Annotated in this window: 60 protein-coding genes (2 of these 60 cut by a window edge); 54 read left to right on the top strand and 6 right to left on the bottom strand. The window is 48.5% G+C overall.

Annotation, left to right across the window (positions count from 1 at the left end):
- Both AC0YNZ_RS01390 and AC0YNZ_RS01385 read left to right on the top strand, forming a co-directional pair.
- Positions 1-716, top strand: partial view of a dihydroorotate dehydrogenase gene (locus tag AC0YNZ_RS01390; RefSeq protein ID WP_475824940.1) — the end only. It extends 1,252 nt beyond the left edge of the window; 716 of the gene's 1,968 nt are visible here — the last part of the coding sequence; its start codon lies beyond the left edge, outside the window; its stop codon occupies positions 714-716.
- Positions 717-776: 60 nt separating this feature from the next.
- On the top strand, positions 777-1,154 hold the full coding sequence (locus AC0YNZ_RS01385) for a DUF6173 family protein (RefSeq protein ID WP_220038967.1): 378 nt from the start codon (positions 777-779) through the stop codon (positions 1,152-1,154).
- Positions 1,155-1,328: 174 nt separating this feature from the next.
- Here AC0YNZ_RS01385 and AC0YNZ_RS01380 read toward each other — a convergent pair whose 3' ends face one another.
- Positions 1,329-1,685, bottom strand: coding sequence for a hypothetical protein (locus AC0YNZ_RS01380; RefSeq protein ID WP_475824939.1), 357 nt, complete (start codon positions 1,683-1,685; stop codon positions 1,329-1,331).
- Between the two features lie 22 nt (positions 1,686-1,707).
- Complete coding sequence (locus AC0YNZ_RS01375) at positions 1,708-3,186, bottom strand: FTR1 family iron permease (protein ID WP_475824938.1); 1,479 nt, start codon at positions 3,184-3,186, stop codon at positions 1,708-1,710.
- Positions 3,187-4,062: 876 nt separating this feature from the next.
- Between AC0YNZ_RS01375 and rsmD the strand changes: the two genes are divergently transcribed.
- Both rsmD and coaD read left to right on the top strand, forming a co-directional pair.
- Entirely contained in the window at positions 4,063-4,656 is a 594-nt protein-coding gene (gene rsmD / locus AC0YNZ_RS01370; RefSeq protein ID WP_475824937.1) for a 16S rRNA (guanine(966)-N(2))-methyltransferase RsmD, read from the top strand.
- Positions 4,643-5,146, top strand: a complete 504-nt coding sequence (gene coaD / locus AC0YNZ_RS01365) for a pantetheine-phosphate adenylyltransferase (RefSeq protein WP_475824936.1) — start codon at positions 4,643-4,645, stop codon at positions 5,144-5,146. Before rsmD ends, coaD begins: the two co-directional genes overlap by 14 nt.
- Before the next feature lie 38 nt (positions 5,147-5,184).
- On the opposite strand, the gene AC0YNZ_RS01360 is transcribed toward coaD, so the two are convergent.
- Positions 5,185-6,414, bottom strand: a complete 1,230-nt coding sequence (locus AC0YNZ_RS01360) for a nucleoside recognition domain-containing protein (protein ID WP_475824935.1) — start codon at positions 6,412-6,414, stop codon at positions 5,185-5,187.
- A 120-nt stretch (positions 6,415-6,534) separates the two neighbouring features.
- On the opposite strand from AC0YNZ_RS01360, the gene AC0YNZ_RS01355 reads away from it, so the two are divergent.
- Entirely contained in the window at positions 6,535-7,668 is a 1,134-nt protein-coding gene (locus AC0YNZ_RS01355) for a S16 family serine protease (RefSeq protein WP_475824934.1), read from the top strand.
- 33 nt (positions 7,669-7,701) lie between these two features.
- On the opposite strand, the gene AC0YNZ_RS01350 is transcribed toward AC0YNZ_RS01355, so the two are convergent.
- Entirely contained in the window at positions 7,702-8,946 is a 1,245-nt protein-coding gene (locus AC0YNZ_RS01350; protein WP_475824933.1) for a nucleotidyltransferase, read from the bottom strand.
- Positions 8,947-9,107: 161 nt separating this feature from the next.
- On the opposite strand from AC0YNZ_RS01350, the gene AC0YNZ_RS01345 reads away from it, so the two are divergent.
- The 18 genes from AC0YNZ_RS01345 (at position 9,108) to trmD (ending at position 25,850) form a co-directional block, all read left to right on the top strand.
- The gene (locus tag AC0YNZ_RS01345) at positions 9,108-9,629 is read left to right on the top strand and encodes a YceD family protein (RefSeq protein ID WP_475824932.1); all 522 of its coding nucleotides are present in this window, start codon (positions 9,108-9,110) and stop codon (positions 9,627-9,629) included.
- Positions 9,630-9,667: 38 nt separating this feature from the next.
- The gene (gene rpmF / locus AC0YNZ_RS01340) at positions 9,668-9,841 is read left to right on the top strand and encodes a 50S ribosomal protein L32 (protein WP_006036546.1); all 174 of its coding nucleotides are present in this window, start codon (positions 9,668-9,670) and stop codon (positions 9,839-9,841) included.
- 274 nt (positions 9,842-10,115) lie between these two features.
- The gene (fapR, locus tag AC0YNZ_RS01335) at positions 10,116-10,712 is read left to right on the top strand and encodes a transcription factor FapR (protein WP_110769050.1); all 597 of its coding nucleotides are present in this window, start codon (positions 10,116-10,118) and stop codon (positions 10,710-10,712) included.
- Positions 10,696-11,685, top strand: coding sequence for a phosphate acyltransferase PlsX (gene plsX / locus AC0YNZ_RS01330; protein ID WP_475824931.1), 990 nt, complete (start codon positions 10,696-10,698; stop codon positions 11,683-11,685). Before fapR ends, plsX begins: the two co-directional genes overlap by 17 nt.
- 9 nt (positions 11,686-11,694) lie before the next feature.
- Positions 11,695-12,681: a beta-ketoacyl-ACP synthase III gene (locus AC0YNZ_RS01325; RefSeq protein ID WP_475824930.1), complete on the top strand. Its 987-nt coding sequence runs from the start codon at positions 11,695-11,697 to the stop codon at positions 12,679-12,681.
- Between the two features lie 141 nt (positions 12,682-12,822).
- Positions 12,823-13,761, top strand: a complete 939-nt coding sequence (gene fabD / locus AC0YNZ_RS01320) for an ACP S-malonyltransferase (protein WP_475824929.1) — start codon at positions 12,823-12,825, stop codon at positions 13,759-13,761.
- Between the two features lie 15 nt (positions 13,762-13,776).
- On the top strand, positions 13,777-14,526 hold the full coding sequence (gene fabG / locus AC0YNZ_RS01315) for a 3-oxoacyl-[acyl-carrier-protein] reductase (protein WP_475825476.1): 750 nt from the start codon (positions 13,777-13,779) through the stop codon (positions 14,524-14,526).
- A 91-nt stretch (positions 14,527-14,617) separates the two neighbouring features.
- Positions 14,618-14,851, top strand: a complete 234-nt coding sequence (locus AC0YNZ_RS01310) for an acyl carrier protein (RefSeq protein ID WP_053375686.1) — start codon at positions 14,618-14,620, stop codon at positions 14,849-14,851.
- Between the two features lie 271 nt (positions 14,852-15,122).
- Positions 15,123-16,364 (top strand): beta-ketoacyl-ACP synthase II, encoded by a 1,242-nt coding sequence (gene fabF / locus AC0YNZ_RS01305; protein WP_475824928.1) that lies wholly within the window; start codon positions 15,123-15,125, stop codon positions 16,362-16,364.
- Positions 16,354-17,058, top strand: a complete 705-nt coding sequence (gene rnc / locus AC0YNZ_RS01300) for a ribonuclease III (protein ID WP_056637019.1) — start codon at positions 16,354-16,356, stop codon at positions 17,056-17,058. Before fabF ends, rnc begins: the two co-directional genes overlap by 11 nt.
- A 230-nt stretch (positions 17,059-17,288) precedes the next feature.
- A complete protein-coding gene (smc, locus tag AC0YNZ_RS01295; RefSeq protein WP_475824927.1) occupies positions 17,289-20,867 on the top strand; it encodes a chromosome segregation protein SMC in 3,579 nt (1,192 codons plus the stop codon).
- Positions 20,868-20,907: 40 nt separating this feature from the next.
- A complete protein-coding gene (gene ftsY / locus AC0YNZ_RS01290; protein WP_475824926.1) occupies positions 20,908-21,915 on the top strand; it encodes a signal recognition particle-docking protein FtsY in 1,008 nt (335 codons plus the stop codon).
- A 166-nt stretch (positions 21,916-22,081) separates the two neighbouring features.
- Positions 22,082-22,444, top strand: coding sequence for a YlxM family DNA-binding protein (ylxM, locus tag AC0YNZ_RS01285; protein WP_475824925.1), 363 nt, complete (start codon positions 22,082-22,084; stop codon positions 22,442-22,444).
- 26 nt (positions 22,445-22,470) lie between these two features.
- Entirely contained in the window at positions 22,471-23,847 is a 1,377-nt protein-coding gene (ffh, locus tag AC0YNZ_RS01280) for a signal recognition particle protein (RefSeq protein ID WP_475824924.1), read from the top strand.
- 33 nt (positions 23,848-23,880) lie between these two features.
- Positions 23,881-24,153, top strand: a complete 273-nt coding sequence (gene rpsP / locus AC0YNZ_RS01275) for a 30S ribosomal protein S16 (protein ID WP_056637034.1) — start codon at positions 23,881-23,883, stop codon at positions 24,151-24,153.
- 25 nt (positions 24,154-24,178) lie between these two features.
- A complete protein-coding gene (locus AC0YNZ_RS01270; protein WP_110769040.1) occupies positions 24,179-24,409 on the top strand; it encodes a KH domain-containing protein in 231 nt (76 codons plus the stop codon).
- Between the two features lie 160 nt (positions 24,410-24,569).
- Positions 24,570-25,094: a ribosome maturation factor RimM gene (rimM, locus tag AC0YNZ_RS01265; protein WP_475824923.1), complete on the top strand. Its 525-nt coding sequence runs from the start codon at positions 24,570-24,572 to the stop codon at positions 25,092-25,094.
- A gap of 3 nt (positions 25,095-25,097) precedes the next feature.
- Positions 25,098-25,850 carry a tRNA (guanosine(37)-N1)-methyltransferase TrmD gene (gene trmD / locus AC0YNZ_RS01260; RefSeq protein ID WP_475824922.1) on the top strand — a complete coding sequence of 251 codons (753 nt, stop codon included), beginning with the start codon at positions 25,098-25,100 and terminating at the stop codon, positions 25,848-25,850.
- 136 nt (positions 25,851-25,986) lie between these two features.
- Here trmD and AC0YNZ_RS01255 read toward each other — a convergent pair whose 3' ends face one another.
- The gene (locus AC0YNZ_RS01255; RefSeq protein WP_475824921.1) at positions 25,987-27,399 is read right to left on the bottom strand and encodes a CAP-associated domain-containing protein; all 1,413 of its coding nucleotides are present in this window, start codon (positions 27,397-27,399) and stop codon (positions 25,987-25,989) included.
- A 203-nt stretch (positions 27,400-27,602) separates the two neighbouring features.
- On the opposite strand from AC0YNZ_RS01255, the gene rplS reads away from it, so the two are divergent.
- The 7 genes from rplS to AC0YNZ_RS01220 all read left to right on the top strand — a co-directional run bounded on the left by rplS (position 27,603) and on the right by AC0YNZ_RS01220 (position 33,034).
- Positions 27,603-27,944: a 50S ribosomal protein L19 gene (gene rplS, locus AC0YNZ_RS01250; protein ID WP_053375699.1), complete on the top strand. Its 342-nt coding sequence runs from the start codon at positions 27,603-27,605 to the stop codon at positions 27,942-27,944.
- 201 nt (positions 27,945-28,145) lie between these two features.
- Complete coding sequence (gene lepB / locus AC0YNZ_RS01245) at positions 28,146-28,748, top strand: signal peptidase I (protein ID WP_475825475.1); 603 nt, start codon at positions 28,146-28,148, stop codon at positions 28,746-28,748.
- Between the two features lie 9 nt (positions 28,749-28,757).
- Entirely contained in the window at positions 28,758-29,624 is an 867-nt protein-coding gene (gene ylqF, locus AC0YNZ_RS01240) for a ribosome biogenesis GTPase YlqF (RefSeq protein ID WP_110769036.1), read from the top strand.
- 21 nt (positions 29,625-29,645) lie between these two features.
- A complete protein-coding gene (locus AC0YNZ_RS01235) occupies positions 29,646-30,260 on the top strand; it encodes a ribonuclease HII (protein WP_475824920.1) in 615 nt (204 codons plus the stop codon).
- 248 nt (positions 30,261-30,508) lie between these two features.
- Positions 30,509-32,332, top strand: a complete 1,824-nt coding sequence (locus AC0YNZ_RS01230) for a hypothetical protein (protein ID WP_475824919.1) — start codon at positions 30,509-30,511, stop codon at positions 32,330-32,332.
- Positions 32,329-32,637 carry an EscU/YscU/HrcU family type III secretion system export apparatus switch protein gene (locus AC0YNZ_RS01225; protein ID WP_475824918.1) on the top strand — a complete coding sequence of 103 codons (309 nt, stop codon included), beginning with the start codon at positions 32,329-32,331 and terminating at the stop codon, positions 32,635-32,637. The genes AC0YNZ_RS01230 and AC0YNZ_RS01225 overlap by 4 nt, the downstream gene beginning before the upstream one ends.
- Positions 32,630-33,034, top strand: coding sequence for a YraN family protein (locus AC0YNZ_RS01220; protein WP_475824917.1), 405 nt, complete (start codon positions 32,630-32,632; stop codon positions 33,032-33,034). Before AC0YNZ_RS01225 ends, AC0YNZ_RS01220 begins: the two co-directional genes overlap by 8 nt.
- A 67-nt stretch (positions 33,035-33,101) precedes the next feature.
- Here the strand turns inward: AC0YNZ_RS01220 and AC0YNZ_RS01215 are convergent, their stop codons facing one another.
- Positions 33,102-34,670 carry a YifB family Mg chelatase-like AAA ATPase gene (locus AC0YNZ_RS01215; protein WP_475824916.1) on the bottom strand — a complete coding sequence of 523 codons (1,569 nt, stop codon included), beginning with the start codon at positions 34,668-34,670 and terminating at the stop codon, positions 33,102-33,104.
- Between the two features lie 348 nt (positions 34,671-35,018).
- On the opposite strand from AC0YNZ_RS01215, the gene sucC reads away from it, so the two are divergent.
- From sucC to fliM, 24 genes are all read left to right on the top strand, one after another.
- The gene (gene sucC, locus AC0YNZ_RS01210; protein WP_110769031.1) at positions 35,019-36,179 is read left to right on the top strand and encodes an ADP-forming succinate--CoA ligase subunit beta; all 1,161 of its coding nucleotides are present in this window, start codon (positions 35,019-35,021) and stop codon (positions 36,177-36,179) included.
- A 60-nt stretch (positions 36,180-36,239) separates the two neighbouring features.
- Positions 36,240-37,172: a succinate--CoA ligase subunit alpha gene (gene sucD, locus AC0YNZ_RS01205; RefSeq protein ID WP_110769030.1), complete on the top strand. Its 933-nt coding sequence runs from the start codon at positions 36,240-36,242 to the stop codon at positions 37,170-37,172.
- 176 nt (positions 37,173-37,348) lie between these two features.
- The gene (dprA, locus tag AC0YNZ_RS01200; RefSeq protein ID WP_475824915.1) at positions 37,349-38,482 is read left to right on the top strand and encodes a DNA-processing protein DprA; all 1,134 of its coding nucleotides are present in this window, start codon (positions 37,349-37,351) and stop codon (positions 38,480-38,482) included.
- A 29-nt stretch (positions 38,483-38,511) separates the two neighbouring features.
- Positions 38,512-40,617 (top strand): type I DNA topoisomerase, encoded by a 2,106-nt coding sequence (topA, locus tag AC0YNZ_RS01195; RefSeq protein ID WP_475824914.1) that lies wholly within the window; start codon positions 38,512-38,514, stop codon positions 40,615-40,617.
- A 393-nt stretch (positions 40,618-41,010) separates the two neighbouring features.
- Positions 41,011-42,330, top strand: a complete 1,320-nt coding sequence (trmFO, locus tag AC0YNZ_RS01190; RefSeq protein WP_475824913.1) for an FADH(2)-oxidizing methylenetetrahydrofolate--tRNA-(uracil(54)-C(5))-methyltransferase TrmFO — start codon at positions 41,011-41,013, stop codon at positions 42,328-42,330.
- Positions 42,331-42,390: 60 nt separating this feature from the next.
- Positions 42,391-42,936, top strand: a complete 546-nt coding sequence (gene hslV, locus AC0YNZ_RS01185) for an ATP-dependent protease subunit HslV (RefSeq protein ID WP_110769027.1) — start codon at positions 42,391-42,393, stop codon at positions 42,934-42,936.
- Positions 42,937-43,014: 78 nt separating this feature from the next.
- Positions 43,015-44,415, top strand: coding sequence for an ATP-dependent protease ATPase subunit HslU (gene hslU, locus AC0YNZ_RS01180; RefSeq protein WP_475824912.1), 1,401 nt, complete (start codon positions 43,015-43,017; stop codon positions 44,413-44,415).
- Positions 44,416-44,442: 27 nt separating this feature from the next.
- Positions 44,443-45,213 carry a GTP-sensing pleiotropic transcriptional regulator CodY gene (gene codY, locus AC0YNZ_RS01175; protein WP_056637080.1) on the top strand — a complete coding sequence of 257 codons (771 nt, stop codon included), beginning with the start codon at positions 44,443-44,445 and terminating at the stop codon, positions 45,211-45,213.
- Positions 45,214-45,429: 216 nt separating this feature from the next.
- A complete protein-coding gene (flgB, locus tag AC0YNZ_RS01170; protein ID WP_475824911.1) occupies positions 45,430-45,852 on the top strand; it encodes a flagellar basal body rod protein FlgB in 423 nt (140 codons plus the stop codon).
- Between the two features lie 2 nt (positions 45,853-45,854).
- Entirely contained in the window at positions 45,855-46,304 is a 450-nt protein-coding gene (gene flgC / locus AC0YNZ_RS01165) for a flagellar basal body rod protein FlgC (protein WP_475824910.1), read from the top strand.
- 39 nt (positions 46,305-46,343) lie between these two features.
- Positions 46,344-46,649, top strand: a complete 306-nt coding sequence (fliE, locus tag AC0YNZ_RS01160) for a flagellar hook-basal body complex protein FliE (RefSeq protein ID WP_475824909.1) — start codon at positions 46,344-46,346, stop codon at positions 46,647-46,649.
- Positions 46,650-46,691: 42 nt separating this feature from the next.
- A complete protein-coding gene (gene fliF / locus AC0YNZ_RS01155; protein WP_475824908.1) occupies positions 46,692-48,263 on the top strand; it encodes a flagellar basal-body MS-ring/collar protein FliF in 1,572 nt (523 codons plus the stop codon).
- Positions 48,264-48,286: 23 nt separating this feature from the next.
- A complete protein-coding gene (gene fliG, locus AC0YNZ_RS01150) occupies positions 48,287-49,288 on the top strand; it encodes a flagellar motor switch protein FliG (RefSeq protein WP_475825474.1) in 1,002 nt (333 codons plus the stop codon).
- Complete coding sequence (locus AC0YNZ_RS01145) at positions 49,281-50,120, top strand: FliH/SctL family protein (protein WP_475824907.1); 840 nt, start codon at positions 49,281-49,283, stop codon at positions 50,118-50,120. The genes fliG and AC0YNZ_RS01145 overlap by 8 nt, the downstream gene beginning before the upstream one ends.
- Positions 50,107-51,432, top strand: coding sequence for a flagellar protein export ATPase FliI (fliI, locus tag AC0YNZ_RS01140; RefSeq protein WP_475824906.1), 1,326 nt, complete (start codon positions 50,107-50,109; stop codon positions 51,430-51,432). Before AC0YNZ_RS01145 ends, fliI begins: the two co-directional genes overlap by 14 nt.
- 8 nt (positions 51,433-51,440) lie before the next feature.
- A complete protein-coding gene (gene fliJ, locus AC0YNZ_RS01135; RefSeq protein ID WP_475824905.1) occupies positions 51,441-51,887 on the top strand; it encodes a flagellar export protein FliJ in 447 nt (148 codons plus the stop codon).
- Between the two features lie 37 nt (positions 51,888-51,924).
- Positions 51,925-52,830 carry an MgtE protein gene (locus AC0YNZ_RS01130; protein WP_475824904.1) on the top strand — a complete coding sequence of 302 codons (906 nt, stop codon included), beginning with the start codon at positions 51,925-51,927 and terminating at the stop codon, positions 52,828-52,830.
- A 50-nt stretch (positions 52,831-52,880) separates the two neighbouring features.
- Positions 52,881-54,260 carry a flagellar hook-length control protein FliK gene (locus AC0YNZ_RS01125; RefSeq protein ID WP_475824903.1) on the top strand — a complete coding sequence of 460 codons (1,380 nt, stop codon included), beginning with the start codon at positions 52,881-52,883 and terminating at the stop codon, positions 54,258-54,260.
- Between the two features lie 41 nt (positions 54,261-54,301).
- Positions 54,302-54,841: a flagellar hook capping FlgD N-terminal domain-containing protein gene (locus AC0YNZ_RS01120; RefSeq protein WP_475824902.1), complete on the top strand. Its 540-nt coding sequence runs from the start codon at positions 54,302-54,304 to the stop codon at positions 54,839-54,841.
- Positions 54,841-55,218 carry a TIGR02530 family flagellar biosynthesis protein gene (locus AC0YNZ_RS01115; RefSeq protein ID WP_475824901.1) on the top strand — a complete coding sequence of 126 codons (378 nt, stop codon included), beginning with the start codon at positions 54,841-54,843 and terminating at the stop codon, positions 55,216-55,218. The genes AC0YNZ_RS01120 and AC0YNZ_RS01115 overlap by 1 nt, the downstream gene beginning before the upstream one ends.
- A 115-nt stretch (positions 55,219-55,333) precedes the next feature.
- The gene (gene flgG / locus AC0YNZ_RS01110; RefSeq protein ID WP_475824900.1) at positions 55,334-56,152 is read left to right on the top strand and encodes a flagellar basal body rod protein FlgG; all 819 of its coding nucleotides are present in this window, start codon (positions 55,334-55,336) and stop codon (positions 56,150-56,152) included.
- A 56-nt stretch (positions 56,153-56,208) separates the two neighbouring features.
- Entirely contained in the window at positions 56,209-56,436 is a 228-nt protein-coding gene (locus AC0YNZ_RS01105; protein ID WP_110769012.1) for a flagellar FlbD family protein, read from the top strand.
- Positions 56,433-56,897 (top strand): flagellar basal body-associated FliL family protein, encoded by a 465-nt coding sequence (locus AC0YNZ_RS01100; protein ID WP_110769011.1) that lies wholly within the window; start codon positions 56,433-56,435, stop codon positions 56,895-56,897. Before AC0YNZ_RS01105 ends, AC0YNZ_RS01100 begins: the two co-directional genes overlap by 4 nt.
- 37 nt (positions 56,898-56,934) lie before the next feature.
- On the top strand, positions 56,935-57,520 hold the 5' portion of the coding sequence (gene fliM / locus AC0YNZ_RS01095) for a flagellar motor switch protein FliM (RefSeq protein WP_110769010.1). It continues 416 nt past the right edge of the window; only the first 586 of its 1,002 coding nucleotides appear in the window; its start codon is at positions 56,935-56,937; its stop codon lies off the right edge, out of view.

The following is a 57,520-nucleotide window of genomic DNA, read 5'->3' as shown; positions in this document are numbered from 1 at the left end:
TCGGCATTTTATATTATCAGCTGGCTAAGCACGGATTAAGAGAGGGATTAAACTGGGCTAGAACAGCTTTGCTGACTTCTGGATTTGTTGGTTTTATAAGCTTTTTTCTATACTTGGGCTACGGTTATTTTGACCCGTTTCATGCGCTGGCCTCGGCTATCCTGCTTCCGATGTTCGTTCTTTCGATGCGAAGCAATCCGGAGCAGCCCTATCGGCGGCCTGTCAACCTCCGCAATGACCGTGTATGGCAGCGTGCCATGTGGGGACAGCTTTGCTTTGTCGTTCTGGGTTTTGCGCTTGCTATCGGCGGATTAACAATCGCTTTGGTAGGGGTTACGAACGTTTTCGTGAAGACCGATCTAGCTTATTTGTACACCAGCTTTGCTGAGTTGAATGAGATGAACGCGAAACTAATTCCGCTTATAGCCCATGACCGGGCCGGATTCGGCGGTGCGCTGTTGTGTGATGCTTTAGCCATCCTCATCATTGCGCTATGGGGCATTCAGCAAGGCGCCCGTTGGTTATGGTGGACCCTTCTGCTTGGCGGTGCGCCGGGCTTCTACGCAGGTTTTAGCGTGCATCTTTCAATTGGATATACTGATTTCTGGCATCTCTCACCGGCTATATTTGCTTTGCTGCTCTATGTTTTTGGACTTATTTTGCTATACCCTTATTTGATGAAAAAACCGCCGCTTACAAGTTTAACGTACAAATGAAAGCGGTAAGAAGGAAGATGTCTGCTTTTGTCGAAATGAATAACGAGGGAGGTGATTAGCTTGGACTTTAAAGTGCCTGAAATCATGTTGCCTCAATTTAAAATGCCTAATTTACCTGAACCGGTGAATACACCAGGACAGAATTTAGCGAGTGAGTTTTACAAGAAAATAATCCGTATGATTAAAAATTTTGATGCGAGATTGGATGCTACCGAGCAGGTAGGCGTTAGGCTCGTTACATTTGGTAAGTCTGTAACTTTTCAAATAACCGATGTTGGTTATGATGATCCCAGCTTGATCATGTTCACAGGAAATTTAGATGACGGAAGTCCTGTTACTTTAATACAGCATGTATCACAAATCAGTTTCTTATTGATGGCTGTAAAGAGACAAAATCCAGAGGAACCCAAAAGACCTATTGGGTTTCAAAGCCAATAATTTTATAGCTTGCAAAAAATCGGGCGTCCTATCGGGATGCCCTTTTCATTGCTGTTGAAACAGGCGTATTTTATTGCGTTATCGCGGTAATTAATTAAATTAGAAGGTTAAAATAATAGCTGTCGAGATTTCTCGACAGCCATGGAGCCTAAATTGACGCTCTATTGATACTTATTATTTAATTTGTTTTAAAACTTCACTGAGCTTTGTGATCTGCTCTTTCAAAAGCGCTTGGTCAAGAGTATCTTGCTTTGCACCGGCTTGAATAGTGCCAAGCGGTTCTTCGACTTTTTCATACATTTCGGATTGGTTCTCTTTAATACCATCTTCAAATTTCGCCCATGACTCTTCTAACGCTTCTGCATCTTCTTTCACTTTGGCAGTGTCGTTTGCTTCTACGTTCTTTTGCATATCCACCAGTGTTTCCTGCATGCTCTTCACGCCGTCGGCAGTGGCATTCGTATTGGAAGAACAAGCTGCAAGAATGAATACCAAAACAATAATGGATAACAATGCTTTTGATGCTTTCATAATAAAAAGACCTCCAAAAATTTTATTGTTGTATGTTCATCTGAACTTGCAATCTTTGATCTCGGATTTTGTTCCAAATCACAACACCGACAGCAGCAAGCAGAAGAATCAATTGAGGGACGATATTTTCCCAGGTTGAATAAAAACCAAAGAAATCAATAGACGGTAGTGTATCGGTATGAGTTGCATGAAGTACGCCTGCCAGCTGTAAACCATGAATACCCGTGCCAAGAAACTTAAAACATAAATAAAAGACGAGAACGCTGGATACTAAGAAAAACGGCCGCATAGGAATCTTTAAGCCAACCTTGAGAATTAAAAAGGCAATTACCGCTAAAATCAATACACCAAGTAGTATTCCTAATAACAGCGTTGCAAGGCTGATGGAGGATGCCATCCCAATAAAGAACAGAACAGTTTCCGTTCCTTCCCTAAACACAGCCAGAAAAGCAAGGATGGAGATGGACCATAAATTGCCGCTAGCTAATGCCTTAGTGCTTTGATTATTGATATACTGTTTCCAGTTGGCGACACTGGATTTACTGTGGAGCCAATAACTCATATAAATCAACATGACTGCAGCAAAAATTCCAGTACATCCGATAATTAAGAAGTTGTTGTTTCCAAATGTCCCAGAGGAGAATAAGCGCTGGACTGCAATTCCAATGATGATACTGACTAAAACGCCTGCGCCAAGTCCATACCAAAGCCAGTTCTTCTTTTCACCGTGTCCTGATTTATTTAAAAATCCAAGCAGAGCAACAATGACCAGGAGGGCTTCAAGACCTTCCCGTAGTAGAATTGTGATTACGTCTACCATGGTATAGCTAGTTTTAGAGGCAAGTGGTACTAGATAATCACGCATGCTCGTTACCGTTTTTATCGCATCCGGTACGTTCGGCGGATTGGCCGTAAGCAGTGCATAAGATGAAACCATGTCTCTTTCAGCGTCTGCGTATACCTTTGACGATTGAGTCAGCACAAGCCCTTCGATATCTAACCATGAATTGCGAAAACTTTGTATATGTTGTTTAGCGGTCTGAACATCATTTTGAGCAAGCGCGGCATTTACTTCATCCAACAATTGGACGAGATCATCAATTGAGGTGCTTCCGGTTGGGGTTGGATCCTTAAAAGAAGACATATCCCCTGAAATAAAAGTTTGATTGATTTCGTTTAGCGCTTTTAAACTGGTGATTATGTTTTCCTTTTTTGCCGGGCTTTGGGCAAAAGCGAATTGAACTTCTCCCATTCTTTCTTCGATAGAGCGGTAAGCCCCTTTTGATTTATCTTTTACACCGCCCTCGATTTCGTACCAGAGCGTGTTGTATTTGTCGTACTCTACCTTAGATTGATCCAAGTCATTCTGCTCCGCCAATTGGAAAGCTTTAGTAACATAATCATTTGCCTTTTGCAAATCTACAGAGGCTTGATCCGCAAAAATCCATGCTGGAAACAAGAGGATAAACAGCATAATTAGAGTTGTTATTTTATAACGCATGAAACACCTCATTCATTGTTGTTGATAATCATTATCATTTTAAAGCCGTTTATTATCTTAAGTTGATTCAATTGTTTTGTCAATGTGAATTTTTACGATCCGCTGATTCAAAATAAAAAAAGCCCCCCCGTTTCTGGGCAGCCTAATTCTACTGGAAAGCATCAAGTGTTCAATCCACTATTTATGTTGGAATTATGGTGTTGGTAATCCATTAGGAACATAATACGGTGGTATTTTAATCCAACCACGCCTGCGGATTAACGTCTGCTTCAATACACTTGTCACACGAGGGCGGTAATACCTTAGTAAGCACCATCAATAAGAAAAAGGCTCCTCTAGAGAGGTTATCCAGCCGCTTTAGAGTTGCAGAAAAAAAGGTTATGTACGTATGGTAAACAATTAGTGCGTGTAATTCCAATTAGAAAAAATTCATTTCTGTCTCATCTGCTATAGCTTTCAGACCTCAACTTATAAGGAAAACCTGAAAAAGTCCCTGTATTACAGACAGCGCTCATCCTCGACTTTCATTGCTAGAGATAGCTGCGGAATGAAACTCAAAAAAACCTTGGTATAACAAGGCTTAAACAAAAAAATCGGGCGTCCCTTTCGGGACGCCCTTTTCATGGGAGAGGAGAAACCGGACGAAGAGCTTATGGGGAAACGTAAGTCTTCTCCGCGGTTGTCTACGGCATCTTGCGACGCCGATAAATGTATCTTGTCCGGTTTAAGAGGAAATATACATGATTGGGGTGAGAAATATTTTTGTGCGCAGTTGGACCGGTACTCTGATACGCAATTTTCGACATGCTTCTGCTTTATTATGAAAGGGATTCTATGGTACGATAGGCGGGAATGAGAGTGAAGGGGGCAATTGCAGTGAGAGTCATTGCGGGCGAGGCCAAGGGCCGCACGCTGAAGGCTGTGCCTGGCATGAACACGAGGCCGACAACGGATAAGGTGAAGGAAGCTATTTTCAGCATGATCGGGCCTTACTTCGACGGTGGAATGGCGCTGGATCTGTTCGCAGGTACGGGCGGATTGGGCATTGAGGCTTGGAGCAGAGGTGTAGAGCGTACGGTCTTTATTGATCGGGAGAAAATAAGCGTAGATATTATTCGTCAAAATGTACAGACAGCAAATATGGGCAGCGCCGCTGAAATTTATAGGAATGATGCGGAGCGTGCATTGAAAGCGCTAGCGAAGCGGGGACAGAAGTTCCGGCTTGTTTTTCTTGATCCGCCATACAAAATGATAACGATGGACAGCCTAATGGCGCAGCTCGCTGCGAATCAGATACTGGAGCCGGAGGCGATTATAGTAGTCGAGCATGATGCGGCACACCGGTATCCGGAGCAGCTGGAGCATTTTGACCAACTGAAGCATGCGAAATACGGGGATACCGCCGTGTCCATATACCAATATATCAGCCAAGACAGTCCCGACGGAAGTGAGGTCAATGTCAATGAATAAACAAGAGCGTGTAGCCGTATACCCGGGAACCTTTGATCCTGTAACCTATGGGCATCTGGACATTATTCGCAGATCCGCTAAGCAATTCGATAGGCTTATTGTAGCGGTTTTAAATAATTCTAGTAAAAATCCGATGTTCAGCGTCGATGAGCGCAAGGCGCTGCTTGCCGATGTCACGCGAGATATTCCGAATGTTGAGATCGACAGCTTCCGGGATTTGCTCGTCCGATTTATGAAGTCGCGGCAGGCCAATGTTATTATAAGAGGAATTCGATCGGTAACCGACTTTGAGTATGAGCTTCAGCTCGCTTCGACGAATCATTTGCTTGATGATGAGATCGATACGATGTTCATGATGACAAACCCTAAGTATTCGTATTTGAGCTCCAGCATCGTCAAAGAAATCGCACAGTTCAACGGGGCTGTTCATGAGCTGGTGCCGCCTGTTGTGGAGAAGCAATTGCGAGAGAAATATAAACAAAAGAGCTAACAGATTTTCACTTAAGCCATCATTCATCCCTATAGCATTTAAAGCGATCTGCCGGTTCGGCGAAACGGCAGCAGCATAATTAAAATAACGAATCCGAGGAGCGCAAGCAGAGCGCAGGCCGATAGGGAAAACTGCCATAATAAAGGTAAATCGCCGGCTTTCAAGGCAACCGTAACGGCTTTATCCGGCGAGAATGATTCGACAGGCGCAAATGCCGGCGCGGCTCCTGGTGCGAGTAGATGGCTAAGCATGGACGTGGCCGGTTTCCAGAGCAGCAGCATGAATAGGAGGGCGTGCAGCGCATGTGCGACTCTCCATGCAATGAACGGAATAAGCTTAAGGTCCGTTCCGGTAATGGAATAGCCTGCTTGTAAAATGCCGCTGAGCCCGCTCCAAGCGAGCACGACAGCGATCGCAGCGGCGTTGCCAAGAGTTCCGGCTCCCGGCGCATCCCAGACTGCAGCCGCATAGGCGCCCAAGTGGCCTTCAAAAAATGCTTGGCTGATAAAGCTTAGTCCGGCTTTGTCCAGAAGAGATGATAGAAGCGGCTCTGACAATTTGGCGAGTACAGCTGCAAAAATCATAAAGCCGCCGATCAGCATCAGCTTCTGAACGCTGGCAGCAACGGCATCGCCAAGCGCTTTGCCGAAGCTGCGGCCATCCTGCTCCCTGCCGAGGCGGAGCGCTTCGGCTGCTCGTTGAAGCATGCTGTGGCTCTGATCAGTATCTTTGGCTGCATTAGTATGCGTTTCCGAAGCTTGGACACCTTGGCTGAGCAGTGTCATGATGATCATCAGCCATAGAGCTGAGAGCCATACGATAACTGCAATGATCACTCCGACAATAGGTTTGTGCAGAAATCCTGCGCCAATGACGACGAGCATGAACAACGGGTTCGGCATGTGGGCAAAGGCCAGCAGACGCTGGCCTTGTTGTTTGGTGACAAGACTTCTCTTACGCAAGGAAGCGACCGCCTCCGCTCCTGCGGGATAGCCTCCCATCCAGCCTAGTACGATTGCAAGCGCCGCTTCTCCCGGCAGCTTGAACAAGCGGCTCGTCAATGGCTGCAGGAGTGATCCGATGGCGTGAGCAAGGCCGAAGGCGGCAATCAGTTCAAATAGTACGAGAAACGGCAGCAAGCCGGGAAATACGATATTCCACCATACGGTTAGCCCTTGCAGCGAGGATTGAAATGCAGCATCCGGCTGAAGAATAATGGCAACGACAAGCAAGATGGACAGGAACGCAAGCAAAACCGTTTTAGCCAATGCTGCTCAACTCCTTTATTTCGCTGAGATAATGAATGACCGGTAAGCAGATTGAAGACATGAAGAATTGGACAATCGTATACGTTAAATAGTACGCATGCTAGATGCTGGATAGACCACATGCGACAGCCAGTCCAGCAGCCGAAAAGGGACTTCGGCATGCTTGATGGGGAAAATGGGAGTTTAAATTGGGGGTGGCAGGTGCAAAAGCAGCGTTCTGATTTACGCAGAATGGCGATGATCGGTTTATCGACCGCAGCATTTATGTGGGTGTTATTGTACGCTCCAACGCCCTATGTTGTTTATGAGCCTGGAATCGCCGTTCCCGTTAAGTCGATGGTATCGATGGAAGAAGGCGACCGTCTAGGCGGCGGCGATTTTTTGCTTACTGCCGTAAAATTGACGGAGCCGAATTTTTTGCACGCGTTCCAGTCGATGTGGAATTCGAACATGGAGGTGCATCTCAAGCGGGATGTGCTTAGAGGCTATTCAAAGGATCAATACGCAGACAGATTGAATGTCATTATGCACGGGTCGCAAAACAATGCAATCGAAGCTGCGTATCGTTACGCTGGTTTTCCTTATGAGAGCAGAACCAACGGCATTGTCATATCCGACGTGTATGTGAAGGAGCGTGCAGGGTCCAGCTCATTTAAGGCGGGGGATAGGCTTCTTGGCATTAACGGCGATAAGCCGGTCGGCAGTGTGACGGAATTGCTCGATAAGCTTCAACAAACAAGCAAGAATAAACCGGTTCGATTCAATATTAAACGTACTGGAAAACAGCTTAATGTGACCTTCGCGGCGAACATATTTGATTCGACGATGACAAACGAGCAGCGTTTAGAAGCGATTGGCATTATGAGTTTGACCGAGCTCCGCAGCTTGGAGCCGGCGGACGAAGGTAAACGTCTTACGATAACAGCCGGAGATATTGGCGGGCCATCGGCAGGTCTGGTCTTTGCGCTGCAGGCTGTGGACCTGCTCACTAAAGGCGATTTATCGAGCGGCCTTCGCATAGCGGCAACCGGCACCATAACTGTGGACGGGAAGGTCGGCGCGATCGGCGGAATAAGGCAAAAAATCGTCATTGCAAGCAAAGAGGGCGCTCAGCTGTTTCTGGCGCCTGCGGATAATTTTGAGGAAGCGGAGGCGAAAGCAAAAGCGCTGGGCACTCCGATGAAGGTGGTTAGCGTCAGAACGCTGCAGGAAGCGATGGATCAAATACAAGCCTTTCATAATGCGTCTACATAAAAAAGCTCAATGACTCGCCTGCGCCTGAAATTATTAAACCGTAACCGGCTTATCCGTAAAGTCGCGGAACAACGAGTGTGCGGAGGTTGATCCAGGGACGCCGAGCATATAGACACTGCTCGCTTGCGTGTCTAACTCCAGATAGCGGAAAGGCTGCGGTGCCCGTGCTGCGCTAAGCAGTACGGGCAACTTGGCGGTATTTCGCATGCGCCGAAGCAGATGCTTGCCTTTTTCCGTAAAACCAAGCACTCTTATATATTCAACACCCGATGCGAGCTTGTCTTGTGTGAAGTCGGCTTTGCTGTGACCGAGCAGGATGGAGAGAAGCGCGCGCTGCAGTTTCGTCCGGGTGTAGCGCTTCGTTTTCAAAGCTGCCAATAAGTCTTCGAATTGACGTGATGCCAGCTTCGGAAGGGCATTCCGGATCCGGTGTTCTAAGCCCTCTGTAATCTCATGCAATTCGGCCAGTTCAGAAGATGAACGAGATACAATGGCATGCAGCAGAGCGCTTGTAAAAGGCTCCCAGCTGATTGGGCAATGACCTGCCGACCATTCCTTCTGCAGCGTACGCATCGTAGATTCCGGCACGAAAGCACGCGCTGCTTCAAGCGAGCGCTGCTCAAGCAGCAGCTTGCGAATGGCAGTTGCGCTTGCAATCATACTGTCGGTCGCGGTTTCCTGATTATACTGCGCCTTCTCGCGGGTAATGGTGAATGGCTCCATTTTGCCATCCAGCCGTTTCAAGGCAAGTAAATAATGGAGCGCTAATGTATGATTGGGAAGCGCGAATGGGAAATTAGCTGCAGAGGCAAATCCATGATCTGATAAATAGGCGGTTATTGCGCTGCTGTATGCGCTTGGATAGCTTATGCCTGTTTGAAGAAGCTGCTTCAGGAGTGTCTTGAAGGCAGGCGGCTCCTGCGCCACGATTTCAGCTGCCTGCAGCAGAGGATCAAGCTCGCCGTTTTCCGTTCCGAAGCAGAAGCTGTCAACGACGCCTGTCGCCTCAAGGAGGGAGACAGCTCCGTAGGCGAACCACTCGGCCGCTTGGGTTGCGTAAGCGACTGGCAGTTCGATAACGAGATCGCAGCCGCCAGCGAGCGCCATCTTTGTTCTGGCCCATTTGTCGAGCAGGGCAGGCTCGCCGCGCTGCAGGAAATGGCCGCTCATGACGGCAACGACAGCGTCCGCCTGCGTTATTTTGCGCGATTGTTGCAAATGATACAAATGTCCGTTATGAAACGGGTTGTATTCGACAATGAGTCCGACGGTGCGCATTCGTTTGACCCTCTCTTTCGTTAATTGTTGGTTGTTTCACTATAGCATAGAGAGGGAGCTCAATCACGGGTTGCTTTAGGCTTATTGAAAAACAGTGTGAAAATGTTGACAAAACGGTAGTCTGATAGATATAATAATCTTTGTTTGTTTGGGGTGATCTGATGCAGTTTCATATTCAAGAAACAATGTCCAAAGGGTTAAAAACGACAGTTAACGAAGAGTTGGATGTCAGTGACCTTTTTAAAGGACGCCAAGATGTTTATCGCACGGGACCGCTCCGGGTATCGCTTCAGGTGACTGGGCATGAAGGCTTTATTGAAGTTGATGGCGAGCTTGCCATCGATCTTGAGCTTGCTTGTTCACGCTGCCTTGAACCGGTGAAGGAACATACGGTTATTCCATTCTCGGAAGTATTCAAGCCGGCTTCGCCCAGCGAAGACCGCGATGAGGATTCGGATGAGGAAGAGAGTGACTTCATTGAGGTAGATGCGGAAAGACTGGATTTGAGGCCTTATGTGGAAGAAGCGCTTCAATTGTTCATGCCTTTTGCACCGCTCTGCAGCAATGACTGTAAAGGTCTATGTCACACGTGCGGACAGAACTTAAATGAGCACAAATGCAGCTGTTCTACGGAGAAGATTGATGTCCGTTTTGCAGCGCTAAAGGATCTATTTAAGGAATAAGCGAAGTTGTGATTGATTTTTTGAAGGAGGTGTTAAATATGGCAGTACCTCAGCGTAGAACATCCAAGACTCGCCGTGATAAACGTCGTACGCATTTCAAACTTGCAGTACCGGGCATGGTGAAATGTGAGCAATGCGGAGAGTTGAAATTGGCTCACCACGTATGCAAAGTTTGTGGATATTACAAAACAAAAGAGATCATTTCCCAATAGTGATTTGATGTCAGGGATAGCACTTCATCACGCGATGAAGTGCTATTTTTTTGCTGCATGAGATTGTTTTACTTGTCAAATAATAGCGCTTAAAATGATACTTTCTTGCGCTGCATTGCGCTCGAGCGTATTTTTTTATATACTTATTTAGTACCAGGTGATAATATCGGGCAACATACATATACTAATCGTGCTGATGCTGAAAGGGCTAAGGCGCGGTTGAAATCGTTTATCAGTCACTTTACGGTTAAAGGCGGTGCCGAACATCGAACGAATGCCCAAACGGCAGCGGCATCAGCAGCTTGCCCGATACATTGATGATAATCCTTTTATAACCGATCGGGAGCTCACGCGACTGCTAAAGGTAAGCATCCAGACGATTCGGCTTGACCGGATGGAGCTTGGTATTCCGGAGCTCAGGGAGCGGCTGAAGCTGATGGCCGAACGCTCCTATGACTCGGTTCGATCGTTGCCATTGCATGAAGTAATCGGTGACATCGTCGATTTGGAATTGGACAAAAGCGGAATCTCGGTGTTCGAGATTCGCGAAGAGCATGTATTCTCAAGGACCGGCATCGCTCGCGGTCATCACGTATTTGCACAGGCGAATTCACTTGCGGTTGCTATTATAGATGATGAAATTGCACTTACCGTAACGGCTGATATCAGATTTATCCGTCCAGTTAAGCTAGGGGAGAAATGTATTGCCAAGGCTTACGTCCGGTCCATCTCGGGCGAGCGAAGCAAGGCAAAGGTCGAGCTGTTTACGTATGTTGGCGATGAAATGGTGTTCCAGGGTAACTTTGTTATTTTTCGGTCCGCGGGAGATACAGAAACTGAAGGAGGAAACGGACGTGCGGATCGCTATTGATGCTATGGGCGGAGATAACGCTCCGAGCTTAATCGTACAGGGCGCGCTTGATGCGGCGGCGCAGTGGCCGGATACGGAGCTGCTGCTCGTCGGCAATACGTCAGCCATTGAAGCGCTTATGAACGGGCGGAAGCCTGCTAACGTGACCATTTGTCATGCGGACGAAGTAATCGGAGCCGACGATGAGCCGGTTAGAGCGGTGCGCCGCAAAAAAGGAGCGTCCATGGTTGTTGCCGGACAACTCGTTCGCGAGAAGCAAGCGGATGCGATGCTCTCGGCAGGCAATACGGGCGCTCTAATGGCGACGGGGCTTCTCGTAGTTGGAAGAATGGACGGCATCGAGAGACCGGCGCTTGCGCCTATGATGCCAACGATGGACGATGTCGGCATTCTGACGCTTGATTTGGGAGCGAATATGGATGCGAAACCGGAGCATTTGCTGCAATATGCAATTATGGGCAGTATATATCGTACAAAGGTGCACGGGCTTGAGAAGCCCAAAGTGGGGCTTCTTAACGTCGGAACCGAGGCGATGAAGGGGAACGAGATGAGCAAAGCGGCATACGCATTGCTGGAACAGGCGCCAATTCATTTTATTGGCAATGTCGAGGCCAGGGATGTTCTTAACCGTAATTGCGATGTGCTCGTTTGCGACGGCTTTGCCGGCAACATTATGCTGAAGGCTATGGAAGGCGCGGCAGGCACGATTTTCACATCGCTGAAAGACGCTTTTGGTCAATCGCTAATGACGAAGCTGGCTGCTGCCATCATGCTGCCGAAGCTGCGCTCGATTAAGAAAAGAATGGACTATAAGGAGCATGGCGGTGCGCCATTGCTTGGATTGAACGGCCTCGTTGTGAAATGTCATGGCTCGTCGGACGCGCTCGCCGTCAAAAATGCGGTAAGGCAAGCACGAAGCGCCATTCAAGGCCAATTGATTGAAACGATTGCAGCAGAAATAAACGGGAAGTGAGTGTGCGGAATGAGTTTACATCCTGTAGGCATTATTGGAACGGGCAAATATGTTCCAGAACGCATTTTAACGAATAAAGAGCTGGAAGCGATGGTCGAAACAAATGATGAATGGATCGTCACGCGCACAGGCATCAAAGAACGCCGCCTTGCATCCGCGGAGGAGGCAACGTCCGACCTTGCGCTGCATGCTTCGCTTGAAGCCATCGCAGCGGCGGGTCTAACTGCGGAAGATATCGATCTTATCATTGTAGCTACGATTACGCCTGATATGTTTTTCCCATCGACCGCATGCTTGCTGCAGGAAAAGCTGGGAGCCAAGAAAGCGGCTGCTTTTGATCTGTCGGCTGCATGCTCCGGCTTTATTTACGGACTGGCAACAGGTTCGAGCATGGTCGCAAGCGGCATGTATAAGAATGTGCTTGTCGTAGGCGCTGAGACGCTATCGCGAATTACGGATTACACCGACCGCAATACATGCATTCTGTTTGGAGACGGCGCAGGCGCTGTCGTCTTAGGACGGGTTGAAGAGGGCCGTGGATTCCAATCGTTCGAGCTTGGCGCGGACGGCAGCGGCGGAGAGCTGCTTAAAGTGTCGGGAGGAGGCTCCCGAACTCCGGCAACGGCGGAGAGCATCGAGACGAAGCAGCACTTCATTCACATGGCCGGAAATGACGTATTTAAGTTTGCCGTAAGGATCATGGGAGGCGCAGCCGAGGAAGCCTTGCTGAAAGCTGGACTTACGAAGGACGATATCGACCTTCTTGTCCCGCATCAGGCGAACATCCGGATTATTCAATCTGCTTTAAACAGGTTAGACCTGTCTGCGGATAAGGCGATGGTTAACTTGGATAAATACGGGAACATGTCATCGGCATCCATTCCGGTTGCTCTTGCAGAAGCGGTAGAGCAGGGACGGGTAAGCGAAGGCGACCGCCTTGTGCTCGTTGGCTTTGGCGGCGGTTTGACGTGGGGAGCTTCGGTACTTGTCTGGTAATTGTCAATGCTTAGGAAAACATGAACTTTAAAATAAGCCGCGATAATCTTTCTTCTTATAATCGTTCTAAATATCACCGCGTAACGGGCATTGCCGCCGCTGGCCGGCGCAAATCGCTTACGCGTGTAAGGGGGAAACGCATTGAGTAAAACAGCATTTGTTTTTCCGGGACAAGGCGCTCAAGTAGTCGGCATGGGCAAGGACGTCTACGATGCATTTGATCGTTCACGCTCGATTTTTGATCAGGCGGATGAAGCTCTGGGCTTCTCCTTGAGCAGTATTATATTCGAAGGTCCGGATGAGGCGCTGAAGCAGACAGCTAATACGCAGCCTGCCCTGCTTACCGTCAGTGTTGCCTTGCTTGCGGCATTAGAAGGACGCGGGCTGAGACCAGATTATGTTGCTGGTCACAGTCTTGGAGAGTACAGCGCGCTTGTCGCTGCCGGCGTGCTTAGCTTCGAGGACGCCGTTCGCACGGTACGCGCCCGCGGACAGTTTATGGAGCAGGCCGTTCCGAGCGGACAAGGCGCCATGGCGGCAGTGTTAGGCGCGGAGCGCGGGTCGCTCGCTGCGCTATGTGCAGCTATTACGGCTGATGGCACGGCTGTCGAACTCGCGAATGTGAATTGCCCGGGACAAATCGTCGTGTCAGGCACAGCCGCAGGGGTTCAAGCGGTTGTCGAACGCGGTAAGGAAGAGGCTGGCGCGAAGCGGGTCATTCCGCTTGAAGTAAGCGGTCCTTTCCATTCTTCGCTGATGAAGCCTGCTGCGGCTAATCTTCAGGTAACGCTCGCAAGCATTGCGATGCAGGATGCGTCTGTTCCCGTTGTGGCTAATGTGACTGCAAATGTCGCAACAGCCGCGGACGATATTCGCAGCTTGCTCGTGGAGCAGGTTTATTCACCTGTGCTATGGGAAGACAGCGTTCGCTATTTAATAGAGCAAGGCGTTGATACATTTGTGGAGATCGGCTCGGGAACGGTGCTTGCCGGCTTGATTAAGAAAATCGACAAGAACGTAAGTGTCATTTCTATAAACAGCATGTCTGCGCTTGAAGCGCTGCAGGTAACCGAACATTAGGATGGAGGCGATATGATGTTTGCCAGCTTGGAAGGTAAGAAAGCGCTCGTAACCGGGGCGTCGCGCGGAATAGGCAGATCGATTGCAATTGCACTCGCCGAAGCAGGCGCGGATGTTGCAATCAACTACTCCGGCAGCGAGGCTGCGGCAGTTGAAACGGCACAAGCCGTTGAAGCGCTTGGAAGACGCGCAATTGTCATCAAAGCTAATGTCGGCAAAGCGGACGAATTTGAAGCGATGGTTAAGGAAGTCATCGGACAATTTGGCGCTGTTGACATTTTGGTGAATAATGCGGGTATTACTAGAGATAATTTAATCATGCGCATGAAGGAGGACGAGTTTGACCAAGTTATTGAAACGAACCTTAAAGGCGTTTTCAATGGCATTAAAGCGGTCACTCGTTCCATGATGAAGCAGCGTTCCGGCCGCATCATCAACATTTCTTCTGTCGTTGGTGTGCTCGGGAATCCGGGGCAAGCTAACTATGTCGCGGCTAAGGCTGGCGTAATCGGTCTGACTAAGGCTAGCGCCCGTGAGCTTGCGTCCCGCGGCATAACAGTTAACTGTGTTGCCCCGGGATTTATTCAAACCGAAATGACGGACAAGCTTCCGGAAGAGATGCGTGAGTCGCTGTCTGGCCAAATTCCGCTTGCCCGTCTCGGTGACCCGAGCGACATTGCAAATGCGGTCCGTTTCCTTGCTTCGGATGCCTCAGCTTATATGACTGGACAGACGATTCATGTGGACGGCGGCATGTATATGTAGCACTAAATAATTCCCCTTTGAGGAATTAGCACGGTTACGTATGGCATTTTATCTTTAATTCTCGTATAATACCATGGAGGAGGTGAACCGGATGTCCGAAGTAGTAGATCGCGTAAAACGTATCGTCATCGACCGACTAGGCGTAGACGAAGCGGAAGTTACACTTGAAGCTTCATTTAAAGATGACCTCGGCGCTGACTCTCTTGATGTCGTTGAATTGGTCATGGAGCTAGAAGACGAGTTTGATATGGAAATCTCTGATGAAGATGCAGAGACAATCACCACTGTGGGAGAAGTAGTTAAATACATACAATCTCATACGTAAGAAGGACAAGTCCCGTTTTTAATAAACGGGACTTATCTCCATCTTAGACCGTTTTCATTGATTACGATTATGCAAAGCGTTATAGCTTGATACGCATCGATTTTATACCTCCTTATATTTCAAGCGTAAAGGCTCTCTCCGTTCACGAATGGTATCGCTTTTATTTACCGAGAAATATAAGCAGGGTATATGCATCAAATGAACTTCGACAAAAATTAAACAAGATGATGCAGCATGCTCATCTATATTGCTGGACATAGAGGTGAATCGAATGAAACAAAGAGTTGTTGTTACTGGTATGGGGGTTATTACCTCGCTCGGTTCCGATTTGGAGCAATTCTGGGGTAACCTGCTGGAAGGAAAGTCAGGGGTATCTGTTGTTGAGGCCTTCGATTTCTCCGAATACCCGACGCGCATTGCCGCAGAAATCAAAAATTTCAATCCCGAAGATTACGGTTTAGATAAAAAAGAAGCACGCAGAATGGACCGTTTCGTTCAATTTGCAGCAGTAGCCAGCCAGTTGGCGGTTAAAGATGCGGATTTGCAAATTGGTCAAAATGCGGACGCTGAACGTGTTGGAGTTATGGTCGGCTCCGGTATCGGCGGACTTGGCACTTGGGAAGACCAGCATAATGTTTTGCTGGAGAAGGGTCCTAAGCGGGTCAGCCCATTCTTTATCCCGATGATGATCGCGAACATGGCCTCCGGCCAAGTATCGATGCTTACAGGCGCGAAGGGCCCGAACAGCACGGCGGTTACTGCTTGTGCGACGGGTACGCATTCCATCGGAGATTCGTTCAAAATGATTCAGCGCGGCGATGCCGACGTCATGATTGCCGGCGGTGCCGAAGCGACGATCAGACCTACAGGAATGGCGGGCTTCTGCTCGATGCGGGCGATGTCTGTCCGCAATGATGAGCCGGCAAAGGCAAGCCGACCGTTTGACATAGACCGCGACGGTTTCGTTATGGGCGAAGGCGCTGGCGTATTGGTACTGGAGTCGCTTGAGCACGCTCAAGCACGCGGTGCAAAAATTTATGCAGAGGTTATTGGCTACGGCATGAGCGGCGACGCCCATCACATGACCGAGCCGGATCCTGATGGAGCTGCCCGCTGCATGACGAAGGCGATGAAAGATGCTGGTATTGAACCTTCTGACATCGACTACATCAATGCGCACGGCACATCTACACCGGTTGGTGACCGTTCGGAGACGAAGGCGATTAAGAAGGCGCTTGGAGATCATGCTTACAAAGTAGCAGTCAGCTCGACAAAATCGATGACGGGCCATTTACTTGGTGCTGCCGGTGGCGTTGAGGCCGTTATTCTCGGCTTGACACTCAAAAACGGTATCATTGCTCCGACCATTAATTTGGAAAATCAGGATCCTGAATGTGATCTCGATTACGTTCCGAATACACCGCGTGAGGCGAATGTGAAGACGGCATTGTCAAACTCGTTCGGCTTCGGTGGTCACAATGCAACGATCGTGATGAAAGTTTATGAAGCGTGATTCCTTTTATGAGCTGCAGCAGCGGCTGCAGCTGAATTTTAAGCGAACGAAGCTGTTGAAGCAGGCTTTCACCCACACTTCTTATGTGAATGAACACAAACGCGGGTCTGCTCAGGACAATGAACGTTTAGAGTTTTTGGGAGATGCGGTACTGCAGCTGCTAGTGTCGGAATATTTGTTCGCGACGTATCCGCAGCGACCGGAGGGCGAGCTCACGAGAATGCGCGCCTCAATCGTCTGCGAGCCTTCCTTGGCACAATTCGCGGAACGTTTGGAGCTCGGCTCGCATGTGCTGCTTGGACGCGGTGAAGAGCAGCTAGGCGGCAGGCAGCGTCAGGCTTTGCTGGCAGACTTGTTTGAATCGTTTGTCGGCGCGATCTTCCTTGATGCTGGTATTGAGCAAACGAGAGCCTTCCTTAATGAGCATATGTTCCCGTTCGTTGAGTCCAATGACTACGGCCTGCTTGTGAAGGATTCCAAGTCGAAGCTGCAGGAGCGATCCCAGCATCATGGACTTGGCCCGGTTGAATATCGTATCATTGAGGAACGTGGTCCTGCTCATGATCGTGAATTTGTCGTTGAGGTATATCTCGGGGAAGAACGCTTTGGCGTAGGAAACGGGAGAACGAAGAAGGAAGCGGAGCAGCGCGCTGCGGCTGAAGCATGGCGTACGCTGTCGCAGGAACAAGCTTAATCAGCGAAGAGAGTGTCCAGTGAAGGTCATGCGACCGGAAGGACACTCTTTTTTTTCTATTAATAACTGAAAATACATACATTTATTCGACGTGATAATAAATGGAATCGAAGCTTTTTTATCATCTAAGGATGGCGATACCCGTGATCACCGGGGTGCGTTAAAGCGCCGTAAGAGTTATCAAGGCCCACTAGATGTGGTACAATGAGGGGTGAGGTGAAAACCAAAACATGTTTCTGAGACGGATTGAATTATCAGGCTTTAAGTCTTTCGCCGATAAGACTGAAATGGAATTTGTAACCGGAATTACAGCGGTGGTAGGGCCGAACGGCAGCGGAAAAAGTAACATTTCGGACGGCATACGCTGGGTGCTTGGCGAGCAAAGCGCGAAGAGTTTGCGCGGCGGCAAGATGGAGGATATTATTTTTGCCGGCAGCGATGCCCGTAAGGCAGTCAACTATAGCGAGGTTTCGCTTACTCTGGATAATGCTGACGGTGCGCTGCCTCTTGAATATAACGAGGTTACGGTCACCCGCCGCGTACACCGGAGCGGCGATAGCGAATATTTGATTAACAAGCAGCCGTGCAGGCTAAAAGATATTACCGAGCTGTTCATGGATACCGGTATCGGTAAAGAGGCTTACTCCATCATCGGACAAGGCCGAATTGAAGAGATTTTAAGCACGCGCTCGGAGGACCGGCGCGGTATTTTTGAGGAAGCCTCCGGCATAGTCAAATACAAGTCGCGTAAACGCGAAGCGCAGAGGAAGCTCGATGAAACCGAGCAGAATCTGCTCCGAATACATGACCTGGTAACGGAGCTTGAGGATCAAGTTGGTCCGCTGCGCAAGCAATCGGAGAAAGCGATTCATTTCAAAGCGCTTAAGGAACAGCTGAAAACGAAGGAAATCTCAATGTACGTACATAACATTGAACAGATCCACAGCTCTTGGACTGAAGCGAACGGCAAGCTTGAGCGTTTGCAGCAGGAGCAGCTTCAGTTGTCCACTGTTGTAAGCAAGCATGATGCGCATTTGGAGAAGGATCGTCAGCAGCTGAGGGAGCTTGAGCAAGCTCTCGACCAGCTTCATGAAGCGATGCTGCAAATTAGCGAGGATTTTGAGAAATGCGAGGGCTATGGCGAGGTTCTTAAAGAGCGCAAACGCAATCTGGAGCAAAATAAACGGCAGCTTGAAGAATCAATTGCCGCGCAGGATGCCCGCATTGGCACAATGACTCAGGAGGAAGCGGAATTCCGCAGCCGCGCTGCGGCGCTTCAGCTGCAGTTGGCCGATCTTCGCGCGAAAATTTCCGAAGAGGAAGCGCGTTTGCTTGGCGTTGCAGGCGGCGCAGTTGTCGATGCGGAAGAAACGCTTAAGAGCGAGCTGCTGGAGGTGCTCAGCGCTATGGCTCAGCATCGCAATGAAATTCGATATGCGGCTCAGCAGCAGGAAACGCTGCAGCGGCGGATGGAGCGAATTAGCGAGGACGAGACGAAGTGGCAGGAGCAGCAAGCAAGACTGGATACAAGACGGTCAGAGCTAACGCTTACGCTTGAATCTACGCTCGTTCGCCTCGACCAGGCAAGGAATACAACGCTCGCTGAGACAGAGCAAACCAAAACGATTTCGCAAAGCTTGGAAGAAGTTACATTAGCCATCCGAAAGTGGGAGCAAAAGCTCGACAGTCACGTTTCGAGGCGCGACACGATGAAGGAAATGCAGGATGCTTTAGATGGCTTCATGCAGGGTGTTAAAGAAGTGCTGAAAGCCTCAAGGCGCGGCAGCGGCGGCATTAGCGGTGTTCATGGCGCGGTTGCGGAGCTCGTTCGCGTTCCTGAACGTATCGAGACGGCTGTTGAGACGGCGCTTGGCGGCGCTCTTCAGCACATTGTTATGGAGGACGAGAAAACGGCCCGTACCGCGATCGCCTTTCTAAAGCAGCGCCAGCTTGGACGGGCTACTTTCTTGCCGCTGGATGTCATTCGCGGCAGACAAGTGCCTGAGCATGACAAGCGGACTGCAGAATCGGTCGATGGATTCGTTGGAGTCGCGGCTGATCTGGTCAGCTCGGATTCCCGTTATGCGGCAATCGTGAACAATTTGCTGGGCAACGTCCTGCTTGCCGAAACGCTTGAACAAGCGAATCGAATCGCTTCGAAGTGCCAATACCGTTACCGCGTCGTTACGCTTGAGGGCGATATCGTAAATGCCGGCGGATCGATGACGGGAGGCAGCTTGCAGAAGAAGGGGGCCAGCTTGCTTGGGCGTCAACGTCAGATCGACGCGCTTGATCTAGAGATTGCGAGTGCGCGCAGAATGGTGGAGCAGCTGCGCAATAAGCTAAGCGATTTGCGCAAGGAGCATTCGATACGTACTCAAAAGATAGAGGAGTTACGGGCTGAAGGAGAGAAAAGCCGGATTGAGGAGCAGCAAATCAGAGCCGAGCTTCAGCAGCTGAACAATGAAGCCAAGCATTTAGATGAGCAACGGCAGCTGTATTCGGCAGACCGCAATACGCATTTATCCGAGCAGAAGGATGTGCAGGCAGCGGCTGCAGCGGCAGAGCTCCGGTTAGAGCAGCTTGTCGTAGATGAGGCAAGGCTGCAGGAAGCGATACGTATGGCGGAAGGGCGGCGCAAAGCGAGCGAATCGGCTAAGGAAGAGCTGCAAGGCCAGCTTACCGATATTAAAATCGCCGCGGCGAAGACGGATCAGGAAAGGCTCTCGTTCGAGGATCAATCGGCACGCGTGCGCGCTGATATTCAGCGGGCGAAGCAGGAGCTGACAGGGCTGCGCTCCTTGTCTGTACAGCAGGAGGAAGAGCTGAAGCGGCATGCCGAGGAAACCGTGCAGCAAATTGAGCAGCTTAACCACCTTCGCTTGAAGAAGCAAGAGTGCGCGGAACAGACGGATTTGAAACGATCTGCGCGCGCACAGCGTATTACTGAGCTCGATATGGGTGAAAGTGAGACGAAGGAGCAGCGCGCGCAGCTCAGACAAGTCGAGGAGCAAATGCGGCAGACGGAGATAGCAGCTAACCGGCTTGACGTGGAGCTGGACAATCTGCTTCGCAAGCTTAGCGAGGAATACGAGCTCAGCTACGAGCTCGCAAAAGAGCAGTACCCGGTTCCTGAGGATGTTGTGGGGACGCAGAATGAGGTTAGAGATATTAAACGCCAAATAACGGCGCTTGGCGAGGTTAACCTGGGCGCTATCGAGGAATATGAGCGGGTTAGCGAACGGTTTGAATTTTTGTCGGAGCAGAAGAATGACTTAATCGAAGCGAAAACGACGCTGTATCAGGTTATCCGTGAAATGGACGATGAAATGTCGAAACGGTTCAAAATGACTTTTGAAGCGATTCGCGGACATTTTGTCATCGTATTCGCGAAGTTATTCGGCGGAGGAAGAGCTGATCTTGTACTCGTAGAGCCGGATCGCGTGCTCGATACCGGCATTGATATCGTTGCGCAGCCGCCGGGCAAAAAGCTGCAAAACCTGCAGCTGCTGTCGGGCGGAGAGCGCGCATTGACGGCGATCGCCTTGCTGTTTGCCATTTTGCAGGTGAAGCCGGTTCCGTTCTGCGTGCTCGATGAGGTAGAAGCCGCGCTCGACGAAGCAAACGTTTCGCGTTTCGCTCAATATTTGCGAGAGTTTTCGGAGCTGACGCAATTCATCGTAGTAACCCACCGAAAGGGTACGATGGAAGAAGCAGATGTGTTATATGGCGTTACGATGGAGGAAGGCGGCGTATCGAAGCTTGTGTCGGTACGCTTAGAAGATGATGAAGAGCCGGTATCCGCATAAACAAATAAATCCGGCAATGTGAGGATGGGGAGTTGAAACGATGAGTTTTTTTAAGAGGCTGAAGGAAAGCATAGCAACAAAGACGGAAGCGGTAACGAATATTTTCAAAGAAGGCTTATCGAAGACGCGTACGGCATTCGTAGAGAAAGTCGAGGAGCTTATTACGCGCCGCAAAAAAATCGACGAGCAATTTTACGAGGAGCTTGAAGAGATTTTAATTGGCGCGGATGTTGGCGTAAATACCGTTATGCAGCTGATTGACGATCTCCGCATCGAGGTGAAAAAGCGCAAGATCGAGGATGCCGCAGATTTGCAGCCGGTTCTTTCCGAGAAGCTGATCCAGCTTATGAAGGGTGACGATCAATCCGGTTTACGGATGGCTTCGAGCGGTATTACCGTTATTTTGTTCGTAGGGGTTAACGGTGTCGGTAAAACGACGACAATCGGAAAGCTTGCGCACAAGTTCAAGAACGAGGGCAAAAGCGTGCTTATGGCAGCCGGCGATACTTTTCGTGCAGGAGCAATCGAGCAGCTGGAGGTATGGGGTCAGCGCGTAGGCGTCGACGTTATTAAGCAGCAGTCAGGAGCAGATCCGGCGGCCGTTATGTACGATGCGGTGCAAGCTGCTAAACAGCGCGGCGTAGATGTGCTCTTGTGCGATACAGCTGGAAGGCTGCAAAATAAAACGAATTTGATGGAGGAACTCAATAAAATTTTTCGCGTCATTAGGCGCGAGCTGCCGGATGCCCCGCATGAGGTACTGCTTGTGCTGGATGCAACGACGGGTCAAAACGCGCTCAGTCAAGCGAAGCTGTTCGGCGAGAAGAGCGGTGTTACCGGTCTTGTGCTGACGAAGCTGGACGGTACAGCTAAGGGCGGCATCGTTATCGCGATCCGCAATGAACTTAGCTTGCCGGTTAAGCTTGTTGGACTAGGAGAGAAAATGGGCGACCTGCAGCAGTTTGATTCGGAGCAATTTATCCATGCGCTGTTTGCCGGACTAATACAGCGCGAGGATTCGCAGGATTCGGAGAAAACGACGGAATAACGCGCTTATGGGCCGAGCACACTGCTGGTCTTTGCTGCTTGTAAAGGTGACAAGGGGAAATGCTTGACAGCTGCCTATGGCGTCATGTATGATATAAGACGTCGCCTGGTGTAAAGGTATTTACCTTGTCGGTGACACAAGCATAATAACAGGAGGGGCTGCGGGGATGAAAGCAAATGAACCAGATGCCTTATCCAAAACGACCCGAATAAACTTCTTGTTCGACTTTTACGAGCCGCTCTTAACAGAGAAGCAGCGGACGTTCCTCAAATATTATTTTCATGATGATTTCTCTCTTGGAGAGATCGCGGCAGAGTTCGGCATTAGCCGACAGGCGGTTTATGAGCATATCAAGCGAGCTGAACAGGTGCTTGAGAGCTATGAGAGCAAGCTTGGCTTGCTTGTAAGACATGAATCGCTTTTACAATTAACGGTACAGCTTGTCAACAGCGTAAACGAGCTTTCGATTGCCGAGCAGGACAGGCAGTCGCTTATGAGTGTGATTGCACAATTTAATTTAGCTGAATAATACATGAAGAGTGGAGGTGACGGTACATGGCAGCATTTGAGAGCTTATCAAGCCGGCTTCAAAATGTGTTCAGCAAGCTGAGGGGCAAAGGTAAGGTATCCGAAGAAGATGTTAGCGAAGCGATGCGCGAGGTGCGATTGGCGCTTCTAGAGGCGGACGTTAACTTTAAGGTCGTGAAGGATTTTATCGCGAAAGTGAAGGAACGGGCAATTGGCCTCGATGTGTCAAAGAGCTTTACGCCCGGCATGGTCGTCATCGATATCGTAAATAAAGAGCTGACCGAGCTTATGGGCGGCACACAAAGCAAGTTGGTGAAGGCAAACAAGCCTCCTACAGTCATTATGATGGCAGGTTTGCAGGGTGCCGGTAAGACGACGACGACAGGCAAGCTTGCTAAGCTGCTCCAGAAGAGCAACAATAAGCCGCTTCTTATCGCGTGTGATATTTATCGTCCCGCTGCGATTAAGCAGCTTCAGGTTCTTGGCGAACAGATTAATGCGCCAGTCTTCTCGCTTGGTGATCAGACATCACCGGTAGAAATTGCGCGTGCCGGACTTCAGCATGCCAAAGAGAACGGCAATGATTATGTCATTATCGATACCGCAGGCCGCTTACATATCGACGAAGAGCTGATGGAAGAGCTGAAGCAAATTCATCAGATTACGAAGCCGGATGAAGTGCTTCTCGTCGTTGATGCGATGACTGGTCAAGATGCGGTTAACGTAGCGCAAAGCTTTCATGAGCAGCTCGCTTTAACCGGTGTCGTGCTGACCAAGCTCGATGGTGATACACGCGGCGGCGCGGCGCTTTCAGTCAAAGCCGTAACGGGCTGTCCGATTAAATTCGCGGCGATGGGTGAGAAGATCGACTCCTTGGAGCCGTTCCATCCGGAACGAATGGCCTCCCGGATTCTCGGCATGGGGGATATGCTGTCTCTCATTGAGAAAGCGCAGTCGAACATCGATGCAGAGAAAGCGAAGGAAATGGAACGTAAAATGCGCACAGCAGAGTTTACGTTCGACGATTTCCTCGATCAGATGGAGCAGGTTCGCAATCTTGGGCCGCTCGATCAAATTATGGATATGCTGCCCGGCATGAACAAGATGAAGGGCATGAAGGATATGAAGGTCGATGAGAAGCAAATCGGCCGCGTCGAGGCGATTGTCCGCTCCATGACGAAAGAGGAGAAACAAAAGCCGGAGCTGCTTAATCATAGCCGCCGCAAGCGCGTTGCTGCCGGCAGCGGCACAACGGTTGTTGAGGTCAACCGCCTCATTAAGCAGTTTGACGACATGAAGAAAATGATGAAGCAATTTTCATCGATGATGGGGCCGAAAGGGCCGAAGGGCGGCAAGAAAGGCCTGAAGGGCTTGCTCGGCAAAAATATGAAGTTCCCGTTTTAACAGCTGTTTACTCTTTGAAGGAGGTGAATTTTCATGGCAGTACGTATTCGTTTGAAAAGAATTGGTGCTCACAAAGCTCCTTTCTACCGCGTAGTAGTATCGGATTCCCGTTCACCGCGTGACGGACGTTTTATCGAAGAGATCGGCACTTATAACCCGGTTGCACAACCGGCTCAAGTTAAGATCGATGAAGAAAAAGCGTTGAAATGGCTGCAAACAGGTGCGCAAGCATCTGATACAGTTCGTGACTTGCTTTCCAAAGCTGGTGTTCTTAAAAAGTTCCATGAGCTTCGGCAACAGAAATAACTGTTGAATAGCGGAGGGCCTTGAGATGAAAGAATTGATTCTTGTCATAGCGAAGGCATTGGTTGATCATCCCGATCAGGTGCAAATCAATGTGAAGGATGATGACCGTGGCACGATATACGAGCTTTCGGTTCACCCCGAGGATGTCGGTAAAATCATCGGTAAACAGGGACGCATAGCGAAAGCGATGCGTACGGTAGTGACTTCTGCTTCCGTCAAATCGCAAAAGCGCGTCATCGTCGACATTATGTCATGATGAACGTACGGGAAGAAGGTTAGGATGAATGTCCTAGCCTTTTTTTAATGTGCTGGCCTTTTTAGGCATAGGCTTAACCTAGCGGCTTCGTTCTCCAGCGTGGAACGAAGCCGTTTTTGTATGTATAATAAGGATATACACAAATGAAGGGCTGGTTGTAATGAGCGAAAAATGGTTTACAGTCGGGAAAATTGTTAATACGCATGGTCTTCGGGGAGAGTTGAAAATACTTTCGCAAACGGATTTTGCAGATGTCCGTTTCGCAGCCGGCAGTAAGCTGCTCATGCTGAATGAGGAAAACGGAGCATCTCTTGAAGTGAAGGTAATTAGCTCCCGGCCGAACAAAAACGTATACATACTGAAGCTGGAAGGCTTCAATGACATTAATCAGGTGGAGAAATATAAGGGATGGGTGCTTAAGGTATCTGAAGCTAATCTGGTTGACCTGGATGAAGGCGAATATTATTACCACGAGATAATAGGCTGCCGCGTCGTAACGGAAGAAGGCGAGGAGCTGGGCACGATTTCCGAAATTTTAAGCCCGGGTGCAAATGATGTATGGGTTGTTGACCGGCCCAAAGGCTCCGGCAAGCAGCTGCTTTTACCCGTCATCGACGAAGTTTTAATAAGCGTCAACACAACAGAAAAAACCGTGACGGTCCGCTTGATGGAAGGATTGATTTAACCGATGAAAATAGATGTGCTGACGCTGTTTCCGGAAATGTTCGACGGCGTATTTAATGCGAGTATTCTGGGAAAAGCGAAAGAAAAAGGGATCGTCTCCCCTCAGGCCATTAACTTTCGTGCTTATTCGGGCAATAAGCATAATACGGTCGACGACTACCCATACGGCGGCGGCGGCGGCATGGTGCTGAAGCCTGAGCCGGTATTTGCGGCAGTTGAGGATCTTAAGCTGGATGAACATGTAAAGCCTCGTGTCATCCTGCTGTGTCCGCAAGGGGAGCAGTTTACGCAGCAGAAGGCAGAAGAGCTTGCAAAGGAGCAGCATCTGGTTCTCATTTGCGGCCATTATGAAGGCTATGATGAGCGTATTCGCGAGCATCTGGTTACGGACGAGCTATCGATCGGAGATTATGTCCTAACGGGCGGAGAAATTCCGGCGATGGTTCTCATTGACAGCATCGTTAGATTGCTTCCCGGGGTGCTTGGCAATGAAACCTCAGCAGTTACAGACTCTTATAGCACGGGTTTGCTTGAGCATCCTCATTATACGCGGCCTGCTGAATTTCGCGGCTGGGAAGTGCCGGATGTCCTCATTTCCGGCCATCATGCGAATATTGAGGTGTGGCGCCGCGAGCAGTCGCTGCTTCGGACGCTGCAGCGCCGTCCTGACCTGCTGAAGAGCGCTGCGCTTTCGGATAAGGAACGGAAGTGGCTGGCTGCTCAGTCGAAGCAGGAGACTAATAAAGCGGATAAATAGATTAATCTCAGTCAGAAACAAAGCCGTAACGGAACCCGTTGCGGCTTTGTTCGATTATTAAATATAGGATGACTAAATTTTAAGCTTATGATGTGATACTTGTAACCAGACGTTCAGGCTGGAATAGAAGAGCGGCTTATGGCGTATAAAAATTTTGGGTATAATAAACATGATAGTCGCCTCCAACGGAAACGCCTGTTCCAAGACGCTTAAGCGTGTTGTCGAGCAGCGTCTCGCGATGTCCTTTCTTGGAGTTGATCCAGCCGTAGTGGGCAAAAATGCTATCCGGGTAACCGGCTGCGATGTTTTCTGCGGCAGAATGGTATTGAACGCCCGCAGCCTTCATGCGGTCAAAAGGGGACAATCCGTCGGGATTCGTATGATCAAAAAAATCGCGAGACCTCATATCGCCGCTATGATTATGAGCAGATGCGGCAGCTAGCTTGTCCCATTGTAAAACAGGGATGCCGCGAGCGGCGCGTTCAGCATTTGCGAGATCGAACAGCTGCTGCTCAAATACAGCTTCGAGCTTACTCGTATAAGCTGCTTTTACTGGCTTGGTAAAGGCTAGATTCATCAGAAGCATGCCGGTGATCTTGCTTCCGTCTTGTCTGTCTATGAAGAGTGTCGTCCGTTCGCTGCCAGTTGTATAAGCATAATAGTCGTCATTTGTCTCGGCAGTAGAAGCGTGATTAATGAGCTTCTTGGCTTCCGCAATCGTTTGGCCGATTTTGATTCCTTCCGAGCTTATCCAGCTGTCTCCAGCATTGGAGAAGAGCGCTGTTACGCGATCATTTTGCACGCCAAACATCATGAAGTTCGTGTAGCTTTTGTTATAGATATACCAGGAAAATCCATATTCGCTCGGGTCGATACGGGACGGTTTTCCCAGCTGCTGCAGGAGCTTTTGCAGCGTATCGTTCAAGGCAATTCCGCTAAGGGTATGGCCTGTTTTGGGAATTTTTTCTTTTGATAGCACTGCCGAGTGAAGCTTGAGGTTGTAAAAGAAGGTGAGCGCTTCGGCGCGCGTAAGCTTTCCGTCCGGGATAAAGCCGCTTACGGTGGCGGAAGTTCGGCCGTTAGATATCTTTTCGTCAAGAAGCCACTGAATGGCATCCTGTTCATTAAATGCTTTGCCGTTAACGGCGGATGCGAGGAGCACGGCTGCTTGTCCGCGGCGAAATTCCCCATTTTGCGGCAAGGAGCTTGTCGGCCACCCCAAACTATCCGCATAATCGTAATAAGGCTTAAACCAAGTGCTGCCGCTTGCTGACGATTCGGGTGAAATGCCGTAAGCTCTTAAAAGCATTGCAAGAAATTCCGCTTCATTAACGAGCTTATTGGGCTTGAATGAGCCGTCGCCATAACCCTGCGTTAATTTCTGTTCGATAGCCCAGGATATGTAGGAGCCTGCCCAGTGACCGTTCGTATCTTTGAAGGTCAAGGGCTCTGCGAACGCTTGCGCGGGCGCTGAAATGGTCAATAGCAACAGTACAGTAGCGATCCCTCCTTTTTTAATAGCTGAAACGGATTGCTTATAATAGTGCAAATTGGTCACCTCTTCTAGTCGGTGTTTGTCATTATTTAGTATACATGAAATAGGAATAAAAAAATCGTGTTGTATTATTGGGCTGGTTATGGTAAAATTTCTAATGTTGTTCGTTAAGTCGGACGGTCCGCTATCAGCGATGATCCGGTTCAGAGGAATTCGGTGAGCTTATAAGAACGTCTATGGTGGAAGGAGTGAATCAAATGAATCTTTTGCAAACAATTGCGCAAGAAAACCTGCGCCAAGGTCTACCGAACTTTCGTCCTGGTGACACGCTAAAAGTTCATGTAAAAGTTATCGAGGGAACTCGTGAGCGTATCCAATTGTTCGAAGGCGTTGTAATTAAACGTCGCGGCGGCGGAATTAGCGAAACTTTTACAGTACGTAAAATTTCTTACGGTGTTGGTGTGGAAAGAACTTTCCCGCTTAACTCGCCTAAAATCGAAAAAATCGAAGTGGCTCGCCGTGGTAAAGTACGTCGCGCGAAATTGTACTACCTACGTAGTCTTCGCGGAAAAGCTGCTCGTATTAAAGAAATTCGTTAAGAACAAACGACAAGAGGGGCTTGCGCAAACAAGCTCCTTTTCGTTTTTTCTCAAAGGTCATTTACATATTACAGCTTAGGGAAGAAGGCGGACAGAGTGGACTCACAGCAGCGAAATGACGGGCTGAACAACGGTAATACGAATGATTTGAAGGATACACAAAACCATGCGAATATTCAACAAAATTTACCAGACCGAGCAGTGACCCATGAATCCACATCCGGCAAGCAAAGCGGTACCTATAAGGAAATTGTCGAATGGATTAAGGCATTGGTTATCGCGGTCGTGCTCGTATTTCTCATTCGCCAATTTTTATTCTCGCCGTTTATCGTGGACGGACCATCGATGCAGCCGAATTTCGAGACGGGCGAACGCTTAATTGTAAATAAAATATTGTATACGATCCGCGAACCGAAATTCGGAGAGGTAGTTGTATTCGATGTTCCGGAGCAGGGACGAAAATTCATTAAACGGGTTATTGGCGTGCCTGGCGATAAAATTAGACTTGAAGGCGATGACCTTTATATTAACGACAAGAAAATCGATGAGCCTTATATAAAGGAAGCTATTGAAGCGGCCCATGCCAAGGGTGAGCTATACAACACTGGCCCCAACTTTCCGAATTCAGATGTGACGGAAATGACGGTTCCTGAAGGTTCGATTTTTGCGCTTGGCGATAATCGCGGCGATAGCACGGATAGCCGGTTCATCGGTTTTGTAACGGATAAAGAAGTTGTTGGCCGCGCCGATATTATTTTTTGGCCGCTGAACAAGCTAGAGTTTATTAAGCACTGGACTAAATGAGGTGAGTAAATGACCATTCAATGGTTTCCGGGTCATATGACCCGGGCGAAACGGCAAATACAGGACAAGCTCAAATTAATCGATCTTGCCATCGAACTATTGGATGCCCGGGTTCCGCTTTCGAGCCGTAATCCGATGATTGAGGAAATTTTGAACGGAAAGCCAAGACTGATTGTATTGAACAAATCTGATTTGGCCGATCCGAAGACGACTGAGCAATGGATGGCGTATTTCCGTAACGAAGGTCATGAATCGATCGCGATCGATTCATCAACGGGAACAAAGGTCAATGAAGTTCCGCTTAAAGCGAAGCAGATTTTGCATGAGAAAATAGCTCGTCAAATCGCAAAAGGAATAAATCCGCGCGCAATCCGCGGTCTTATCGTAGGCATACCGAATGTCGGGAAATCCACGCTTATTAATAAGCTGGCAGGCCGCGCCATTGCTTTAACGGGTGACCGGCCAGGCGTTACGAAAGGGCAGCAATGGATTAAGATTGGAACGGAAATGGAGCTGCTCGATACACCTGGTATTTTGTGGCCGAAGTTTGAGGATGAGCTTGTCGGCTACCGGCTTGCGATGACTGGCGCGATTAGAGAGCAGATTTTAAACGTTGACGATATCGCATTTTTTGCGATGCGTGAGCTGGTGGACCGTTACTGGCCTAACATAAAAGAGCGCTATGAGCTTGAAACGCCTCCTAAAGATGCTTCCGATTCGGATGAAATCGTACGGGTAATGGAGGATATCGGACGCCGGAGAGGCTGTCTGGTAAGCGGTGGGCGTGTCGATTTGGAGAAAACATCCGGGATTATTTTACGTGATTTGCGCTCAGGGAAGCTTGGACGCATTACGCTTGAAGCTCCACCTTATTGATTTGAAACGGGGGAACGTAACGTGCTGCAATATGAACAGTCGTTATGGCAAGACGGATACAGCGCTATTGCCGGCGTGGATGAAGTAGGCCGCGGATGTCTGTTCGGAGACGTTGTGGCTGCTGCTGTTATTTTGCCGCCGGGGCTAGTGATTGAGGGAGTAAATGACTCCAAGAAACTGTCCGAGAAGAAGCGCGATCAGATGTATGACATTATATTGCGGGAATGCGTGGCCTGGTCGGCCGCTTGCGTTGATGCAGAAACGATTGACCGCATCAATATTAAGCAGGCTGCTAGACTAGCGATGAAGCTTGCTGTGGAATCACTGCAGATTCCTTCCGATTATTTGCTTGTCGATGCGGAGAAGGTTGACGTCCCGCTGCCGCAGCTGTCGATCATCAAAGGTGATGCTACCAGCCAGTCGATCGCAGCGGCGTCTATCGTGGCTAAGGTTACGCGCGATAGGCTTTGCGCGCTGCAATGGGAGCAGGAATACCCCGCTTATGGTATCGCTATTCATAAAGGCTATGCGACGAAGCAGCACCGCGAGCGTTTGCTTGAGAATGGGCCTAGTCCATTGCATCGCAGAACGTTTCTCGGCAACTTATTTACGGAGGAGCAATTGCTGCTCTTTTAGCTGCTGCCCGGAAGGGATGCTGAATGACGCTTGATTGATTGTACCAGGCAAAGGAATGCCTGGTGTAATGATCGGGCGTCTTTTTTATTTTAAGTTTGTTTTTTTGGGGTAAATCGCTTCATGCTTGGCTCTTAATAACCGATATAAGGTTTATGAGTTTAACGGAGAAGTACGATTTATATGCAGAATGATAAGCGCAATAAAGTAACTTGTAGATTGGCGCTGAAACTGCGGAGGCGGATGAATAGATGAATATTAGTCAAATGATGCGAAGCTTCTTGGGAGAAGCGTCAAGCGCGGATTCGCGGGCAATAGAGCTGAGGGTTGGACAAATTGTGCGAGGCGTCATCCTGCAAGTTATGGAAAATAACGAAGCGCTCGTTCAGATTAACGGTGTGCAGGTGCGGGCGAAGCTAGAGCTCACGCTTCAAGCGGGGCAATCAGCGATGCTGCAGGTACAGCCGCAATCCGGCGGGGCGCTCGTCATGCTGAAGCAGGTTGAACCGGGCGTTGTGGGATTGCCGGAGGATACATTTAAGGAATGGGCCAAGCAGCTGGCATTGCCCGATCAGAAGTGGGCCGCTATTCTAGTGAAGGATCTAAGAAAAGAAGGCGTCATACTGAACCGCGAGGTTGCACAAGCCTTTCAGCAGGCAGCTTCCGCGATGCCGGAAGGCGGAGATGCAGAGCAATGGATGCAGGCAGCCTCAGCCACGTTTAAGCGCGGTTTGCCCATGACTGGAGCCGCTGTTGGAGCCATGCAGCAGGTTATGTTCGGACGCAGCGCGCACGAGCTGCTCGAAACGCTGCAGCAGCAGCTATCGTCTATTGCAGCCGGCTCAGACGGAGGGACAGAGGCGAAGTCATTACCGCATGCGGCTGCGCGTGTACTAGCTCTACTGACCGAAGGTATGGAGCTGCTTCGAAGCGCGTCTTCTGAGAGTCCGGGCGAGACATTGAGTGCTTCAGGAGCTGGTTCAAAAGAAGCTGCAGCTGCAAAACAGCAAAATGCGCAATTGACAAAGACAGATGTGCTTCAGGGCAGCACATCCATTTTGGCTGCGGCAGAAGAGGGCTCCGGGCAGCAAGCTATGCCGCAAGCGGCTCGAGCTGCATCAAGTCCTCCTAATTGGCTGGGACAGATGATGAAGTGGATGGGGGTGGACCATGAGCTCCAGCTTGCCAAAGCGGTTACAACGGAAACACAGTCTAACCAGCCAACGCCAGCGCCTGCTTCACAGTCAGTCTCAGCAGATGCTGTTGTGAAGTCTTCTGCTGCATCACCAAATCATCCTGCACCGCAAATGCTCCCGTCAGTTGATGCTGGCAGCAAGGAAGCGGCTCAAACGGTTATTTCCGCCCACGGGAGTACGGGGAATGAAGACGATCAACAGTCAGTAAAAATTCAAGAATTTAAACATACCGCCGATCGGGCTGCCGCAGCGGTCATTTCAACTGTAGCGGATGGCATACCTGGGGCAGATTCCTCCTCACCCTCACAGCACGAGTCATTGAAAAGCGCGCTGCTTTCATTCGTTTCTACGGAAAATACGCCGCCTGCAATTAAGGAAACTGCGCAGCAGCTCATCCAGCAAATAACGGGGCAGCAGCTGTTGCTCACGCCTGAACGCAATAGTTCAGTGCTTACACATGTGACGATGTTTATTCCGCTTAATAGCACGGACGGGAAACAGACCGCATCGGTTCATATTCAGACAAGACGCGGACGCAAAGGAGAACTGGACTCCTCCAACTGCAGGCTGTTGTTCAACTTGTCTATGAATACGCTTGGAGACACGATGGTTGACGTAAATGTGATGGACAAAATGGTTAGCTTGAATTTATGGAACGATCATCCCGCTATATCAATGCTCGCTGAGTCATCTCGTTCCGAAATTGCGGGCAGCCTTCAGCAAGCAGGCTATCAGCTGCTTTCGCTTCGTACAACACCTTTGCCAAAGGCTGGCGAGCAAAGGCCGGAGGGGGAAGGGGCGGCGGCGAAGAGCCGGCAGCTGCCTGAAATGTCCGCCTTTTCTACCAATCGCTACAAAGGAGTCGATTACCGCATATGAGCAGCGAGCAGGAGAATAACCCGCAGCAATCGAAAATCAGGAAAGCCGTTGCGCTAAAATACGAGCCCGGTGAACGAGCGGCTCCGGTTATGGTAGCTAAAGGTAAAGGTCATTTGGCGGATCTTATACTGGAGAGAGCGAAGGAAAACGGCATTCCCGTGCAAGAAGACTCCTCTTTAGTTGAAGTGCTCTCCAAGCTCGATATTGATCAAGAAATTCCGCCCGAGCTTTATACGCTGGTTGCAGAAATTTTAAGCTTCGTCTATCGTTCTGACCGCAAAGCGAGGGATATGAAAAATGGTTGATGACGTAGAAGCAGTTAGCAGACAAATTAAACGGGGTACTAGAAAGCATACGGGACAGATTGGGGAAGCCGCAGCTTCCGTTTACTTGACGGAAGCGAACTATGCCATAGTGGACCGAAATTGGCGCTGCCGCAGTGGAGAAATCGATATTATCGCGGAGCGGGATGACAGACTCATATTTGTAGAAGTGCGGACAAGAAAGGCAGGCGGCAGGTTCGGCACGGCAGCCGAGTCCGTTGATCGCCGGAAGCAGCAAAAGCTGAGAGATACGGCTCAGGTATATTTGCGCAGCATAGGGCGACCTGCTGCATCCGTTCGATTCGATGTTATTGCTATAACCTTGAACGGAATGGATGAATCGATCGTCGAATGCAAGCATTTCGAGAGCGCTTTTTAATAGAATGGCAAATTGAAGGGCTTTCTCCCGGGTTATAAACCTAAGAAGAAAGCCCTTGGCTTTACGATCATGGAAGCTGCCTGTCCAGCCCGCGATATTGAATGGCTTCAGCGACATGCGCAGCTTCGACCGATTCGCTGGCCTCGAGATCGGCTATGGTGCGGGCAAGCCTCAGCATCCGGTCATAAGCGCGCATGCTGATTCCAAGCGCTTCAAAAGCATTTTCTAATAGGCTGAGTGCACCTTGCTTTATATTTACAGTTTTGCGGAGAGCAGCGCCTGTTAATTCACCAATAATTTTGGAGCCGTTATTAACGATGCGGGCGTGCCGGAAGGCTCTAGCTTCCAGCACGAGCTTCCTCATTTGAGCGGTGTTAAGAGATGGTCCAGACTTTGCGTGGTCAAGTGAAATGGGGCGCGGCACCTCAAGCTGCAAGTCGATACGGTCAAGCAATGGACCGGATATCTTTGAACGATAGCGGCCAATGGCAGATGCGCTGCAAGTACATCGCTTATCCCCGTACTCATGTCCATAGTATCCGCACGGACAAGGATTAAAGGAGGCTGCGAGCATGATGCTTGCTGGAAACTGGAACACAGCCTTGGAGCGGGAAATGGTCACAATTCGGTCCTCAAGCGGTTGACGCATGACCTCCAGCACTTGCCTTGGAAACTCAGGCAGTTCATCCAGGAAAAGAACACCGCGATGAGCAAGCGTTACTTCGCCAGGCTTCGGTATCGAGCCGCCGCCGATTAATCCGCCTGCAGAAATCGTATGGTGAGGCGCGCGGAAAGGCGGATCGGTAATGAGGCCGCGGGAGCCTTCGAGCAGCTTGCCTGCCACACTGTAAATTTTCGTAACCTCCAGCGCTTCCTGTTCGTTCAATAGCGGCAAAATACCTGGCAGACGGCGGATCATCATCGTTTTACCGGTGCCTGGCGGTCCGCTCAGAAGAATATTATGATTGCCGGCTGCAGCAATGAGCATTGCGCGTTTGGCTTGATGCTGTCCAATGACATCCCCGTAATCTCCAGTGCTGTCCAGTCTCTCAAGTGAAGTGTGATGCGAGTCTCGATTATAGGCAGAGTCAATGTCTTGATTGACGCGAATATGCTGCCAGCTTTCTTGTTTCTTTTTGTGTAAATCGAGCTCGTTCAAATGACTTAACGCAAATAACTCCATACCTGTAATCCAGCTTGCTTCCTTCACGTTGCCGATTGGCAGCAAAACGCGCGTAAACCCATGTCTCTTTGCTTGCTCAAGCATCGCCAAAACGCCGGCTACCGGACGGACATTTCCGTTTAGAGAAAGCTCACCTAACAGCAGCGTATTCTCGAATAGGGCGGCGCTTATTTGACCGCTTGCCGTCAAAATGCCAGCCGCAATGGCCAAATCGAACGATGTTCCTTCTTTACGCAGGTCGGCAGGTGCCAAATTAACTGTGATCCTGTCCATTGGGAAGTTAAAGCCGCTGTTTTTCAACGCCGCTCTCACTCGCTCGACAGATTCACGGACGGCCGGATCTGGGAGGCCAACGATATTGATTTGTGGTAAACCGCTCGAAATATCCACCTCTACCGATATACTTTTCCCGTCTACCCCATACACGCTTGCACTGTGAATTAAACTAAACAAGACAAAAAGCACCCCCATTTGTGTGAATGAAGGTGCTTCCTTTCGATTCCGTCGCTAAGATATGAATTTGGAATTATCATAGATTAGTTGTATTCAGGTTGTCAATGTTTAAAATTTTCGCGTATAGAAAAGATGTTTTGGTCATACTAGATGGCGTAGTTCCCCGGGTGATCAGATGTCAGCAAATGCTGATCCATTTGTTTAATCTCAATTTGAGATGAAATCCATATCAAAAAAGCCGTATTAATTATGTATGAAAATAAGGTAACAAATGTCGAAAGGTGCTACAATAATAGAGGTTTGTGTACATATGACTGATTTCAGTCTGTGAAATGGAGGATTTCAACAATGAATATCCATGAGTATCAAGGGAAAGCAGTCTTGAAACAGTATGGTGTCGTCGTACCAGAAGGAAAAGTAGCCTTCTCCGTAGACGAAGCTGTTGAAGCTGCTAAAGAGCTCGGAACACCGGTGGTTGTCGTGAAAGCACAAATTCACGCAGGCGGCCGTGGTAAAGCGGGCGGAGTTAAAGTGGCAAAAAGCATTGACGAGGTGCGTGCATACGCTGGCGAGATTTTAGGCAAAGTGCTCGTTACGCATCAAACAGGTCCGGAAGGCAAAGAAGTAAAACGTCTTCTGATCGAGCAAGGCTGCGACATCAAGAAAGAGTATTATATCGGCGTAGTATTAGACCGCGGTACGGGTCGTGTCGTTATGATGGCTTCGGAAGAGGGCGGCACGGAGATTGAAGAAGTAGCCGAGCACTCCCCGGAGAAAATTTTCAAAGAGATCATTGATCCGGCTGTTGGGCTGCAAGCTTTCCAAGCCCGCAAATTGGCTTACGCAATCAACATCCCTAATGAGCTTGTTAACAAGACGGTTAAGTTCATGATTTCGCTCTACACAGCTTTCGTAGAGAAAGACGCTTCCATTGCAGAAATCAATCCGCTCGTCGTAACTGGCGATGGACAAGTTATTGCACTTGATGCAAAGCTTAACTTCGATTCCAATGCACTTTACCGTCACAAAGATATCATTGAGCTACGCGACTTGGAAGAAGAAGACGCTAAAGAAATCGAAGCGTCTAAATTCGACCTTAGCTACATCGCTCTTGACGGCAACATCGGTTGCTTGGTTAATGGTGCGGGTCTTGCGATGGCGACAATGGATATTATCAAATATTACGGCGGCGACCCTGCCAACTTCCTAGACGTAGGGGGCGGTGCGACAGCTGAGAAGGTAACGGAAGCGTTCAAAATCATTTTGTCCGATGAAAAGGTTAAAGGTATTTTCGTTAACATTTTCGGAGGCATTATGCGTTGTGACGTTATTGCAAACGGTGTTGTCGAAGCAGCGAAGCAAGTCGGCCTTGACCGTCCGCTCGTTGTTCGTCTAGAAGGCACGAACGTAGACCTCGGCAAAAACATTTTGAAAGAATCGGGATTGAACATCGTGGCTGCGGATTCCATGGCGGACGGCGCGCAGAAGATTGTCGCTCTCGTGAAATAAGATAACTTGCTGTGTGGCTTTAGGCCGCATACGAATTCATTCAGGGGATGTGAGTTAAGAGTGAGCATTTTGGTCAATAAAGATACAAAAGTCATTACCCAAGGTATTACAGGAGCTACTGGCTTGTTCCATACAAAAGGCGGATTGGAATACGGCACACAAATGGTTGGCGGCGTAACACCTGGTAAAGGTGGCACGAGTGTTGACATCACACTTGATAACGGCACGCTCGTATCATTGCCTGTATTCAATACGGTTGCTCAGGCGAAAGCTGCTACTGGAGCTAACGCTTCGGTTATCTACGTACCACCGGCATTTGCTGCGGATGCGATCATGGAAGCTGTTGACGCTGAGCTTGACTTGGTCATTTGTATTACTGAAGGCATTCCGGTTCTGGATATGGTAAAAGTTAAACGTTACATGGACGGCAGCAAAACGGTTCTAATCGGGCCGAACTGCCCAGGTGTTATTACTCCGGATGAATGCAAAATCGGTATTATGCCTGGTTACATTCATACAGCTGGACACGTAGGCGTTATCTCCCGCTCAGGAACATTGACTTATGAAGCGGTTCATCAATTGACGACTCGCGGAATTGGACAATCTTCTGCAGTAGGTATCGGCGGCGACCCGGTAAAAGGTTCGGAGTTTATTGATATCTTGAATCTCTTCAATGAAGATCCAGACACCTACGCGGTTATTATGATTGGTGAAATCGGCGGAACGGCAGAGGAAGAAGCTGCTGAGTGGATTAAAGCCAACATGAAAAAACCGGTTGTCGGCTTCATTGGCGGCGCTACGGCGCCTCCGGGCAAACGGATGGGACATGCAGGCGCAATCATTTCCGGCGGTAAAGGAACAGCTGCTGAAAAAATCGCAACGCTTGAAGCATGCGGTATTAAAGTAGCTCCAACACCATCCGAAATGGGTTCAACGCTTGTAAGCGTTCTTGAAGAGCAAGGCTTGCTCGAAAAATGTATTACACGTAAATAATCATAGCGATTGAAGCAAGGTAAGCAACCTTTCAACAACCCGAAAACGGGAGTTGGAAGGTTGCTTTTTTATTTGCCGGTTGCCATTATTTTTACGGTTGACTTGCAATCTTATGGCGTGTAACGCACAATAGATAAGAATGCAGGCCAGCCCAGACGAAGAAAGGGTTGGTTGATATGGAGCAGAATAAAGATATTCGCAGACAAATGATTATTGCCTTTCATGAAATTCCAGGTATCGGATGGCATTCCATTCAGAAGGCCGTTCAGCATCAATTTTGGAATAAAAGATCATGGAGTATAGAAGATTTACTAGCTATAGGCTTAAATCGGGGTCAAGCGCAATCAGCAGCAGAGCGTTATGCAGAACGTCCATGGATTTTGACAGAGGATCCGTCCGAAGCGGTCGCCAAAGCGAATGCGGTTGCTCTGACGCCCTATGATGCTTCGTATCCAAAGATTTTAAGAGAAATCGCCCAGCCGCCATGGGTCATATATGCTAAAGGGAGACTTGAGTTATTGCATCGACCTGCTATCGCTGTTGTTGGAACGAGAGTGCCAACAGCTTATGGCAGGCATTCAGCGACTACGCTGGCACAGGATCTTTCCTCTGCCGGCTTAACGGTCGTAAGCGGTCTCGCAAGAGGCATCGATAGTAAAGCTCATGAAGCGGCGTTATACGGAGCGGGAGGCACGATTGCCATTCTACCGACGCCGATCGATAAATGTTATCCGCCTGAAAATCTATCATTATTTCATAAGATTGCGGAGCACGGCTTGCTCATCTCGGAAACGCCTATCGGAACGCCGCTGCATCCCGGACAGTTTCATCAGCGTAATCGCATCATTGCAGCATTGTCGGTTGGAACTGTCGTTGTGGAAGGCGCTACGAAGAGCGGCTCTCTGATTACGGCGCAGCATGCATCGGACATGTCGCGGGAGCTGTTCGCGATCCCCGGCCCGATCTCATCCCCGAAGAGCGAGGGACCGAATGAGCTCATTAAGCGGGGAGAAGCGAAGCTAATAAGCGGCGTTAACGATATCATCGATGAGCTGAATTGGCTGCCTGCTGCATTAGAAGCATACAAGGATGCAGAAACAGCAGGCCGTTCTAATCAGAAGGCAGAGGGTGTCAAGTTAACGGCAGAAGAGAACAAATTGATCGCTTTATTAAGGGATCAGCCATTGTCTATTAATGAATTGCATGAGCTCTCAGCCATTCCGTTTGGACATTTGAACGCACTTCTGCTAAATTTATGTATAAAACGCAAAATTGAATTGCAGCAAGGGTCAATATATATTGCTTTATAAGCTTGCAATGGAGAGAGGAGGCGCCTTACATGGCAGATTCTTTAGTTATCGTCGAATCACCCGCTAAAGCCAAAACGATCGGAAAATATTTAGGCAGTAAATATATCGTTAAAGCTTCAATGGGACATATTCGCGATTTGCCCAAAAGCCAGATCGGCGTCGAAGTTGAAAATGATTTTAATCCAAAATACATAACGATACGCGGCAAAGGCAGCGTCCTCAAGGAATTGAAGGATGCCAGCAAAAAAGTTAAACATGTCTTTCTGGCTGCCGATCCGGATCGCGAAGGTGAAGCGATCGCTTGGCATTTGGCACACTACTTGGAGCTGGACGAGACGGATGCTTGCCGCGTAGTATTTAATGAAATAACGAAACAAGCGGTTAAGGACGCATTCAAGACGCCGCGCAAAATTAATATGGATTTAGTCAATGCACAACAGGCGAGACGGATTTTGGATCGATTGGTCGGTTACAAAATCAGTCCTTTGTTATGGAAGAAAGTGAAAAAGGGCTTGTCTGCCGGCAGGGTGCAGTCGGTTGCGGTCAAGCTCATCATCGACCGCGAAAATGAAATCGATGCTTTCATACCCGAGGAATATTGGTCCATTACTGCGAAGCTTAGTCATTCCGGCATTCCGTTTGATGCGAAATATTATTCCATAAACGGGGATAAGCGCGAGCTTGGCAAGGAAGCGGAAGTGCAGGAAGTGCTCAGCGCGATGAAGGGCAGCCAGTTCACGGTCTCTGACGTAAGAGAGAAGGAGCGTCTGCGCAATCCGGCACCGCCGTTCATCACGAGCTCGCTGCAGCAGGAAGCGGCTAGGAAGCTAGGCTTCCGCGCTTCTAAGACGATGTCTGTCGCACAGCAGCTCTATGAAGGCGTTGAGCTGGGCAAAGAAGGTACCGTCGGTTTAATTACCTATATGAGAACCGATTCCACGCGGATATCGCCAGTCGCGCAGGAGGAAGCAAAAGAATATATAACGGAAAAATACGGCGCAGACTTCGTGCCTGAACAACCGCGAGTTTATTCGAAGAAAAATAGCAACGCCCAGGATGCGCATGAAGCGATTCGGCCGACCTCCATTTTGCGGGATCCCGAATCGATGAAGCCTTTTTTGAGCCGCGATCAGCTCCGGTTATATAAACTCGTTTGGGAACGCTTCGTATCGAGCCAAATGCAATCAGCTGTGCTGGATACGATGACGGTCGATTTGCAGGCAGGCGAGACGGTGTTTAGAGCTACTGGCTCTAAAGTAAAGTTTGCCGGCTTTATGAAGGTGTATGTGGAAGGCAATGATGACGGCACGGTAGAGGAACATAAGTTTTTGCCGCCGCTCACGGCAGGCGATGTTATTAACTCGGAATCAGTTGATCCTAAGCAGCATTTCACGCAGCCGCCGCCGCGCTTTACGGAGGCTAGGCTTGTAAAGACGCTTGAGGAGCTCGGCATAGGACGTCCAAGTACGTATGCGCCTACGCTTGAGACGATTCAGAAGCGCGGCTATATTGCAATGGAAGAGAAAAAATTTATGCCGACCGAGCTTGGTGATCTTGTTATCCAGCTTATGGAGGAGTTCTTCCCTGAAATTCTCGATGCCGAATTTACGGCTAACATGGAAGGCAACCTTGACCATGTGGAAGAAGGCACGGAGGATTGGGTAAAGGTTCTTGCAAAGTTTTATGAATCCTTTGAGAGAAGATTAGAAGTAGCCGAAGATGAAATGAAGGAAATCGAGATCCAGGATGAAGTGTCCGATGAGATTTGTGAAAAGTGCGGACGTCACTTGGTCTACAAAATGGGACGCTTCGGTAAATTTCTTGCTTGCTCGGGCTTTCCGGATTGCCGTAATACAAAGCCGATCGTCAAAGACATTGGCGTTACTTGCCCGAAATGCGCAGAGGGCAAAATCATCGAGCGCCGCAGCAAAAAAGGCCGGATTTTCTATGGCTGCGATCAATATCCTGGCTGCGATTATGTGTCGTGGGACAAACCGACGAACAAGCCCTGTCCGCAGTGCGATTCCAAACTGGTGGAGAAACGCAACCGCAGCGGCGTAAAGCTGCTCTGCCCGACCTGCGATTACTCTGAAGAGGTTCTGGAAGAAGACGAGCAAGGTACGGATACCGAATAACGGTGTAACCTTCTCTCTTGCCGAATGACTAATAGGGAGAGTACATGCTCGTCAATTTCAAACGTATGAACGAGTCCTCCCTCCACACAGGGAGGACACCGTTGTGAAACGGCCTGTTAATTTGCTAATAAGGATTATTTTTGATTAACAAGCCCGCACAAAAATGTAAGCGTGTCCCGCAGGTACGGAAGCTCTCAATGAACCAGCCTGACAATCCAGCGTCTTTAGCACTGCTGCCTTCAATGAGTTCAAATGAGAAGAGCGCAGCTCTCTGTGGGCCCTCCCCTTGGCAGGATGGAGCAGGAATCGTTCATACTCATCTAAGCGGATTAAAATAACTGAATTTTTTGTATAATGCTGGGAGAATTAAATGCTGAAAGGATTGAACACATTTTGTCACAACCACAAAAAGTAACCGTCATTGGAGCAGGTCTTGCAGGCAGCGAGGCTGCATGGCAAATCGCATCGCAGGGAGTACCAGTCACTTTATACGAAATGCGTCCGGTAACGAAAACGCCGGCCCATCATACGAACCAATTCGCAGAGCTTGTCTGCAGCAACAGCCTGCGGGCAAATGGTCTCTCAAATGCGGTAGGCGTCCTAAAGGAAGAAATGCGCAGGCTTGACTCGCTAATTTTGAGCAGCGCCGATCAGCATGCTGTACCGGCAGGCGGGGCGCTTGCGGTTGACCGGGACGGATTTTCCGGTGAGGTTACGCGGCGGCTGCATGAGCATCCGCTAGTCGAAGTGCGAAATGAGGAAGTGACGGAAATTCCGGCAGATGGTATCGTAGTCATTGCTACAGGGCCGCTGACTGCACCGGGTTTATCTTCCCAAATTCAAGAGCTGCTTGGTGAGGAGTACTTTTATTTCTACGATGCAGCTGCTCCAATTGTAGAAAAAGATTCAATCGATATGAATAAGGTTTATTTGGCTTCCAGATATGACAAAGGGGAAGCCGCCTACTTGAACTGCCCGATGACGGAAGAAGAGTTTGAAATTTTCCATGAGGCGCTTACGACGGCAGAGAAAGCAGAAGTAAAGGATTTTGAGAAGGAAGTATACTTTGAAGGCTGTATGCCGATTGAAGTGATGGCGAGCAGAGGCAAGCAAACGGTATTATTCGGTCCAATGAAGCCCGTTGGCCTCGTTAACCCGCATACGGGCAAGCTGCCGCATGCCGTTATTCAGCTTCGTCAAGATAACGCAGCAGGTACGTTATATAATCTGGTTGGCTTCCAAACCCACTTGAAGTGGGGTGAGCAGAAGCGGGTATTCTCATTAATACCTGGACTGGAAAACGCTGAATTCGTTCGTTTTGGCGTCATGCATCGCAATACTTTTATCAATTCACCGCGACTGCTTAAGCCGACATACCAGCTTAACAACCGCGACACGCTGTTCTTTGCAGGTCAAATGACCGGCGTTGAAGGTTATGTGGAATCGGCTGCGTCCGGCTTAATTGCCGGCATAAACGCTGCGAGGCTTGCGCGCGGTCTGGAGCCGCTTGTCCTGCCGGAGCATACTACGCTGGGAAGCATGGCTCATTATATTACGACTGCCGATTTTAAGCATTTTCAGCCGATGAATGCTAATTTCGGGTTATTCCCGCCGCTAGAGAAGAAGATTCGGAGCAAGAAAGAAAAGAACGAAATGATCGCGAATCGCGCGCTGGAAAGTATCGAGCAATTTAAACGGGAACATTTGCAGTAACCTTTCGTAATGAAGGCATGACAATCTATTTTCAATATGGAACCTTGGGGAGGCAAAGCAATGGAAATGCAATTTCACGCAACTACGATCTGTGCAGTACGGCATGAAGGGAAAGGCGCTATTGCCGGGGACGGACAGGTAACTTTCGGGAACAGCATGGTCATGAAAAATTCAGCGAAAAAAGTAAGAAGGCTTTACCGCGGTCAAGTCATTGCCGGATTCGCGGGATCGGTTGCAGATGCGATTACTTTGTTCGAGAAGTTTGAGGCGAAGCTGGAAGAGCATCATGGCAATTTGCAGCGTTCTGCAGTGGAGCTTGCGAAGGAATGGCGTTCCGATCGCGTTTTACGCAGGCTGGAAGCGATGATGCTGGTCATGGACAAAACCGGCTTGCTGCTGATTTCGGGAAATGGCGAGATCATAGAGCCGGATGACGGCATTTTGGCAATAGGCTCGGGCGGAAGCTTCGCCTTGTCGGCGGCAAGAGCGCTTCATCGCCACGCGCCTCAAATGGAAGCAAAGGATATCGCGCGCTCATCTCTCGAGATCGCAGCTGAAATTTGCGTTTTTACAAATCATAATATTATTGTAGAAGAAATCGTATAAATCAACTAATCCTGTTTAGAATAGACGGCCAAGCTTCGGGAATTCATAGGGAAGAATAGATATCGGAGGGATTTTATAATGGGAAATGATGCACTGACGCCACGTCAGATCGTAGCGGAGCTTGATAAGTATATCGTTGGGCAGAAGCCGGCGAAGCGTTCCGTAGCAATTGCGCTTCGCAATCGTTATCGCAGAAGTTTGCTCGATGAATCGCTGCGCGATGAAATCGTTCCGAAAAATATTTTGATGATTGGACCAACCGGAGTCGGTAAAACGGAAATCGCCCGCCGCTTGGCGAAGCTGGTAAAGGCGCCTTTCGTAAAGCTTGAGGCGACTAAATTTACTGAAGTAGGCTATGTCGGCCGCGATGTTGAATCGATGGTCCGCGATCTCGTCGAAACAGCCATTCGGATGGTGAAAACGGAAAAAACCGAAAAGGTCAAAGACAGAGCCGAAAAGCTTGCTAACGACCGGATCGTATCCTTGCTGGCGCCGTCCGCAACAAAAGCGAAGTCGCAAAAAAATCCGTTCGAGATGCTCTTTGGCAATCAACAGCAGTCCGAGGAGCCAAAGGAAGAGCCTGAAGTAGAAAATGCGCTCTCTCAAAAACGCTCGCAGCTCAAGGAACAGCTGTCCGCAGGTAAGCTCGAAAATGAAATGATTGAAATAGAGGTCGAGGATACCTCGCCTAGTATGATGGATATGCTTTCTGGACAGGGGCCTGAAGGCATGGGCATGAATATGCAGGAGCTGTTCGGTCAGCTTATGCCGAAGAAGCCCAAGAAGCGCAAGCTTCCTATAAAGGAAGCGCGTAAGGTGTTGACGCAAGAAGAAGCGAATAAGCTGATCGATATGGATGATGTGATCTCGGAATCGATTACCAGGGCGGAGCAATCCGGCATTATTTTCATAGACGAGATTGATAAGATCGCAAGCCCTTCGCGTGGTTCTGGACCGGATGTTTCCAGAGAGGGTGTTCAGCGCGATATTTTACCCATTGTAGAGGGATCTACGGTAATGACCAAATATGGTCCGGTCAAGACGGATTATGTTCTGTTTATTGCCGCAGGCGCGTTTCATGTTGCGAAGCCTTCCGATCTGATTCCCGAGCTTCAAGGCCGCTTTCCGATTCGGGTAGAGCTGACCAGCCTAAGTTTGGATGATTTTGTAAGCATATTGAAGGAGCCGAAAAATGCTTTGACGAAGCAATATGCGGCCTTGCTCGAGACGGAAGGTATCCAAATCGAGTTCTCGGATGAAGCGATTCGCGAGCTAGCATCGATCGCTGCTGAGGTAAATCGCAATACCGAAAATATTGGCGCACGCCGTTTGCATACGATTTTGGAAAAGCTGCTTGAGGATTTATCGTTTGAAGCACCGGAGCTTTCGCTTGAGAAAATGACGATTACGCCGGAATACGTTCGGGAAAAACTGGGAAGCATTGCACAGAACCGTGATTTAAGTCAATATATACTGTAGTTGTTATGAGTTCTAGGAGGCATCAGAATGACTTTACTAACAAAGACAAGAACGCTGAATCGATTGCTGCAACGTGCGGCCGGCAAAGCGCTCAGCTTCAGGGAAATGGCGGAAGTGCTTTGCACAACGATCCAGACGAATGTATTCGTCGTCAGTCGCAGAGGGAAAATACTTGGCTGTTCGGCTGTAGACGCATATGATCATGATTTTATGCGGACGTTATCTGCTGATGAGCTCCGTTTCCCGCAAGAGACTAACGTTCGTTTTTTAGATATGCAAGAATCGATGACGAATGTGAAACCGGATCCTGGTATTTATGAAACCTTTCCAAGGTTAGGGGATCAAGAAATAATGACGGTTGTGCCTATTATCGGTGGAGGAGACCGTCTGGGGACTTTAGTGCTGACCCGTTTGTCAGGCACTTTCGATGATGATGATCTTATATTAGCGGAGTATGGGTCAACGATCGTTGGTATGGAGATTTTGCGTGAGCGGACTGAGGAAATTGAGCAGGAGGTTCGAAGTCGCGCTGTTGTTTCAGTCGCGGTCGGTTCTTTGTCGTTTAGTGAACTAGAGGCAGTGGAACATATTTTTGAAGAGCTGGATGGCAAAGAAGGCTTGCTCGTAGCATCGAAAATCGCGGATCGAGTAGGTATTACCCGTTCAGTCATCGTTAACGCATTGCGCAAGCTTGAAAGTGCCGGCGTGATCGAAACGAGATCTTTAGGGATGAAAGGCACATATATAAAAATTTTGAACCAGCAGCTGCTGCAAGAGCTGGAAAAAATTAAGTCCTGATTGCAGGACTATGAGAATAAGAGGGCCCTATCTTTTTTAAAAGATAGGGCTTTTTTCTCATTGTAATATTTTAGGGAATTGTTGAATATTAACTTGTCAGCAAAAAACGACACAGTCGTCTCATTTTTTTAATATTTCTGTCGAACAAAGAAGGAAATTAGCGGTAATCTGTTGAATAGGTAAAATAGATCTCTTATGTGAAAGTGGTGAAACTACGTGAATTTGTTGAATGGCGCAGCATTCGGAAGAATGGAAGGTGCGCTTCAAGCAGCAGAAATGCGGCAACGCGTCATTTCTAACAATGTGGCAAATGGAGATACGCCGCATTTCAAACGGTCTGAGGTTTTGTTTGAGGAATTATTAGGACAAATGATGGGGGACCGGCAAGGTCGATTGACGGGTCAAAGAACGAATCATAGGCATATAGCTATAGGACCGGGATCGCCCGGATCATCTAATGTGCCTATACCCCAGATTGTGACCGATGAATCAACTTCGATGAACAACAATGAAAATAATGTTGATATCGACCGAGAAATGTCTTTGCTGGCCAAAAATCAATTGAGCTATAACCTGTATGTGCAACAAGTTAATCATGAAGTGAGAATGATGCGCACGGCGATTGAAGGGAGAGCCTAACGGTGAGATTGTCAACAGGGTTTGATATAAGCGCTTCCGCATTATCTGCGCAACGCTTGCGGATGGATGTTATTTCTTCTAATATAGCAAATGCAGAAACGACTCGAGGCAGTTTTGTAAACGGTCAATTCCAGCCATATAAGAGGAAGATGGTCGTTATGGAACCGATGCAGCAGTCGTTTTCAAGTGTGCTTTCTAGGCAGTTAAGCGGAAGCCCGGCTGCGCAAGGCGTTAAAATAACAAAAATAAAAGAAGATCAATCGCCGAACAAGCTCATCTACAATCCAACACACCCTGATGCGGATGCAAACGGCTACGTGAATATGCCGAATGTGGATGTTACGAAGGAAATGGTGGATATGATTTCGGCGACACGATCTTATGAAGCAAACGTAACGGCTTTGAATGCTGCCAAATCGATGTTTGTTAAGGCCTTAGAAATCGGCAAGTAAGCATACATAATCATTCAATAAAGTATTGGAGGAATATTGATGATACAAGCGATGTCGCTTGGACCGGTTCAGCCTGCCAAACTAGTTGAAACAAAATCGGTTCAAGAAGCGACTCCGGCACAATTAACACAGTCTTTTGGACAATTTTTGCAAACGGCAATCGATAATGTAAGTAACCAAGAACAAAACGTTCATAAGCTTAATGATAAATACATAATGGGTCAGGCGGATGTCACGAAGGTTCTAATTGCTTCTGAGCAAGCACAGTTGAGTTTGCAGCTTACCTCACAAGTCCGCAACAAAGTAGTCGAGGCTTATCAAGAAATGATGCGGATGCAAATCTAATCATACTTAAGACCTAGCATAGTATTTGGGTGAGGTGACAACGTGAACGAGAGAATCGCCCAATTTCGAGGTAGGCTCACTCAATTTTGGGGCCAAATGGGCAGAAAACAAAAAATATGGTTGGGGGCATCTATTAGCGGACTGTTGTTAACAATCATTTTGTTAACGATCGTGTTTACGAGAACGGAATATGAAATTGCTTTCCAAAATTTAGACACGACCGATGCAGCAGCTATTATGACTTACTTGGATGGCAGCGGAATTGCTTATCAGCTCAGTGACAACGGGAAAAGCATTTCGGTGCCGAGCACGGATGCATCCAGAATTAAGGTGGATGTCGGCTCGCAAGGATTAGTGCAAAACGGTTCAATCGGATTTGAAGCCTTTAGTGCAAGCTCTAGTCAATTTGGAACGACTGAAAATGAATTTAACGTGAAGTATATCAATGCCTTGAATGGAGAAATTCAACAGCTTCTAAATGCAATGCAAGGTGTGGATAGTTCGAAAGTTTTGGTTAATTTGCCGGAAGAAAGTGTATTTCTTTCAGCGGAAGACGCTGAACAAGCCTCCGCATCAATCATGTTGAAATTTATATCAGGCTATCGGCCTAGTCAGAAAGAAATCGACGGGTATTATAACCTCGTAAAAACCGCTGTTCCGAATTTAGCGATTAAGGACATCACGATTTCGAGTCCGCAAGGAGAATTGACGTATTCTGAAACGGATGGCGGATTAGCTGGTAATACAGATGCAGTAGAATCGCAATTCGTCATTCAACGGAAATATGAAGCCGAGCTTAAGAAAAACATTCAGCAATTTCTCGGACCGATCGTCGGAGCTGATAATTTAGTTATTCAAGTGTCCAGCAGCATGAACTTCGATAAGAAGACATCGCAGGAATCAGTCGTGAAACCGCTTGATAACAACAACAATAACGGAATTATTATTAGCGAAGAAATTAACAACAGCACTTCGACTGGCGATTCGGGAGCAGTTGGCGGCGTTGCAGGAACCGGGGAGACTGATGTGCCAGGGTATCAGGCGGCATCAACAGGTGGAAGCTCTTCAGAAACGAATTCCCAAATTCGGAATTATGATGTTACTCGTATCAGCAATAACATCGTGTCCGGGCCATTTGTTCTCAAAGACCTTTCTATTAGTATCGGTATCGAACAGTCAGAAATGAATGATGAGGCGAGTAAAGCAGCAATTATGACCTATTTAACTGCATTGGTCAGAGCGCAGCTCGCGGATTCCGGTCAAGATGTGAACGATGATGCGCTTATGCAGAAGAAAGTATCCTTAATTGCAAGAACATTTTCCGGCAGCAGTTCGAATGATCAAGCAGGTCTGCTTTCTATGCCTTGGATGATCGGCATCGGTGCCGCAGCTCTTGCTATAATCGGCGGACTGATCTTTATGCTTGCCCGCAGACGCAAAAAAGTTGTTGAGGAAGAAATTGAGTTGTCTGCACCTACCAAAGTGGAATATCCAACGCTTGATTTGGAAAGTGTCAGCAACGAAAGCCAAGCCCGTAAAAATCTTGAAACACTTGCAAAACGAAAACCGGATGAGTTCGTTAATCTTCTTCGCACATGGCTCGTGGATGAATAGAGGTGGTTCAATTGTCAAAGTCAATGCCAAGCTTAACAGGTCGCCAGAAAGCAGCCATTTTGCTTATTACGCTTGGACCTGAGGTGTCGGCACAAATATTTAAGCATTTACGTGAAGAAGAAATTGAACAGCTAACGCTGGAAATCGCAAATGTACGGAAAGTAGACAGTATTGACCGAGAAACGATATTGAGCGAATTTCACCAAATTTGCATGGCTCAGGAGTACATAACGCAAGGTGGTATTTCCTACGCAAAAGACATATTGGAAAAAGCGCTCGGCGAGCAAAAAGCGCTTGAGGTCATTAACCGATTGACAGCTACGCTGCAGGTAAGACCATTTGATTTCGCCAGAAAAGCGGAGCCTACACAAATTTTAAACTTTATTCAAAACGAGAATTCGCAGACGATTGCTTTGGTCTTGTCCTATTTGCAATCTGAGCAATCCTCGCATATTCTATCTTCTCTTCCTCAGGAGAAGCAAGCAGAGGTAGCAAGGCGAATCGCGTTGATGGACAGCACGTCGCCAGAGGTAATTTCTCAGGTAGAGCGTGTCCTTGAGCAAAAGCTATCCGCAACCGTTACGCAGGATTACACCAATGCCGGCGGTATCGATTCTATCGTACAAATATTGAACGGTGTCGACCGAGGTACGGAGCGAACCATTCTTGATGCGCTCGAAATTCAAGATCCGGAACTTGCAGAAGAAATCAAGAAGCGCATGTTCGTATTCGAGGATATTGTCAATATCGACAATCGCTCGATTCAACGGATCATCCGCGATATTGAGAATGCAGATCTTCAGCTGTCGCTTAAAGTGGCGAGCGAAGAGGTTCGTGAAGCGATATTCCGCAACATGTCGAAACGAATGGCAGAGACCTTCAAAGAAGAAATGGAGTTTATGGGTCCAGTCCGTCTGCGCGACGTGGAAGAAGCACAGACCCGTATCGTTGCTACCATTCGCAGATTAGAAGAGTCTGGTGAAATCATCATCGCCCGCGGTGGAGGAGACGACATCATTGTCTAATTTGATAAAATCTTCGAGCGTGATTACTCTTGATCAACTAAAGCAGCTGGAATGGCTGCATCAACGAAATGTTGAAATGGTCGTGGAGCTTGATCAGGAAGCTGAGATTGAACCTGTACCTGATGAAGAGACCATTTCACTGCGAGATCAAATTCTGAATGATGCTCAGCTCTATGCGGAAGAACGACTTCGCGAAGCGGCTCAGGAAAGCGAAAGGCTTCTGGATGAAACGCAGCAGCAGATCGATGTTTGGTGGCTGCAAAGGCGTACGGATGATGAAGCGGCAGCCGAAGCATCAAGGAAAGCCGGTTATGAGCTTGGTTATGCTGAAGGTGCTGCGCAATCAGAAAAGGAATTGCGCGAGATTTGGGAGCATAAGCTTTCCGAAGCATCGGATGTATTAAAAACAGCATTTGAAATGCGTGAGCAAATCATTCAGGAGGCGGAGCCCTTTCTGGTTGAATTAAGCTGCGCTATCGCAGAAAAAATCATTGGGCAGCAGCTTACGTTAGCGCCTGAGATGGCTATCGACCTGATTCGCAAATCGTTGTCCCGAAGAAGAGAGCAGGGCGTAATTACGCTTTGCGTCGCTCCAGGACAACTCTCGTTCGTACAAGCTGCTAGAGAAGAGCTTCATTTTGCGATCGATTCGCAAGCCGAGCTGCAGATTTTGCCTGATTCGACGGTAAAGGATAACGGTTGTGTCATTCGTTCTGCATACGGCAGCATCGACGCGAGGATCGATACGCAGCTGGCTGAGATTAAACGAGAGTTAATACATCTCGCTCATCATAGCGGCGAAGAACGAGGTTATTCCGATGAAAGTGAATAAACTGGATGTTCTAAAGTACATCGAGCATATGCAGCCGCTTGATCCCGTACGGGTAAACGGAAAAGTAACGCAAGTTATCGGCCTGACGGTTGAATCGGAAGGGCCGGATGCGAGTATCGGAGACGTTTGCCTTATCTATCCATCCAAAGGAGCGAAGCCGATTAAAGCGGAAGTCGTCGGATTTCGCGATAACAAGGTTATCTTGATGCCGCTTGGCGATCTTCATGCGATAAGCCCTGGCTGCGATGTTGTCGGAACAGGCAAACCCTTAACGGTTCAAGTCGGATCAGAGCTGCTGGGTAAAGTGCTGGACGGCCTCGGCAATCCGCTGGACGGATCGTTCTTGCCTAGGCGGATGCAGCATTATTCAACGCACAATGAACCGAGTAATCCGCTCATGCGTCCACGCGTCGTAGAACCGCTAGGAATTGGCGTGAGAGCGATTGATGGACTGCTTACCGTAGGACGCGGTCAACGCGTCGGAATTTTCGCCGGCTCGGGTGTCGGCAAAAGTACGCTGCTTGGGATGATTGCAAGGAATACATCCGCTGACGTCAACGTAATTGCCTTGATCGGCGAGCGCGGACGCGAGGTGCTGGAGTTTATCGAGAAGGACCTGGGGCCTGAAGGGCTTGCCCGTTCGGTCGTAATCGTAGCAACTTCTGACCAGCCTGCATTAATTCGTATGAAAGGCGCTTTAATTGCGACTTCCATAGCTGAATATTTTCGCGATCGCGGCCTAAACGTTATGTTGATGATGGACTCGGTTACACGTTATGCGATGGCGCTGCGTGAGGTTGGCCTTGCTATCGGCGAGCCTCCCGCTACACGCGGTTATACGCCTTCGGTTTTCGCTGCACTGCCAAAACTGCTTGAACGTGCAGGGACAGGACCTGCAGGATCTATTACTGCCTTCTACACCGTGCTTGTAGACGGTGATGATATGAATGAGCCCATTGCGGATGCTGTCCGCGGAATTTTGGACGGTCACATCGTTTTGAGCCGTCAATTAGCTCATAAAGGACATTTTCCCGCAATCGATGTGTTAGCCTCTGTTAGTCGCGTTATGAAGGAAATTGTAACGGAAGAGCAGCAGGATGCGGCAAATGATCTGAAAAAGCTTCTATCTATATATAAAGATTCGGAAGACTTGATCAATATCGGGGCGTACCAACGAGGATCAAATGCAGAAATTGATATGGCGCTTCAATTTATTGAGCCGATTCAGAGTTATACGAGGCAGAAGACCAGCGAAAAAGTGAGCTTAGAGGAAGCGCAAAATCGTTTAATTACCGATTTTTACAGGAGTTGAACAGATAGATGGCATCGTTTCGTTATTCATTTCAAAAAGTTGTTGATTTGAAGTCCAGTGAGAAGACACAAGCAGAATGGACTCTATCATCAGCAATTGGCGCACTAGCAGAAGCGGAGCTGTCGCTTGGGCTGTTAAGAGCGAAGCAGCAGGAATGGGAAGGTAAGCTTCATGAGGCTACACGTATTGCCGTCCCCCTGTCAGAACTTCAAGTCATCCAGCATTATTTGGATCATTTAGTAGCTTGTATTACAAGCAAATTGCAAGATGTGCTGCATGCGCAGAAGGCGGTTGAACAAAGCAGGCTTAAGCTTTCGGACAAGATGAAGGATGAGAAAGTGTGGCTTAAAGCAAAAGATCATGCGCGTGACCGATTCCAACAAGCTATGCAAATCAAAGAGCAGAACGAATTGGATGAGCTGGCAAGCGTCCGTTTCATGATCCCAACCCCATAAAGTGAAGCGTGAGACCGGCTAGAGGGAGTGAGTGGAATTGGCGGGTTTGGATAATGAAAAGCAAGGTTACAGCACGCTGGAACGAATCATGTTTTTGATGACGCCGATTTTATTCGCAATCGTTTTGCTCGGCGTATTGTATACCTTGTTCAATAATGATTTTCGCAATAAGATGCTGGAGGCCGGAAACTCGGTTCCCTTCTTAAAGGATGTGCTTCCTGAACCTAAGGTTGCAGGAGGGGCATTAAATGATGTTGATTTGAAAACAGCAAACATGTCTGCGAAAATTGCGGATCTGCAAGCGCAGCTGACTGCGATTGAAAGCGAACTGGCAGCTGCAAACCAGTCGAAGACTGCGCTTGAGCAAGAGGTTAAAGATTTGGAAAGCGATAACTCTCAGCTCAAGAGCGTTAATGATGAGCAATTGCTTGAGGATGAGGAATACGAAGCGAAAATTCAAGAATTAGCGAGTATGTTTTCCAAAATTACACCAAGTAAAGCAGCACCTATTCTGCAAAGCATGACTCTAAAAGAAATCGTGCTTGTGTTTGCAAATATGCGCTCCGATGACAGGGTACGTATTATGGAGAAGATGAATCCGCAGACGGCGGCTGACGCAGCAATGATGCTGAAGGATAATGTGAAGACAAAGGATTTGCAAATTGCCGCGCTTCAAGCAAAACTTAATGCTCAGAAAACACCGGAAACAAAGAAAGCGACCTCTGTTCTTGATCAAGAGCAGCTAAGTGCCACCTTCACGGCAATGGATCCAAAAAGCGCCGCTGAATTATTAATTAAAATGGTGGAGGTAAGTCCAAGCAAGGTGCTTCGGATTCTTAATGCGGTTGACAATCAGCCGAGATCGGCCATTCTAGCGGAAATGTCGGGAATTAATGAAGCGACCACAGCTCAGATTGTATCCAAATTGATGACAGGCAGTTAACGGCTGACCAAGCAGCTTTTGAACCCCTTAATCGAAAGGAGGTGAGAAAAATGGAAATGATGATTCCACAAATTGCGTCAAGCCAGCCGAAGGCTCAATCAACAACATCTGGACAAGCGAGTAATAGTACAGGCGGAGCGGTATTCCAAAAAACGTTAGTGCAGCAGCTTAACGGCGGCGATGCTGCAAGCGGTACTGCAAATACGCAAGGCAATGAGCCAGTTGCTATTGTCTTAAAGGAAGCGGCAAGCGAAACCGCAGAACCTGCAGCTGCCCCTACTATATCCGATCTGATGTCGATTATCGACGGGCTGCTTGAACAGCTTGCTGAACCGGCAAAAGAAGATAGCGAAGCGCCAGCAGAAGATGAGCAGCAGCTGCAGCAATTAGAAGCTGTTCTCGATCAAATGAATGCGCTGCTCGCGTTGATCGGAATTCCAGTTCCGGTAATTCAGCAAACGGCTAAGCCATTGATTGCCGGGGATGGAAGCATGTCTGATCAGCAGGTAGTTGCAGGCATCGCAGCTGTGAAGTCTAGCCTGCAGGATACGCTGCTGCAATTACAAGCCATGCTTCAGCAAGGAACAACTAAGCTGATTCAACAACAAGAGCCATCTGAATTGGCAGCGCAGCAGCTTCAAGCGTTAACAGCGATTTTGGAAGGCGAGCCGGTGGAAACGAATAGACCGCAAACGAAATCGACAGCCTTCACACAACAGCTGTTTTCAGCGCAATCTGCTCCACAAGTTGAGGTTAGCACGTTGTTGCAGCGTTTATCGCAGCAAGCGGCAGTACACCCGGCAGTCCTCTCAACAGCAGTTCCAAGCTTAGAGCAAGGCGTCGATTCAGAAACAGTCACTTCATCGGCTGAAACGAATCCGCTGGTTCAGCCGGGTGCAAGTAATCCGGATAAGCTGCGTGGATTCGCACCGCTGGTTGCAAATGCAGCAGCAGCTGCGACTTCTTTTGTCGTTGCGGATGACTTTGCTAAGTCGATGACGGGAATGATTGTACAAAAGTTTGATATAACGTCTTTAAACGGTGTTTCAGAAGCGAAGATTATGCTTTTCCCTGAACATCTGGGGCAAGTTGACGTACGGATTACGATGCAAAATGGCTTATTGACGGCAATCTTCCAAACGGATACAGCTATGGCCAAAGATATGCTGGATAATCAAATGGCTCAGCTTCGTTCCGCTCTTCAAGCACAAGGCCTAATGGTCGATAAGCTTGAGGTGTCGCAGGGACAATCGATGACTCAGCTGTCATCGCAGCATCAAGGCCATGGAAGCAGTCAGCAGCAAGCTTCTGGCCGTCAGTCTTTTCAAGGCGAAGAGGGATCAAGTGAAACTCAATTTGAAACCGAAATGATTGAACAAGCGGCAATTCAAGGACTTGGCTTCGGCAGAGGAATAAACGTTAAGGCTTAGCAGAACAATCGTGCCGCAAGAGAGATCGGAGGTGATCGGAAATGGCAGATAGCATTTCTACCCGCGCAGTATGGCCGAACTATAGTCAAGCAAACGTGCAAGCGGCAGCAAACAAAATAAGCACGGATACGCTTGGCAAGGATCAGTTCTTAAGCATCCTTGTAACGCAGCTTCGTAATCAGGATCCAATGCAACCGCTTCAGGATAAGGATTTCATCGCACAGATGGCACAATTCACCTCGGTGGAGCAGCTTATGAACATGTCTTCTGAGCTTACCTTAATGCGTCAGAATATAGGCTCCGCTTCAACCATGATTGGCAAAACGATTGAATGGAACGAAGCTGACGAAGCGGGAGATGTCACAACCATTAAGGGCGTTGTTGAGTCCATCATCTCGAAGGACGGCATTCTATATGCAAGGGTAGGCGGTGCTGAGATCGCTCTTGATGATGTCACAGCAGTATCGGAAACGGATGGAGACAGTGCCAGCGCGGAGGAAACGGCAGATAATGCCAGCGTCGAAGCAGCGGATAATTCATCTTCTGATTCAGCGGGTGCTGAGGAGGGGGCGGAAACCTAGTGAACAATGGCGTGAGAATCGGTCATATTTTCCCGGTTAAATCCACACCCCTTCAGCCAGGCAAAGCGGCAGCTAACCGTTTACCGCAATCGACAGAGTTTCAAGGCTTGCTTGATACGAAAGTGCTTAAGTTCAGTCATCATGCCGAGGTGCGCATGCAGCAGAGAGGCATTAAATTACAGCCGGAATCGTTAACGAAAATTATAAATGCCGTTGAAGAGGCTGCATCAAAAGGCGCTCAAGATTCTTTAATCGTTTTTCGAGATATCGCTATGATTGTGAACGTTCCAAGCCGCACCGTAGTAACGGCTATGGATGGCGGACAAATGAGAAGTAACGTATTTACTCATATAGACAGTGCTATTATTTTATCGTAAGGCTGGACCTATCAGGGAGCCTCAAGCTGCGGACCGATTGAAGCAGCTGCATGATAGTGCATACATACTTAGAAGCCAATGAGTCCAATCCATATTCCAGGAGGAAAAACGAACAATGCTAAGATCGATGTATTCGGGCGTATCCGGTATGCGCGGCTTTCAAACAAAGCTTGACGTCATAGGCAACAATATCGCCAACGTCAACACGGTAGGTTTCAAAGCAGGCCGCGTCATGTTTAAAGATATTCTAAGCCAGACTGTTGCGGGCGTTACCGCACCTGAGGAAGGCGTGCGAGGTGGCGTAAACGCGAAGCAGGTCGGTTTAGGCGTATCTATCGGATCTATCGATACGGTACATACCGCAGGAAGCGCAATGACGACGAATCAGGCGACTGATCTGCGTATCGACGGAGATGGCTTCTTCGTTGTTCGAGCTAACGACGAGTCTGAAATGCTTCTGACCCGCGCAGGAAACTTTACGTTGGATGCGAACAGACAGCTTGTAACAGGCGATGGATACTTTGTACTAAGCGTCGACCAAGAGCCGATCGTTCTTGACGAAGCGATTACTGCTTTTTCCATCGGACAGGATGGAACGATTACGGGCGTAACGGCTGACGGTACGGAAGCTGTCGCACAACTTGGCATTGCGAAGGTTGTAAACCCCAGCGGTCTTGAGAAGCTTGGCGGCAATATGTACCGCGTGACGGCCAATGCTAACCCGGACGCTTCAATTGAAGATTTCATGACGTTCGCCGGCGATCCGGAGCTCGGTACGGGATCGATCATTGCCGGACAGCTGGAAATGTCAAACGTTGATTTGACAGCTGAATTTACGGAAATGATCGTTGCGCAGCGCGGTTTTCAAGCAAATTCGCGTATTATTACAACTTCCGATGAAATTTTGCAAGAGGTTGTTAACTTAAAACGATAGGTAAGTCATAACGGGCGGGAGGCCCAGTGCCTCCCCTAGGTGTGAGGGGGTAACTAATGATTACCGTAACGCGATTAAATGGAACAAGAGTCACGATAAACGCACTATTAATTGAAGTGATTGAAGAATCCGCGGATACCGTTATTACGCTTACGACAGGAAAAAAGCTGGTAGTTAAAGAGAAGACAGCTGAGCTGTTGCTGCTTAATGAGCAGTATCTTCGGACAATTGGCCTCGTTGCGGCGGCCCAAAAGAGTGAGCAAACGGAGGGGCCCTCAGCATGAAAAAAATGCTTCCATGGTTGATTACCATTTTGTTATCTATAACATTAATCGCAATTGTTGCCATTATATTGTTTAAATCCTTTTTTACCGACCCTAAGGAACAAGCGACGGAGACAAAGACCATTGAGGTTAAAGTGTTGTCTGCGGATGAGCGTGTAGAGGTTACATCCGAATTAAAGGATTTCAGAAGAAACTTGAAAGACCCTGAATATGTTGTTGTTCTTAGCTTTGCTTTCCAGCTTGACAGCAAGAAAACAAAGGAAGAGTTCGACAAGCTGATCGAAATTGAGGTCAGACCTATCATTAACCGTACGCTAGCAGATATGACCGCTGACGAGCTGAAAGGCTCTCAAGGCGAAGATGCACTCGAATCCAAGCTGCTTAACCTTATTAATCCCATTGTCCCGAAAGGTAAATTGGTTAAGGTAGAAATCACAAACTTTATTATTACAGAAATTTAACTGACTACGCCGACATTCCTCGAAGGAGGTGAGATATTTGGTTGATGTTTTATCGCAAAATGAAATTGATGCGCTGCTTGCTGCTTTGGATTCCGGTGAAATGGATGCAGAGGAACTGAAAAAGGAAGAGACGACACGAAAAGTCAGTTTGTATGATTTCAAACGCGCCGTTCGTTTTTCGAAGGATCATATAAGAAGCTTGACCCGGATCCACGAAAACTTTGCACGATATTTAACAACCTATTTCTCAGCGCAACTACGCACATTTGTTCAAATAAATGTCGTGCAGGTCGAGCAATTGCCATATGACGAATTTATTCGTTCGATTCCTAAGATGACGATCTTGAACATCTTCGAAGCGGAGCCGCTGGAAGGGCGGATGGTGCTTGAGGTTCATCCAAACGTAGCTTACGCCATGCTTGATCGGATGTTAGGCGGGCAGGGTATAGCGCCTTCCAAATTTAACAGCTTAACTGAGATCGAGACGATCATTATGGAGCGTATCTTCAGCCGAACGTTTGAAAGCTTGCAGGAAGCATGGAAAACGATAATCGATATTTCTCCTAGACTGGAAGCTTTGGAAACGAATCCTCAGTTCATGCAAATCGTATCTCCGAACGAGA

Source organism: Paenibacillus sp. J2L1-98 (genome assembly GCF_056269405.1).
Note: the sequence above shows the minus strand (reverse complement) of the source record. Positions and strands in the feature narration are given on the sequence as shown.

Excerpts from the sequence above, each read along its gene's own strand:
- AC0YNZ_RS01380 (WP_475824939.1), bottom strand. The coding sequence starts at position 1,685 with ATGAAAGCATCAAAAGCATTGTTATCCATTATTGTTTTGGTATTCATT.
- AC0YNZ_RS01375 (WP_475824938.1), bottom strand. The coding sequence starts at position 3,186 with ATGCGTTATAAAATAACAACTCTAATTATGCTGTTTATCCTCTTGTTT.
- coaD (WP_475824936.1), top strand. The coding sequence starts at position 4,643 with ATGTCAATGAATAAACAAGAGCGTGTAGCCGTATACCCGGGAACCTTT.
- AC0YNZ_RS01355 (WP_475824934.1), top strand. The coding sequence starts at position 6,535 with ATGCGACAGCCAGTCCAGCAGCCGAAAAGGGACTTCGGCATGCTTGAT.
- AC0YNZ_RS01350 (WP_475824933.1), bottom strand. The coding sequence starts at position 8,946 with ATGCGCACCGTCGGACTCATTGTCGAATACAACCCGTTTCATAACGGA.
- AC0YNZ_RS01345 (WP_475824932.1), top strand. The coding sequence starts at position 9,108 with ATGCAGTTTCATATTCAAGAAACAATGTCCAAAGGGTTAAAAACGACA.
- rpmF (WP_006036546.1), top strand. The coding sequence starts at position 9,668 with ATGGCAGTACCTCAGCGTAGAACATCCAAGACTCGCCGTGATAAACGT.
- fapR (WP_110769050.1), top strand. The coding sequence starts at position 10,116 with ATGCCCAAACGGCAGCGGCATCAGCAGCTTGCCCGATACATTGATGAT.
- AC0YNZ_RS01325 (WP_475824930.1), top strand. The coding sequence starts at position 11,695 with ATGAGTTTACATCCTGTAGGCATTATTGGAACGGGCAAATATGTTCCA.
- fabG (WP_475825476.1), top strand. The coding sequence starts at position 13,777 with ATGTTTGCCAGCTTGGAAGGTAAGAAAGCGCTCGTAACCGGGGCGTCG.
- AC0YNZ_RS01310 (WP_053375686.1), top strand. The coding sequence starts at position 14,618 with ATGTCCGAAGTAGTAGATCGCGTAAAACGTATCGTCATCGACCGACTA.
- fabF (WP_475824928.1), top strand. The coding sequence starts at position 15,123 with ATGAAACAAAGAGTTGTTGTTACTGGTATGGGGGTTATTACCTCGCTC.
- rnc (WP_056637019.1), top strand. The coding sequence starts at position 16,354 with ATGAAGCGTGATTCCTTTTATGAGCTGCAGCAGCGGCTGCAGCTGAAT.
- smc (WP_475824927.1), top strand. The coding sequence starts at position 17,289 with ATGTTTCTGAGACGGATTGAATTATCAGGCTTTAAGTCTTTCGCCGAT.
- ftsY (WP_475824926.1), top strand. The coding sequence starts at position 20,908 with ATGAGTTTTTTTAAGAGGCTGAAGGAAAGCATAGCAACAAAGACGGAA.
- ylxM (WP_475824925.1), top strand. The coding sequence starts at position 22,082 with ATGAAAGCAAATGAACCAGATGCCTTATCCAAAACGACCCGAATAAAC.
- ffh (WP_475824924.1), top strand. The coding sequence starts at position 22,471 with ATGGCAGCATTTGAGAGCTTATCAAGCCGGCTTCAAAATGTGTTCAGC.
- rpsP (WP_056637034.1), top strand. The coding sequence starts at position 23,881 with ATGGCAGTACGTATTCGTTTGAAAAGAATTGGTGCTCACAAAGCTCCT.
- AC0YNZ_RS01270 (WP_110769040.1), top strand. The coding sequence starts at position 24,179 with ATGAAAGAATTGATTCTTGTCATAGCGAAGGCATTGGTTGATCATCCC.
- rimM (WP_475824923.1), top strand. The coding sequence starts at position 24,570 with ATGAGCGAAAAATGGTTTACAGTCGGGAAAATTGTTAATACGCATGGT.
- trmD (WP_475824922.1), top strand. The coding sequence starts at position 25,098 with ATGAAAATAGATGTGCTGACGCTGTTTCCGGAAATGTTCGACGGCGTA.
- rplS (WP_053375699.1), top strand. The coding sequence starts at position 27,603 with ATGAATCTTTTGCAAACAATTGCGCAAGAAAACCTGCGCCAAGGTCTA.
- ylqF (WP_110769036.1), top strand. The coding sequence starts at position 28,758 with ATGACCATTCAATGGTTTCCGGGTCATATGACCCGGGCGAAACGGCAA.
- AC0YNZ_RS01230 (WP_475824919.1), top strand. The coding sequence starts at position 30,509 with ATGAATATTAGTCAAATGATGCGAAGCTTCTTGGGAGAAGCGTCAAGC.
- AC0YNZ_RS01225 (WP_475824918.1), top strand. The coding sequence starts at position 32,329 with ATGAGCAGCGAGCAGGAGAATAACCCGCAGCAATCGAAAATCAGGAAA.
- AC0YNZ_RS01220 (WP_475824917.1), top strand. The coding sequence starts at position 32,630 with ATGGTTGATGACGTAGAAGCAGTTAGCAGACAAATTAAACGGGGTACT.
- sucC (WP_110769031.1), top strand. The coding sequence starts at position 35,019 with ATGAATATCCATGAGTATCAAGGGAAAGCAGTCTTGAAACAGTATGGT.
- dprA (WP_475824915.1), top strand. The coding sequence starts at position 37,349 with ATGGAGCAGAATAAAGATATTCGCAGACAAATGATTATTGCCTTTCAT.
- topA (WP_475824914.1), top strand. The coding sequence starts at position 38,512 with ATGGCAGATTCTTTAGTTATCGTCGAATCACCCGCTAAAGCCAAAACG.
- hslV (WP_110769027.1), top strand. The coding sequence starts at position 42,391 with ATGGAAATGCAATTTCACGCAACTACGATCTGTGCAGTACGGCATGAA.
- hslU (WP_475824912.1), top strand. The coding sequence starts at position 43,015 with ATGGGAAATGATGCACTGACGCCACGTCAGATCGTAGCGGAGCTTGAT.
- codY (WP_056637080.1), top strand. The coding sequence starts at position 44,443 with ATGACTTTACTAACAAAGACAAGAACGCTGAATCGATTGCTGCAACGT.
- fliE (WP_475824909.1), top strand. The coding sequence starts at position 46,344 with ATGATACAAGCGATGTCGCTTGGACCGGTTCAGCCTGCCAAACTAGTT.
- fliG (WP_475825474.1), top strand. The coding sequence starts at position 48,287 with ATGCCAAGCTTAACAGGTCGCCAGAAAGCAGCCATTTTGCTTATTACG.
- fliI (WP_475824906.1), top strand. The coding sequence starts at position 50,107 with ATGAAAGTGAATAAACTGGATGTTCTAAAGTACATCGAGCATATGCAG.
- fliJ (WP_475824905.1), top strand. The coding sequence starts at position 51,441 with ATGGCATCGTTTCGTTATTCATTTCAAAAAGTTGTTGATTTGAAGTCC.
- AC0YNZ_RS01125 (WP_475824903.1), top strand. The coding sequence starts at position 52,881 with ATGGAAATGATGATTCCACAAATTGCGTCAAGCCAGCCGAAGGCTCAA.
- AC0YNZ_RS01120 (WP_475824902.1), top strand. The coding sequence starts at position 54,302 with ATGGCAGATAGCATTTCTACCCGCGCAGTATGGCCGAACTATAGTCAA.
- flgG (WP_475824900.1), top strand. The coding sequence starts at position 55,334 with ATGCTAAGATCGATGTATTCGGGCGTATCCGGTATGCGCGGCTTTCAA.
- AC0YNZ_RS01105 (WP_110769012.1), top strand. The coding sequence starts at position 56,209 with ATGATTACCGTAACGCGATTAAATGGAACAAGAGTCACGATAAACGCA.
- AC0YNZ_RS01100 (WP_110769011.1), top strand. The coding sequence starts at position 56,433 with ATGAAAAAAATGCTTCCATGGTTGATTACCATTTTGTTATCTATAACA.